Genomic DNA, 57,671 nt, shown 5'->3' with positions numbered 1-57,671 from the left:
TTTTTTCGTTTTTGTTTCTGGCCTTTTTCGTGCCGGGAGTTGCTTTTTGTGCCAATCAAAAGGAGCTCAAAACGGCTGATTCTCTGTTCGCTATCGCCCGGTATGCCGAGGCGCAAACGCTGTATAAAAAAAATTTCAGCCTGACCGAAAAAAATAGCCAGGCGCTGCTTTTGAAGCTCGCGTTTCTGGCCGAGAAGACGAATAATTATACCGACTGTCTTTTTTTTCTTAGCAAATTGGCCCTCACGCAGCCTTCAAGGCATCTTTTTGAAAAAATGGATAAGCTCGCCAAAGAGCAGAATCTAAGTGGCTATGAATTCGACGATTACAATTATTTCATAATATTTTATCGAAAGTATGGTGATTACATTCCGATATTGCTACTAACTTTGGGCACCTATATAGTTGTCATAATGGTTACAAAGACACGTAGGAAGGAGCCTATTTTGCAGATTCACAAGGTTTCGATTATTGTTTATCTGCTCGCGTTGCTGGGAATACTAAATGTACCTTCCCTTTATCAAACGTGCATCATAGTGAATGAAAACACCTTCCTGCGCGATGAACCGTCGTCCGCGGCTGGGGTCGTGGAAAAGGTGGGAAAAGGGCATAAACTCACGATAATCGGGTCTGTCGACCACTGGGACCGGGTAATCTGGAACAACCGGATCGTTTACATCCGGAAAAGTGATCTTTGGAATATATGACAGCAAACTGGTATCATTTTTGCAGGATTTAAGTTTGTATGTATATTTAGGAATCAAATTTTTAATTTAACGCTGTATGAAAAAGCCAATGAAACGTTATTTACTATTAATCGCAGGAGTTTTGATGTTAGGATTTGTAACCTCCTGTAAAGAGGAAGGGCCTCACAAAGATGACATTGTGAAGTTCTCGGCTGTAATCAATAGTAGCCCAACTGTTCCAAAGTCTACGTCATCAGCGCAAGGCACCGGGGTATTTGAGTACAACAAGAACACAATGGAGCTCAAATACAACATCAATTTCCAGAACATAACCCCTACTTCGGTGACGCTTAACGCGGCAAACCCGTCATGGGCAGCCGGTGGCATCATCCAGACGCTGGCCGACAAACCGGCTGGCCAGGTGAGCGGCACGTACAAACTGGCTAATACCGAGCAACAAACCCAGCTGATCCTCGGCATGATGTACATTAACATCCCTACCGAGCTCTATCCTTTCGGTGAAATCCGCGGGCAGGTCATCGCTGACAAATTCGAAGAATAAGCCACAGGCATTATATAAAAAAGGCTTTCAGATCGCTCTGAAAGCCTTTTTTATTGCCTTACTTTTTACTTTTCTTCTTTTTGCGCGATTCGAATTCCTCCACTTCCCGCATCAGCGCCGAAAGATCATTCGGCGTATCGGTCGTGAATTCGAGCGTTTCGGCATAATCCCCGGCGCTGAATTTTACCACGGCGATAGGTTTGTCGAGATATTGCTGGATCTGGTCGAGTACTGGCTTTTCTTCCTCACTGCAAAACGACACGGCAATGCCTTTCTGCATCCCGCGACCGGTACGGCCTACACGGTGGACGTAATTCTCAGGTTGTTCGGGCAAATCGTAGTTGATCACGTAATCCACGTTCGGGATATCGATACCTCGCGCACTGACGTCCGTTGCGATCAGAACCTTCACATTGCCTTTCTTAAACTCGTTCATCGCGGTAAGGCGATCGGCTTGCTCTTTATCGCCGTGAATGGTGAGACTTTTGATCTCCATGCGTTCGAGCGCATTATACACGCGCTCGGCGCGCACCTTCGTACGTACGAACACAAGGATCTTTTTATCGGCATTCTGGCGGATTACACGTTCCAGAAAGAAACGTTTGTCATCCATGGCTACAAATGCAACGGAGTGGTCGATATTCTTCGCCACAGGGTTTTTAGGTGAAATCTGAATGCGGATCGCGTTCCTCACCAGCGAATAGGCCAGCTTCTTGATCTTTTCATCGATAGTAGCCGAGAAAAACAGCGTTTGCCTTCTTTTCGGTAAATGCCGGATCAGGTCCTGAATGTCCTTGATAAACCCGAGGTCGAGCATATGGTCGGCTTCGTCGAGAATGAGGGTATCGACGCGGTCAAGCTTGATGTGACCCTGACTCACGAGGTCGAACATCCGGCCGGGGGTCGAAACGAGAATATCGATTCCTTTTTCGAGCTTCGCAATCTGAGGCCCCTGCTCTACCCCACCGAATACGCTGAACGTCTTTACTTTGGTATGCCGCGAAATGCTCGTAAATACCTCGGCGATCTGGATAGCAAGCTCCCGGGTAGGTACCATTACCACGCATTTAATTCCTTCTGAACGGCTGGATACCTTTTGTTTATGCAGTTTATCAATCACCGGGATCGCAAAAGCGGCCGTCTTGCCGGTACCCGTCTGCGCGATAGCCAGCACATCTTCCCCCTTCATCACCGCCGGAATGGCTTTGAACTGAATATCGGTAGGCTTTTTAAACCCGGCCGCTTCCAGGCTCCGCTTGATCTCCGCGGCAATGGGGTAATCTTCAAATTTCATAGGCAAATAATGGGGCAGACCGGCGCCGGCCTGCCCTTGGTTTTAATGGGAGTGCAAAGATAACCGGTTATCCGGCAATGCATGAGCTATTATAAGCCCGGCTCGTAAAACCGCAGCCGGTTGCGGAGCGATGCGACCTCTCTGTCGAGATGCTCGATGCGGCTAAGGAGGCCTTGGATCGCCTCAATGCCTTCCAGGTTAATGTCGAGCTCGTGGTGCAGGCGGATTATGCGCTCTATGCGGCTCAATTGGGGGATTTGCAAAAAGCGGGTATCTTCGACGATCACCGTTTCGATCAGGTCGTGCTCCTGCAACGACGCTACAAATGCATATTCCACGTCATAATTCGTGCAAAATACTTCGATTGCGATCAACTGGTCATTTTCCATATCGTTTTCAGGATTTAGACAATTCTGTAAACAACTCCTTTTGCCGCTCGGTGAGATTGGTCGGCACTTTTACATCGAAAGTCACATAAAGATCGCCGAACTGACCATCCTTTTTGTAAACCGGAAACCCCTTCCCTTTTAAACGAACGACGCTGCCGTTCTGTGTTTCGGGTTTAATGGGAAGCTTTACTTTGCCACTCAATGTCTCCACCACCAGCTCGCCGCCGAGCACCGCCGTATAAAGGTCGAGGTCAACTTTTAAATGCAAATCATTGCCCGATCTCCTGAATTTATCATCGGCGCTCACCGAGAAAGTAATGTACAAATCGCCATTCGGCCCACCATTACTTCCGGGTCCGCCGTGGCCTGCGATTTTAATGGTCTGTCCGTTTTCGACACCAGCGGGCACGGTAATACGGATATTCTTGCCGTTCACCGTCAGGGTTTGCTTGTGCGTTTCGTAAGCATCGCGGAGACCCAGATGGATTTCCGCCTGATAATCCTGCCCCCGGAAACGCGCCTGGCGACCACCGCCAAAACCCGAGCCGAACATCGATTCAAAGAAATCGGAGAAGCCTTCGTTACCACCGCCGAACCATTGTCCCTCCTGCCCTCCTGCCTGGCTACGCGCCTGCCTTGCACGCTCGAACTCCTCGCTATGCTGCCAATCTTTGCCGTATTTGTCGTATTTCTTTCGCTTTTCGGGATCGCTCAGTACCTCGTTGGCCTCGTTGAGCTCCTGAAACTTCTTTTGCGCTTCCTTATCATTCGGGTTCAGATCGGGGTGATACTTCCTCGCGAGTTTTCTGTATGCATTTTTAATGGCCTTATCGTCAGCATTTTTGTCGAGTCCGAGTATCTGATAATAATCTACAAAAGCCATAAATTTCCAATCTATTGAAGTGAATAATAGTTAAAAAACAACCTACTACTTTCGTTCCAGCATTTTCAGGTACAGTTCTTCCACTTTCTGACGCGCCCAGGGAGTTTTTCTCAAAAATTTGAGGCTCGATTTCACGCTGGGTTCGTGCTGAAAGCTGTTGATATTGACATGATAACCCATTTGCTCCCAGCCGTAATAAGCTACGAGTTCATTCAAAATGGCTTCGAGCGTCTTGCCGTGGAGCGGGTTATTCGGTTGTGATTCCATGCGTACCGTTAAAAAAATGTTGCTGTCTCTTTTAAAGTAGATTTCTGTTTATAAATAATTATTATGCAGGTTGATTAGTTCAAAACCTAAAACCTGTCCGATGGATCAGATCAAATGGGGTATTATCGGCTGCGGCAATGTGACCGAAGTCAAAAGCGGCCCGGCATTCAATAAAGTCTCCAATTCTTCACTGGTGGCGGTCATGCGCCGCGATGGTGCGCTGGCGAAAGACTACGCCGAGCGGCACGGCGTGCCCAAATGGTACGACAATGCCGATGCGCTTATCAACGACCCGGATATCAACGCGATCTATATCGCCACGCCACCCGATGCCCACGAAAGCCTGGCTTTTAAGGCCATGCAGGCCGGGAAGCCGGTTTACATTGAAAAACCCATGGCCCGGACAGCTGCCGAATGCGACCGGATCAATGCCGAAAGCAAGCGCACCGGCGTACCCGTTTTCGTTGCCTACTACCGCCGCGCGTTGGATTACTTCCTCAAATTAAAGGAACTGATCGATAAAAAAGTCATCGGGGATATTCGTTTCATCGACATTTGCCTCCAATGGCAACCGTACGACGAGGAGGTTGGCGAAAATCCCAAACCCCGCTGGCGCGTAAAACCTGAAATCTCGGGCGGCGGGCATTTTCACGACCTCGCATCCCACCAGTTCGACCTCCTCGAATTCATTTTCGGGCCTGTTAAACACGCCTCGGGCATCGCGCGCAACCAGGCGCACCTGTACGAGGCCGATGATATTGTGGTCGCCAATTTTGAATTCGAATCAGGTGTGTTAGGCAAGGGAAGTTGGTGCTACACCATTCATAAAGACCAGCGCGAAGACGAAACGCAGATCATCGGTTCCAAAGGCCGCATTACCTTTTCATTTTTCGAAAAATTCGATATTCACGTCGAGACTTCGGAAGGAATCGAGGTTTTCCATGTGCCTTATCCGCAGCACGTTCAGCAGCCACTGATCGAATCGATCGTGAAGGATTTGCGCGGCGAAGGCAAGAGCCCAAGCAGCGGCGACACGGGCGCAAGGGCCAACCTGATCATGGACAGGATCACCCAAAAGCAATAATTTTCGCGTCCGGGGATACAAATGAGCAGGTTATTGCTGTTATTTGAAAGATTACACAACTCTAAAATTCAATAGTCATGGCCAAAGGAAAAAACCTGGACAAAGGAAGCGACAAAAAAGAGGCTACTAAATCCCTGAAAGAAAAAAGAGCCGATAAAAAGGCGAAAAAGGATGGCAAAAAAGAGTACTGACCCATCCGGAACGTCCTTTCCGAATGGCTCCCGCAACGCATGCAGGAGCCATTTTGCTTTTAATAGATCTCCCGGTTGGTCCTGTATTTCGCGAGCCGCTTCCGGGAGCGGACGATTTTTGAATGGATCCGGTTCTTTTCATCGGGGGTGAGAATGTCGTCAGCCAGCGCCTTATCGATTGTCAGTTCAATCACGTTGCGCTCTTTTTTCAGTTTGGCGTATTCATTGGCAGTAAGTTTCTTGCTTTTGTAGGCCGCTTCGATCTGCCCGTTGAGTTTCCGGAGATCGGCTTTGAAATTCTGCGAATGGGCGCTATGCGCGATTATGATGGTTATGAGGCTGGCAAAAAGTAACTTCATGGCAATGTAGAACGTGCTGTGATTGAGGTTTAAAACTGATGCGAATATAAATCCGCATACATAAACAGTGCCAGACCAGCTTAGTGACTGGTGCAGATACTTGCGCAAGTTTCGGGTTGGCTACCAGGGCGATGCAGGCCAAATTTGTATCAACAAATTAAAAAAATCCAATGGACCAGCAAGCTTATAACTACGACAAAATCGCAAAAGCCATCGAGTACATCGTGGCCAATGCCAAAGAACAGCCAACCCTTAACGAAGTAGCCGACGAGGTGAGTATCAGCCAGTTTCACTTCCAGCGCATGTTTTCCGAATGGGCCGGGGTGAGCCCGAAACGCTTCCTGCAATACATTACTGCAGGTTACCTGAAAGACAGGATCAAAGATTCGACCAACCTCGCCGAACTCGCCGAATCGGCCGGGCTTTCGAGCCAGAGCCGGGTGTACGACCATTTCACTTCCATTGAGGGCGTTACCCCGCAGGAATACAAGAGCGCGGGTAAAGGACTCGTAATCAACTATGGATTTCATGAAACACCTTTCGGGGACTGTTTCATTGCCGCCACCGAGCGGGGCATTTGCGCCATGGCGTTCGTGGACGAGGCCACCCGCGATTTCCAGCTGATCGAACTCGCCCGCAAATGGCATTACGCCACCATCCGCCCCGATCAGCAACTGACGGCGGGTTATGTGAAGCGCATTTTCAGCCCGGCACAGGATTCGCTGGAAAAACTCCCGCTGCTTGTGCAAGGCACCAATTTCCAGCTCAAAGTATGGGAAGCATTACTCAGCATTCCGCAAGGCGCTGTGACGACCTACCAGCAAATCGCCGAACGAATCGGGCATCCCAAAGCAGTCCGCGCCGTGGGCTCGGCCGTGGGCGACAACCCGATCGCCTACATTATCCCCTGCCACCGCGTGATTCGCAAAGAAGGGGTGCTGGGCGAGTATCGCTGGGGCAGTTTGCGCAAAAAAGCATTGATCGGTTGGGAGGCTGCCCGTCAGGATGAGGAATATTTTGCACAGGAACAGGCGATATCGAAATAGTACATTCGAAATAAATTGTCACTCTAATGGATTGTATGACAATTTAATAGGCGCCGCACAATGCAATTTTTCCGTGTTGGACTGATTATGGATACATCGTTTCCAAACTATCAACCATAATTAAACATCAACATGAAAAAGAAACTAATCCTGTCGCTGGCTGTTTTCGCTCTTATCGTAACCGCGACGTCGGCCAGCTTTGCGCAGTTCTCACTCGGGTTGCAGGGTGGTATCGCCAAATCCAACGTGGAGGATTCCAAAACAGTAGCCGGTGGTGGCGTGAACCTCCGTGTATTTGCCTCACCGCAGTTTGCAATCGGGGTTGCCGGTAAGATCTACGCCGACGGAAGCGACTACAATGTCGCCGGACAAAAGCTCACCAGCACCGGAACGCTCATGCCCGTAACCGGTACGCTCGACTATTTTTTCACCAAAGGCGCGATCCGTCCCTACATTGGTGGCGACGCCGGGGTATATTTCTCGAAATACAAAGCGAAATGGAATGGCGAAACGGTACTGGAATCATCCACGCGCAGCAATTTCGGTACCGCGCCCAGAGCCGGTCTCGTGTTCGCGTTCGGGAACGTGGGTATTCAGGTAGAAGGTATTTACCATTTTGTATTTGGCAACAAAAATCATAGCTCCGAAACCGGCTCTGTCGACAATATCGACTTCGAATCCACTTCCAAATTCGGTGGCGTGAATGTCGGTATCATATTCGGGCTGGGCGGCAAATAGTTTCCTGCAAAGCATTCAAATCGTAAAACGCGCCACATCGGCGCGTTTTTTTGTTGTGATAAATTCCCGCATTAACTTGCCCGCTCATTTACCGGCTTCCCATTGGCAAAACCATTATCATTTTCGGAACAACTTTGCAACTGGCTGATAACCATTCCATTTCGATATTATATTGTACAAGAACCGGACTTTGCGCTGCCAATTCTGGAAATAGCCGATGCTGAAAACGTAATTATGAAAGTGATTCCAGTGGACCTGTCTACTTGGAAAAACGTCGATCACGAAGGTTTGTTAAACCAGTTGAACGAGCGCCTGGAACTGTCCAGAAATGAGGGTATTCCGATGGTCGTTATCCAGGAAGATTACTGGCTCGCCAGACAAAACATTGTACAATCCCGGTTAGCGGCAATGCTCGGTATTTCAGCTAAAATCCCCGCACGTCTCACGCTCGCACGAAGGGTCGACAATGCAACGACAACGCAGTTCCTTGAAGATAATCACCTGAATGGCAGCACGATGTCTAAATTCCGGTATGGACTGTTTTTGCCAAAACGATATTACCGCGTATTACCGGAACATTTCGTTTTCGACGCATCGGCGGATGAATTGCTCGTGGCCGTCGCTACTTTCAGCAATGCACGTATTTTCGGGCAAAATGGCGAACCCTTCCGCTCGCACGAGCTGATCCGGTTTGCCAGCTTGTTGGGTACGAATGTGGTCGGTGCGCTGGATAAACTATTGATTGCATTCATCCGCGAAAAGTCGCCGGACGATATCATGACCTACGCCGACCTCGAATGGTCGGACGGCCGGAGCTACAAACGGCTCGGATTTGAAAAACGGGGGAATATGCCTCCGCGAGAGGCTTATGTGGAGATCACGCGTATGCGTCGCGTACGTTCGGAAGCCGGCCATTCCGCGGAACAACCGGCGGCTGACTATTTAACAGTGTATAATCTGGGCAGTATCAAATACGTCAGGACCATTAAACCTTCCGAAGCCGATGAGCGCTGAAACACCGCTATTGATCATTCTCGGCCCGACGGCTTCGGGCAAGACGCACCTGGCCACGCGCGTCGCGCACGAGATCGGCGGCGAAATCCTCAGTGCCGATTCGCGGCAGGTTTACCGGCAGATGGACATCGGAACAGGCAAGGACCTGCAAGAATATGTTGTAAATGGGGCCACAATCCCCTATCACCTGATCAATATCCGCGATGCCGGTGAGAAATATAATGTGAATGATTTCCAGCACGATTTTACCGATTCATACAAAAAAGTAATCGCCGGGAACCACATTCCGGTCGTTTGCGGCGGAACGGGCTTTTATATATATGCATTGCTGAAAGGCCATGCCAATGAGACGGTGCCTGTGAATGAGCCACTCCGCGCAGAACTGGAAATGCTTTCGAACGAGCAGTTATTGGCGGAATTTCACAATTCCGAGTCGCGATACCATGCATTGGCGGATATTTCAACCCGCAAACGCGTGATCCGTGCATTGGAAATAGCTGCTTATCTGAACGAACATCCGGAAGAAAACATCGATTTTGGTTCAGACTCCGTGGCTTACCCGGCCGTTATATTTGGTCTGAACCCTCCGGTCGAAACGCGCCGGGAACGCATTAGTAAGAGGCTCTCCACCAGGTTAAAGCAGGGTTTAATAGAAGAAGTACAAAGTCTTTTAAATCAAGGCATTACCCCCGATGCATTGATCTACTATGGTTTAGAATACAAATACATAACACTGTACCTCACCGGCGCGATGACTTTCGGGGAAATGCATTCCAAATTGGAAACCGAGATCCACCGCTTTGCGAAACGGCAAATGACTTTTTTCAGGAAAATGGAAAAGAATGGACTGAAAATCAACTGGATACCTGACGAGTGGCCTGAAAGCGAGAAAATCCGGTTTGTAATTCAGCATTACCGGGAATTTAAAAACGGTAATGCAGGTAGTATGTAAGTGTAAACCAATCAAAAAAACGTCGTTAATAATGAATCGTAAATGGAGCAGCTTGTTGTTGCTGCTGGTACTGAGTGTAACGGATGCCTACCTCCTCGCGCATCCGAATCTGATCGGGAAAATCGGTGTGCTGGTGTACAAGCATCATTATATCCGCAATTTCCCCCGGGCGCTGCTCACGGTGATGATAGTGGTAGGTATTTCGCTGGCGGTTTGTGAGCTGGTTTACCGGTTTACCCAAAAGAAGACGGCGATATTCAGTTACCTGCTCCTAACGGCGGTTTCGGTGTTCTGGTTTATGTACGTGTTCGTGACCTTTTCGTCATTTTCGTACCGGATCACAGGCAAGGCGTTCATTTACGGGGCGCATTTGTTGCCGGTGATATTGGCCGGGCTGAACCTGCGGTATCTTTTCAAACGGATACTCGTCCAGGAACCGGTTAACGAAACCTTAACAGCGGACAAAAGTGGTCCGGGAGCGGTTTAGGAGGGTTTGGAAACCGTAAATTGTTGTCAAGAAGGCATGAGGCAATAGAATATTCTCATAAATCCTTCAAATTGTGAAATATTATTGTTTCCGTCTTGAATTTTCACAAATAAACCACGGATAGTAATAGAAAGTACGCGGTTTTTTAGGATATTGCGGCTTGTGTCGGACCGGGAAATGGTTAAACCCGAAGCCATTTAACACAAAATTAATTTGTTGGGCAAGTAAATCGCTGTTAACGAAAAACTTTGGCTTGAATTGACCGATTGGCCTGCCTGTTCATTAACCCTTTTAATTTTATTCTTATTTCTATGTCCCAAATAGCTGAATTGACCCTTGATGGTAAAAAGTACGAGTTCCCGATAATTGAAGGAAGTGAGCAGGAAAAGGCGATAGATATTTCCAAATTACGCGACCAGACAGGGTATATTACGATTGATCCAGGTTACAAGAATACCGGTGCCACCAAAAGTGCCATTACATTTCTGGACGGAGAAGAAGGCGTTCTGAATTACAGAGGTTACTCTATCGAAGACCTGGCCGAAAAATCCTCTTTCCTCGAAGTAGCTTACCTGCTCATTTACGGAGAGCTTCCTACTGAAAAACAATTCGCTGAATTTGAACATGAAATCCGCACGCATACACTCGTAAACGAGGATATGCGCAAGATTTTCGAAGGCTTCCCCGTGAATGCACACCCGATGGGCGTACTCTCTTCGCTGGTGAGCGCGATGAGCGCGTTCTACCCGGATGCCAACGCGCAGAATTCGGAAGCGGAAACGCAATTGCATATCATCCGCCTGTTGGCAAAACTGCCTACGATCGCAACATGGTCGTACAAAAAATCGCAGGGCCACCCCGTCAATTACCCGCAAAACGAACTCGATTACTGCTCGAACTTCCTGAACATGATGTTCTCGCTGCCCGTAGCGAAATACAATGTAGATCCGGTTGTTTCGGCGGCATTGAATAAACTGCTGATCCTCCACGCCGACCACGAGCAAAACTGCTCTACCTCGACGGTAAGACTGGTAGGCTCGTCGCATGCCAACATTTTCTCGTCCATTTCCTCGGGTATCAGCGCATTGTGGGGCCCACTCCACGGCGGTGCAAACCAGGAAGTGATCGAGATGCTCGAAGCCATCAAAGCTGACGGCGGAGATACGCAGAAATACATCAATATGGCGAAAGACAAGAGCAGCGGCTTCCGTCTGTTCGGTTTCGGCCACCGTGTTTACAAAAACTTCGACCCGCGCGCCCGCATCATTAAAAAGGCTGCGGATGATGTACTGAACAAACTCGGCATCAACGATCCGGTTCTCGAAATCGCTCAGAAACTGGAAAAAGCAGCTTTGGAAGACGAATACTTCGTACAACGCAAGCTGTATCCAAACGTCGATTTCTACTCTGGTATCATCTACCGCGCATTGGGTATCCCCACCAATATGTTTACGGTAATGTTCGCGATTGGCCGTCTGCCGGGATGGATCGCGCAATGGAAAGAAATGCGTGAAAACAAGGAGCCTATCGGCCGTCCGCGTCAGATTTACACCGGAGCGCCAAAGCGCGAGTTCGTATCGATCAGCGAGAGGAAATAATAATGATTGAATGAGTGAATGATTGAATGAGTGAATGAGTGAATATGTCTTTCGATCATTCAAAGAAGGCCCTTCGGGATTTCCCGATGGGCCTTTTGCATTTTACACAAATCCATTCACTCATTCAATCATTCAATCATTCAGTCATTCAAAATTAACTAAGGCGAAAGCCGCTCAATCTTCCAAACGCCATCCGGCGTCTTCGTATAGGCTAACCGGTCGTGCAGGCGGCTGGGCCTCCCCTGCCAGAATTCGACGTAGTCAGGTACCACGCGGTAACCTCCCCAATGTGGTGGCCTGGGGATCGGCTGACCTTCGAATTGCGCTTTCAATGCCTCCGTTTTTTCTTCCAGGAGCCCGCGATCGGGAATTACCTCGCTCTGCGCCGATGCCCAGGCGCCGATCTGGCTGCCGCGCGGGCGCACGGCGAAATATTCGCTCGATTCGGCTTCCGAAGTTTTTTCGATCTTTCCTTCTATACGAACCTGTCTTTCAAGCTCTTTCCAGAAAAACGTGAGCGCAACCTGCGGGTTAGCCTCTATCTCCCGGCCCTTCTTGCTGTCGTAATTGGTGAAGAAAGAAAAGCCCCGGTCGTCGAGGTCTTTCAGGAGCACGATCCGGCCCGTCGGGCGGCCTTCGTATACCGTACTTAGCAGCATCGCATTCGCTTCGGTGATCTCCGCTTCGCGCACCTCATCAAACCATAACCTGAACTGTTTCAGCGGATCAGCGTCGAGATCGGCTTCGAGCAGCCCTTTGAGTTGGTAATCGTAACGGATATTTGCAATGTTATGATCCATTGGATACTAATATGTTCAATGTTGGGATGCCAAAAGTAGCCATTTCAAGGGAAAGATTATTAGATTTGTATTCTATAAGAGACCGTACGTACGAAACAAGCATCACGATGGCACAAGAACAACAAGAAGGGGTCAAAAGCGAAGAGCAGGACGACCTGGCACCCAAAACGATTGATACCCTTGAAATTGATCTTAACAATGAGTTGACGGAGGAGCACGAGGAGGAAACGCCTGATGTGGATTACAGCCAATTATCTAAGGAACAGCTGGTTAACTTGTTAGAAAACGAACTGGCAGGTATTCGTGCCGAAGCCGCTACTGCCGCTCAGCTGAAAAAAGCGGAAGCGGTTGCCAAGGGCGTTCGTACGGTGGTAGATCAGATCAAACAAAAGGACCGTGAAACGGCGCTGAAAACGTTTATCGACGAGACAGGCGGCGAAGATGGCTTCGAATACAAATACGACGCGGAAACGCAGAAAATCGACTCGCTAAGCCGGGAAATCCGCGGCCTTAAAAATGCCTTTTACCAAAGCCAGGAGAAGGAAAAAGAGAAGAATTTCAACGTAAAAACCGCATTGCTCGGCCGCCTGCGCGCCCTCGTGGATGAGGAAGGCACACGCGAAACCGACGCTACCGGCCTTAAATCGAGCTGGGAGGAATTCAAGAAGATACAGGAAGAATGGAAAGCCGCGGGCAACGTTGCTTCTCCTCATAACGGCACGCTCTGGGCAACGTATAATGCATTGATCGACCGCTATTTCAGCAACCGCAACATCTACTTCGAACTCAAAGAACTCGACCGCCGCCGCAATGCGGAATTGAAAGCCGAGCTCTGCGAGAAGGTAGAAGAACTGGGTAAATCGCTGGAAGGCCGCCCGATGACACGCGAGATCCTGAACGAAGCGAACCATATTTTCGAAGAATACAAACACCTGGGTCCTGCCCCGAAAGAAGACCAGGAAAAACTGTGGCAGCGTTTCAAAGAGGCCCTCGACGTGCTTTACGACGCGCAACGCGGCCAGTTTGCCGAGCAGAAAAAATCGATGCAGGAGAACTACGAACAGAAGCTGAAAATCTACGAAGCGATCGTTCCGTTCACCTCTTACAGCTCGGGAAGCATTAAAGAATGGAATGCCAAAACGAAAGACATTATGGCATTCCAGGACCAATGGGTGGCCCTGAAAGGCATTATGCCTCGTGAGGAAGGCAAAGAACTGAGCAAGAAGTTCTGGGCCGCGCTGAAAACGTTTTTTAACAACAAAGGCGAATTCTTCCGCCAGCTGGAATCCAAACGCGAGCAAAACCTCGACCTGAAAAACCAGCTTTGCGAAGAAGCCGAAGCCGTTCTGTCGACCGGCGAGGACAACCCTTCCACGACGCAGAAGGTGATCGAGCTGCAAAAGAAATGGAAAGGCATCGGCCAGGTTCCCGAGAAATTCAAGGATACCATTTACGACCGCTTCAAAAAGGCCTGCGACTCCTATTTCGATCAGAAACGCGCCAAAAACCGCGAAGTGGAAGAAGAATTCGAAAACAACCTGAAACTGAAAACCGACCTGATCGAACGCATCGAGGCGGCAGCGAAAGACAAAGACGAATCTTCCCTCAATTTGCTGACCGCATTCAAGTCGGAATGGTCGTCGATAGGCTTTGTACCCAAAAAGGATATGCAGGTCGTTCAGAAGCGCTATATCGCGGCTATTAACACATATGTAAGCGCGATCGGCCAGCTGTCGACCAAAGAGAAAGAACAAGCCGTCCTAGAAAGCGAAGTGGAACTGGTACGCGACGGCGAAGGCGGCCGCAACCTCTACCGCAAGGAAAATGACATCCGCCGCAAGATCACGCAACTCGAAAACGACATCTCGCTTTGGCAGAATAACATCGAATTTTTCGCAAAATCGAAAACTTCGGACCGTTTGAAAGCCGAGTTCGAAAGGAAGATCAATAATGCGGTAAGCCAGCTGAACGAGCTGAAACACCAACTCACTATTATTCAGGAAGCTATCTAAAACCTGAAAAAAAGTTTAAAAAAATTCTTTTGAAAAGGTTGCATCGTATATCCCGCTCGACTACTTTTGCACCATGATAACGGAATAACAAACGGTATCACAAAAGAAAAAAGGCCTCCATAGCTCAGCTGGTAGAGCAACTGACTTGTAATCAGTAGGTCGTTGGTTCGATCCCGACTGGGGGCTCTTGACAAAAACACTTAGCAAATCTGCTAAGTGTTTTTTGCTTTTAATGGTTTATACAAATCTCACCTGCCTCTCCCGGCCAGCTCCGAAGACAACGGATCAGGGATCCGGGATCAGTCCGAAAACTTGGGGGGCGTTTAAAAAAGTAGTTGTTTTGCATTGAATCAACATTTAATGCATTGCAAGAGTCTTATTTGGCCCTAGTCCGTTTCCTATTGCCTGAGGGTATCCTCGATTACTTCGAACTTTCTAAAACAGTTGAAGGCCTCACTGGCCTGCACATTTATCTAGAAGAGAAAAATCGTCCTCCTTCCGAATACCAAGATCAAAAATTAGAGTCTAAGGGCTTCTTGCCGGAGATATACATCCAGGATTTTCCTATTCGCAATCAGAAGGTTACACTCTGTATCAGGTGCCGGAGATGGGAGGTCAGGGACACGGGTGAGATTATCAGCAGAAATTGGAATGTGGTGCAACAGGGAACTCGGATGACCAAAGAGTTCGCTGATTTTTTAAAAGGGTTGTATTGATAATAACCCTGTGAGCTGCTCCCAACTGGGTAAATATTTTCATCTAGATGGCAAACAACTCCAACAACAGTACAAGGACCACATCAGCGATTACAAGGATTGGGACCAGCGTGAGCATGCTTCTGAATGGCTTTTATACCCAGAAAACACCAGTCCATATTTAAGTATTGACGAAACTTCACTATCTAATGGTGAACTGTACACGATTGTAACCAACAAGTCCGCCAAAGGCTGCAAGGGCTCATTGGTAGCCATGGTCAAAGGCACGCAAGCAGGATCCGTCATTGAAATTCTGCGAACGATACCTAAGCGCATGCGCAGTAAGGTACGAGAAGTAACGCTGGATATGGCCGCCAATATGGGCTTAATTGTCAGTCGATGTTTTCCAAAAGCATCAAAGGTTATCGACCGCTTCCACGTACAGAAATTAGCCTTTGATGCAGTTCAGGAAATCAGAATACAACATCGGTGGCAGGTTTTGGATCAAGAAAATCAGGCTATTGAAGATGCCAGGCAATCTGGTTTGGTTTACCAGCCTGAGGTTCTTACCAATGGTGATACGCTAAAACAATTGCTGGTCAGAAGCAGGTACTTACTTTTCAAGCACCATGATAAGTGGACGGCCTCCCAGGTTCACCGTTCCAGGCTGCTTTTCGAGCGTTACCCGCTTATCGAACAAGCTTACAAGCTCGCAACAGGATTAGGGACCGTTTTTCGGGTTTGCAAATCCAAAGAGCAGGCATTTAAAAAGCTTGCGCTATGGTACAACGCAGTTGAAGATTGCGGACTTGATTCGTTCAAAACTGTCGCTAGATCTATCCAGACACACTATCTGGATATCCTCAACTTCTTTAACAATCGTAGTACAAATGCCTCGGCAGAGTCATTTAATGCGAAGATCAAGGCATTTAGGTCATCATCCAGGGGTGTGAGGGATATTCCGTTCTTCCTATTCCGGCTCACTAAACTATATGCCTAATCTCCCCCCCAAGAATTTAGCTTGATCCGAAACTTGTTAAGGTCGAGAATGCGGATCGCATTAGTTGTCACAAGTTTCCCCGGCTTGATTTTATAGTCGAAATAGATGGTTTCGTCTTCAATTACCTCGGTGAAATGGTAAAGTTCATAGGTATCACTCAGATAATCGGCGAGCTCGCGATCGTGTGTGGCTACAAACACGAGGCTACCCTGTTTGGCAAGATAACTGAGCACCGATTTAGCGATTGCAATCCGTTCCACCGAATTGGTGCCCTTGAATAGCTCGTCGAGCAGGATAAGGCTGCGATCGCCGGCAGGGTTTTCGTCAACCAGACTTTTGATGGTCATCACCTCTTCCAGGTAATAACTTTTGCCATCGAGCAAATCGTCCGTCATTCTGATAGCCGACCGGACGTTCATCAGGGGCATCGCGAATCCTTTTGCAAAGCAGGTATTGATCGTTTGCCCCAGAATCGCATTAATGCCCACCGTCCGTACAAAGGTTGTCTTACCCGACATATTTGAACCCGTCAGCAATGCCGATTTGCCTTTCAGGGTAATGTCGTTCGAAACGCTGTCCCAGATGAGCGGATGGTACATTTCCTTCGCACTGATACCTTCCGTTTGTAAGTCGGTGTCCATCCGGCAATAGTGAGGTAAGCTTTCCCGCAATGCGAGAACGGACAATGCCACATCGGCCTCCGCCACAAAATGAAAGACGTTCCTGATATCCTGCCTTTTGGTTTTGAGTGTCCTCAGCGAACTGAAAAGCAAAACCGGTTCCACCAAAAACAATGCTTTCACCAATTCCAGCAAATAATCCACTACCTGACCAATCTCGCTTTGGAGCCTTGCTTCCATCTTGAAGATCCCCATTTTCCGGCCCGCGTTCCTTAGTACATCGATCGATTTTTTTAGGTCCTTCAAACCTGCGAATTCGGGAATGATAACAAGCTTCCGGGCTATCCCAATCATCGTCAGCATTTGCGGTATGGAGCTGCTGTATTGGTATAAATTGTTTTTGTTCCAATAATGTATGCCCATATTGATGGGAAACAGCAGGAGTAACAGTATCAGTACTTTTGGAAAAAAGAAGGAAAGGACGGCTGCTACAAGGCTGACGCCCGAAAGGATTTTGATCAACAACAACCATTTTGGCTCCTTAATGTGCTCGCCATGAAACAGGGAAGAAATGTAGTAGGCATCCCTCTTATCCAACCTGGAAAGCCCATCAGCCGCAATTTGACGGAATGCGGGATTTTTCTGAAAAAAATCGACTGTATTTTCCAGCGCATGCGCACGGGCCCGCTCGCGGGGGATTGTTCTGAGAATGTAATATAAATACTGTTGCCCTATTGAAGAGTGAGTGCGATCAACGAATTTGAACACATCTTCCAGATCCAAATCCGAAAATGTACGGTCCGAAACCCGCCAAAAACCATCTTCTTCCGGAGCCATGAGAAAGTACCGCCCGATCTGGCTGAAATTGAAACTGCCGGTTTTGATTTTAGATTTCGTGTCTTTTTCCAAATGGTTTTGGATCGTTTTTGACACAATATATCGAAAACTTACATCGGATGTAACTCTCGCATACCCTCACGTCCCCTTAAACAGCACTTGCCCATCCCCCTGCAAATACCAGGCCGTCACCGGATTGAAATGATACCCCATATTCCCGCCCCGCGCGGCAAGTAATTGTTTCAAAAACGGCTGCACATATCCGGTTTCGTCGACGGTACGGCTCATGATTTCGGTGGGGGCGCCGTCCCAGTTCCAGAGGTAACGGAATGCGGTGATGGCTTTGTCGAGTACCGGCTGCTGTAATGCGGCATTTTGCCAGGTTTTCCCGGCATCGGTGCTCACTTCAACGCGCGTTACCTTGCCCCGGCCGCTCCATGCGATGCCGCGGATTTCGATCCAGCCTTTTTCGACTTTCGCCGGGTAGGAAGGATAGGTGATGATCGACCGGGCATCCATGGTGAAGCTGAACTGACGGATCTTGCCGCCTCCAACCGCCTCGGTATATTTGGAAGTTTCCTCGCGGGTCATGAAAGGCGCGTCGGCCAGTTCGATGCGGCGGAGCCATTTGACGTTCGCGTTACCTTCCCAGCCGGGCAGAAACAGGCGCACCGGATAGCCTTGTTCGGGACGAATAGCCTCACCATTTTGCGCGTAGGCGATGATCGCGTCGTCCCAGCCCTTGTGAACCGGCACGCTGCGTGTCATGACGGCGGCATCGCCGCCTTCTGCCAGGAACCATGTCGCTTTCGGGCTTACGCCTACCTCCCGGAAGAGCGTCGACAATGCCACGCCGGTCCATTCGCTCTGGCTGGTGAGCCCGCAAATCTCCTGCGGGCGGATCTTGCCGTCGTTGCTGCCCCGGTAATTGCCCGAGCATTCCAGAAACGCAATGCGGGAAACGGATGGAAACCGTTTCAAATCGGCTAATGTAAAAATCATGGGTTTTTCGACCATCCCGTGGATAACGAGTTCGTATTGAACGGGGTCTATGGCCGGAACGCCCCCGTGGTGGCGCTCGTAATGCAGGTCCGAGGGCGTGATCATGCCGTGCAGGTCCTGCAAGGGTGTGCGCGAGGAGGTGTCGGAAGGCGTTTTTACAGGTTTTTCGAAAGGCGAGCGTGTGCCGAGGGTTCCGGGAGGTACGCCGGGTACTTTGGTGGGGTCTTCCGGACCGAGCTCGGCAGCCGTCAATGCAGCCTGAAATGCTTTGCCGCTGGCGGTTTGTACCAATACAATGGAGGCCGCTGCCGCGCCGGCAAGCAAATTCCGTCTGCTGATTTTGCCTGAGGTTACAACTGGTTTTCTATCGTCGGGTTGCTGCATATTATCGTATTTCAGGGCCGTCTTTCCGGTCGTCGGGTACGAAGCGATCGCGGGCCGGCATTTTGATTTGGGGAAGGGTCTTTGCATTTAACCTGGCGTTCTCCGCCAGCAGACCATTGGCATTCAAAAGGTAGGCGGTAAGGCTGTACACTTCCTCGTCGGTAAGCGAACCCGGCTGGTTGAAAGGCATTGCGCGCCGGATGTAGTCGAAAACGGTGGTTGCATAGGGCCAGTAGTTGCCGATTGCCTTAATCCGGCGGGCGCCGCCTTTGGTAGTGTCGCCTACAACTAGCCGGTCGTTCGGGCCTTCCGTGCCGGTAACACCGTGGCAGGCCGCACACTTTTGCTGGAAAATGGCCTTGCCGTCCCCTACATTACCTTCGCCTCTGGGCAAGCCTTTGCCGTCGGGACGAATATCGATGTCCAGTATCGCGATTTCCGCCGCCGTTGCCGGTCGCCCGAAACCGAAATGGGCTGGCTGTGAAAGGGTATCAGCCGACAACATACGAGGATGCTGCCGGCTGATTTTCAGGTCGGTGGCCGTGAGCGATACCGCTACGACCACCAGCGCACTGCTGATGAATTTAATCGTACTTCCCTGCATTGAGCGTGCTTTTAGCCAGGACGTAAGGTCTCTCCACCCGGTCCAGAACTACGTAAATAGAATCTTTTTTCTCATTAATCCCTTTCAGGATCACGCGCGAACCGTCGGTGGTCGAGTAGGAAAGTACCATTCGGTTGCGCTTGTCGCGGCGGGGCCTGGCGGCAAACTCGCGGTCGCGACGGGCCGATTGCCCCAGCGGGTCGATCATCTTGTTCTCATCCCCTATTCTGGCCAAAGCGGCCTTGCTGATCCAGTTGCGGCCTTCCTCCTTCTTTTTGCCCCTGCCGCTCTCTGCACCTTCACGGGACTGTTCACCCTCGCCCCGGCTTCTCGCGCCGCTCGCACCACCGCCTACGCCACCTTGTCCCTGGCGCGCTTCACGCTGTTGCAGTTGTCCAACTCCGTCGCGCGGGCCGCCGCGGGCATATTTGTCCTGCAAATACAAAGTATGTTCGAGGGTATCGGCCAGGTAATGGAATACCCGTTGGCCGCCTCCCGTGCCTGTCAACTCGAAAGTACGACCTAAATCGCGCATGGGAGCGCCGCCGCCGTTGGAAAGGTCGAGTGGTGTCGGCTTGTTTACCTTAAAGGTCAGAGTCGTCCAGTTTTCGAACGTCGCCCACTGCCATCTGACGGTATCGGTCGGCGAGTATGCGATTTCCCGGTTATTGATTTTAAACTCAGTCACGTTATAGTTACCACGCAGTACTTTCACACCTGCTGTCGACGGTTGCTTGTAAGGATCGTACTTGAAATTCACATACTGGAGATAAAACAAGTAGAAAATAAATAACCCGAAAACACCGGCTTTGAGCCCATAGCGCACATATTGCTGCCACTTCTGGGAGAATGTCGGATAAAAGCTGTTGGGCACCGTAAAACGTTCGAGAATGAGCAGGTTCCAGATTTTTGGAATATCCCTGATCAGCAAAAACGCCGCCAGCAGCACGAAATAGGAGCTATACACATGCACGCCGCCGTCGTAAGCGAAGTTTACATACACAATATCCCCCAACGCACCGAGCAACAGGATCGCACCCAGCGTGGTGGTACCCCGGAAAAAGAGCAATATCCCGGCTGTCAGCTCGACTACACCGGCAAACACCTGGTACCAGGGCACAATACCCACGGAAAGCCAGTAGATTTTCTGCAATGTAAAATCGCCGAAGTTGGTATTCAGCAGCCCGAATGATGGGTAAGGCATCTGGGTGGGCATCAATTTGGTATACCCAAAACCGATAATGCCGATCCCGGCGCGGTAACGCACCACCACGCGGATCCAGTAATACAGCAGGTTATAGTCCTTCGGCTCGCGTTTGATCGCCTTGGCTATCGCCGTCCAGATGAGGCCCGCCACGATGGACGCCAGCGCGGTAATGATCCAGGTGGCGTAACCTTCCAGCGAACTGCCGAACAGGGTCCGACCGAAAAGGTCAAGCCCCGAGCCGAAGCGGGCAATGTCGTACACGTCGCGGTAATGCAGGCGCGTCCAGTCAAAAGTGACGAGATCGGTGTACCAGCCGGGACTGTTGGGGATGGACATGGCCAGGAAAAACACGAAAGCAATGCGGAATAGGACTTTCTGCCATTCGGGCCAGCTCTGGCTGGTTGCGCGCCCGGTGTCCTGACCAGTTGCCTCGTCGGCCAGGGTCACGTCGTCGTCTGCGCTTGTTCTGATCGTTGACATATTTTTAATGTTTTGATTTACAGTTTGAATTCGCCTTCGCTTACAGTTTGAACTCCCCTCTCCGACCTACTTTTTTCACTTCCTGGAACAGGTATTTCTTGTTGATTTTTTTCAAAACCACCTGTAACGAATCGCGGTTGCTTGCAACACCTGAAAGCAGGATCGTAGCGCTGTCGGGACGGCTATAATGCAGCTGTAATTGATCCGCAGCATTCACTTTATTGGTCAGTTTTAATGTTTTGGCATTTTCATCAAACTCGTAACCATAATAATCCCGTCCGCCCGATCCTGCGAATTCAAAGTTGCGTTTGGCATCGTCGAAATGGATTTGCTCCACGTTGGTGGAATCGATCACCCGCGGCCGGGCCGAGCGAATGCTGATCGTCGCCCATTTTTCAAATACTACATCCTTCCACCGTACAGAATCGAGCGGCGAATAGGCCAGCGTGTCCCCATTGATTACAAACTGCTCCACATTGTAAACCCCGGCCGCATTCGCAAGGCCTGGTTTGACAGGATATTGATACGGATTAGAATGATAACCAGCGTAAGTTTTGGAACCATAAATCACGACAAACAAAAGGATAAATACCGCTTTCAGCGCGATACGACCGAATTTCAATCGTGAATCACTCAAATCCGGCCTGACCAGGTTTGGTACCGTCGGCTTTTCGAGCGTCAGCAGCCGGTAAAGCCTGTTGGCGTCGAATGCGAACAGGAATAATGCCAACACGATCAGATAGAAACTGTAAACGTATTCGCCGCCCTCGTAAGCCAGATTGGAAAAGAACACATTGCCGGTAAACGGAATGATGATCAGCGTGGCGATCGTCGTGGTTTTACGGTGCAGCAAAAGCAGCCCGCCGAGTAACTCGACCAGGCCGAGAAACGACTCATAATTCGGTACCACACCCAGGCTCAGCGCAAAGACTTTCCAGGCATTGAAATCGCCGTAGGCCGTATTCAGGTTACTGATCGACGGCAGTGGCGCCTGCAACGGGAAGAATTTGATAAAACCATAGGCGATCAACCCCGCAGCGAGGCGGTAACGTACGATCACGCGCAGCCAGTAATAGAGTTGATTGTAATCCCGGCGGCCCTTGTCGCGGTTGCCCCAAACGACTGCCCCGGCAATGGCGATAACGAGCACCACGAGCCAGTTTGCAAAAGTGTCTGTCTCCCCGAAAAACCTCGGCTGGTAACGCGCAAGGTCGAAAATATCACCGTACGTAAGGTTCAGCCAGTTGATCTGGAAAACACGGCGGAAGTATTTCCAGTCCAGCGGAATGCTCTGAATGGCGAAATAAATGAATGCGACGCGGAACAGCACTTTTTCAAGTGTGCTCCATTCACCGGGCGTGGACACGCCGGGCGTCGCTACGCCGGGCGTGTCCACGCGGGGCGTCGCCATACCTGACGCTCCGCCATTTGCGGTAGCCGCCGTGTGCTGATAAACTGTGTTTTGTGCCATAGGGTCAGGATTAATAGCCGGGATTTTGTTTCAAAGCTTTGTCGATCAGCAACTGCTCGGCCGGGACCGGCAGCAGGAGGCGGTTGTTGTCGGTCACGTTCAATACTTCGTCGGCACGGCCGGTACGCACAAGGTCGAACCAGCGGTGCGGTTCCAATGCGAACTCGATGCGCCGCTCGTTCTCGATTGCGAGAAATAGTTGTTCGGCAGTAGAAGCGGTACTTTTAGCGATTCCCGCGCGTTCGCGGATCGCATTGAGGTCGGCGAGCGAACCCGTGAGGGCGCCCGTCTGCGCCCGCGCTTCCGCACGTATGAGGTACAGCTCGGCAATGCGGATCACGAAAGTCGGGTCGGTAGCGGGGCTGCGGTAGTACATATTGCCATACCAGCGGCCCTGGTTGTCTTTTGCAACGAGCGTATTGCGGTTGCCGCCAATTTCCGGGTCATTTACCAAAGCCACAAAAGCGTCGTTCGGCGCCCATTGGCGCGTTCCGCCTTTTTCCTGCGGCTGCCACTGGCCCCGGTGCCCGTTGGTCTCGTTTACACTATAAAAGATCTCGAATACCGATTCGGTCGTACCACGCGCATCGTTCGCGAAGAATGCATTATAGGGTTTCACCAACTGGTAGTTAGCCGCATCAGCAATTACTTTGGAAGCATACTCTTCCGCTTTCGCATAATCTTTCTGATACAAATAATACCGCGATTTCAATGCCCAAACAGTCTTTTGCGTGGCACGGAACCGGTCCGTGGTAGCCGGTAGCCGCGATTCGGCGGCATTCAGATCGGCCAGTACCTGCGCGTACACCTGCTCCTGCGTGGCACGCTCGATGCCGCGGTTGTCCGATGGCGTCGCGGTAGGCTTTGTGACGATCGGCACACCGCCCCAGATACGCGCCAGGTCGAAATAGGCCAATGCGCGGAGGAAATAGGCTTCGCCGATGATCTTGTTCCGCAACGCGTCAGTCAGCAGCGGGTCCTGCACGTTCGGCACCTTCTCGATGACGTGGTTAATGCGGTTGAGCGTGCCGTAAATACCCGTCCAAACCGCCGATATGGTCGAGTTTTCGGCATTTACCCGATGGTTGATAAATTCCTGGATCTGCGACTGCGAGCCTGTCCATTGGATATTATCGCCGGACAAATAGCCGATCGACTGGAAATTGATGCTGTAATAACCGCGGAACGAATCGTAAACGCCGTTGATCGCCGTTTCGGCGGACGCTTTGTCGATGATCGTTTGTTCATCGGAAATGGATGACCGCGGCTGCACGTCCAGGAAACTATCGCAAGAGCCGAGCCCGATCAGCATGGAAAGCGGCAAGATGTATTTGAATGCTTTCATATTGTAATTCATTAAAAAGTCAGGTTAAAGCCCAGTTGAAAGCTGCGGGGCTGCGGAGGCGTACCCAGATCGATCCCCTGCTCATTCTGTGCGCTCGATGAGCTTGATTCAGGGTCAAGGCCGGTGTATTTGGTAATGGTAAAAAGGTTGCTGGCCGTGGCGTAAATGCGGAGCGAGCTGATGTGGCGCACCGGCACGGTATAGCCGACGGTAAGGTTGCGCAACCGCACGAACGAACCGTCTTCCAGCCAGCGGCTCCCGCCGTCGCGGTAGTTGTTCACATTCACGCCGTCGGGACGCGGCACGTCGGTCACGTCACCCGGCTTCTGCCAGCGGGCATTGTTGCTCGCGAAAATCACGCGTGCCGCATCACGGGCACCGCCGCTTTCGCCGAAGAACTTGTTGTGGTTATAAACCTTGTTGCCGTAGCTGAATGCGAGGAATGCATTCAGGTCAAATCCTTTATAGGTAACCGAGTTGGTCAGCCCGCCGAAGAATTTGGGCCAGATGCTGCCGTTGATCTGCCGGTCGGCGACGGTGATCTTGCCGTCCTTATTCACATCCTCATAAACGGTGTTACCCGTCTGCGGATCGACGTAAAGCTGTTTGTACACCCAGAACGAATACAGCGGATGGCCTTGTTGCAACAGAATCAAACTTCGGCTGCCGTATTCCAGCGGATTTTCCAGCTTTTCAATTTTGTTGATATTCCTGGCCACATTAAATGTAGTGATCCATGAAAAAGCACTGTTCTGGAAATTCACCGAGCGGATCGCGAGTTCAAAACCTTTGTTGCTGATCTCAGCGGTGTTGCTGCGGTAGTTGGCAAAACCCGTGGTAGCAGGCAATGTGAGCGAAAGCAACCCATTGCTGGTGTATTTACGGTAAACATTGAACTCGATGCCCAGCCGGTCGCCGAAGAACGAAATGTCGGCGCCTGCATTCAGCTGGTTGGTACGCTCCCATTGCAAATCCGGGTTGGCAAGTTGCTGCGGAGCAATCCCCGGATTGCCCTGATACGACGAGCCGCTGTTCCAAAGTCCCAGCGCCGCAAAGCTGCCGAGGCCGTTCTGATTACCCGTCACACCATAGCTCGCACGGATTTTCAAATCGCTGATCACCGCCACATTTTTAAGAAAACCTTCCTGTTTCACACGCCAGCCGCCGCCAATCGACGGGAAATAGCCCCATCTGCGATCGGCACCGAAGCTGGATGAGCCATCGGCGCGGATGCTGAAATCTAGCAGGTATTTGCCGCCATAATTGTAATCCACGCGGGAAAAGAACGAAGCGAGGTTTTTCTTCGACCAACTGCTCGAACCGGTGGTAGTGGCGGCCGAGGAAATCAGTTTAAAGGAATTATTGGCAAAACCGCGCCCTGTTGCCGCAGTACCGGTATTCAGGTCGCTTTGGATGGTGTTACCCAACAGAATACCGAAAGTATGTTTCGCACCCAGTTTCTGACGATACGAAAGCGTCTGTTCGTTGAGCCAGGTCGTGGCCTGTCCGTTATTCGCGGAAGCGAAGCCGTTCGGGCTGCCGGTGATCAGGAAGGTATTCCAGTATTCATTTTCATCATAATTGTTAAAATCCAGACCCCAGCTCGTGCGGAATTTGAGGTTAGGCAAAATGTCGGCCTCGGCGTACAGGTTACCGATGTACCGCAAGCTCACGGATTTCACATCGTAGTTTTGCAGCAGCAAGGTCACATTATCGAAACCCGCACGGCCAACCAGCTCGCCGTTCTCGTTAGCAGGCGAAAGATAAGTGGGCGTATGTAATGCAGCCTGCAAAAGCCCTCCCGCAGGCCCGTCGCCTGCGCGTGCCTGGTTACGGAACGTGCGCGCGAAGCTGTTGCTCACGCCTACGTGCACTTTATCGGAAATCTTCTGATCCAGATTGACCTTGAAACTCGCCCGATTGAATGTGATCGGCTTCAAAATCGATTCCTGTTTGGTATAGCCGCCGCCGATGTAATACTTGGTAGAAGCCGTTCCGCCGGAAACCGAGAGGTCGTAATTCTGCAATGGCGCGGTCTGAAACACCTCCCCCAGCCTGTCGTAAGTCTTTTGCTCCTCGGGTAAGCCGCGGCCGCCTTCCGAAACGGGGCGGAACGGGCGGTTAGCCTCCGTTCTGTTCAGCGAAGGCGTGTCCTTACCGGTATTGATCCACCATTCGTTCACGAGCTGTGCGTGCTCGGGGCCGGTGGCGAGGTCCCAGAGCTTGGCCGCTTTGGCCCAGCCGTAGGATGCATTCAGGCTCACTTTGGCCTTCTGGTTGTATTTACCTCTTTTGGTGGTGATCAAAATCACGCCGTTGGCACCACGGGAGCCGTACAATGCGGTGGCTTCGGCGTCTTTGAGCACTTCGAGGCTTTCGATGTCGTTGGGGTTAATGTCGGCGATGGGCGACGTAGCCTTGCCACCGGTGTTGGTGGTTTGCATACTGTTGCTGTTCATAAACACGCCGTCGATCACGTACAGCGGGTCGTTGTCGCCATTGATAGATGTAGCGCCCCGGACGCGCACCGTCACCGCCTCGCCCGGCACGCCGGTGTTGGAGGTAATCTGCACGCCGGGGACTTTTCCTTGCAGCTGGGCGTCGAAACTGCCCACCGGAATACTTTTCACATCGGTTGGGTCCACTTTGGTAATGGAACCGATCACATTCTTGCGTTCCTGCGTACCATAACCCACCACGACCACCTCATTGAGCTGCCGCTGGTCCGCATCCAGCTTTACCGTGAGGTTGCTCTGCCTGCCCGGACGCAGCTGCTGGCTCACATAGCCGATAAACGATACCACCAGCTCCTGCCCTTCGGCCACATCGATATGGAAATTCCCGTCGGTATCCGTCACGGTTCCCTGCGTAGTCCCTTTAATCTGGATATTCACACCCGGCAAAGCCGCGCCATCCTTGTCGGTCACCTTACCCGTCAGCTCGCCCGGCCCGGCATAAGCATTGGAATTGACGGACCAAAAGAGCATTACCAGCAAAGCAATCCATTGCCCCGATCTTCCGGATCGGGGACTTTTGAATAAATAATTTTTCATTAAGTCAGGTTATAATTTGGGGTATTGAATGCTCCTATTTTCCCTTGTTGCCCGAAATCGCTTCCGGCTCTTGCTGCCTCCGCGGCGCCTCGATCACTTTCCGCTCTTTCAAATCATACTTCTGCCCTTCATGCAAAAAGAAGAACGGTCCATTGCTCGCCGTCGAAACCTCGCGGCTGCCCTGCACGTGCTTCGCGCCGCTGCCGATGATGGTGTTATAGTCATAAATGGAAGCGTAGGAGCGCCCGACCACTTCGAGCGTGTCGCGTTGCACCACAATGGAGGTAGCCTCATCCAGCCCGATACCGATCAGCTCCGGTGCATTCTTCACAAATTCCACGAGGTCGAACTGCCGGTTGCGGCGGAACAAATGCTGATCGATCACCGAGTTTTTCAGGAAACCCAGCCCCTGCGTGTGGTCTCCTACGAGTATGTGAGCCCCCCTTGTATCGCCTCTCCACAAAAACGACCCCTGAATGCTGGCCCCTGCCGAAGTACCGGAAATGACGCCGCCGCGATCCAGCAGTTCCTGGAATGCCTGGTGGGTCAAAGTGTTCAGGTAGGAATCGGCAATGCGCCACTGGCGGCCGCCCACGATGTACACGCCCGTAGCCGCCCGGATGGGCGCTACGAATTTTTCGCTATTGGCTTCTTTCAGGTCGTTGGTATGCAGCAAAGTCACATTGGCAATGCCGGTTTCCCTTTTCACCAGATCCACCGACCTGGTATCGAATGCCGCCGAGTCGCCGCCCGCCGCCGTAATCACCACGATTTTGGCCTTCTCTTTTCCACCCGCAAGCTGCACGAAGCGCTTCCAGATTTCCGGCGTAGCCCCGCCCCCGCCGATGATGATCAGCGACCCTTTTTCCGGGCCGTGGCGGGTGGTGGCACTCTTCTTAACGGTAACCGGGGTCTGTGCCCGGGAGGCTGTGAGCATGGCCACGGAGAGCAATGCGGTAAAGAATAGTTTGCTTTTCATATTTCGTAGGAATGAATGTTAATAGCCGGGATTTTGAATAAGATCGGCGTCGGTCTGGATCGCCGACAGCGGAATGGGCAGGATGTTGAAATCCGGGTTCTTGCGGTTGGCATTAATAGCCCCGAAAATCGTCGCCGAGCGGCCCGTGCGCACTACATCCACGAAGCGGTGCCCTTCAAAAGGCAGTTCGAGACGGCGCTCTTCAAGGATCGCGAGGTTGATCGCCTCCTTGCCCGACGCGGGCGTGAGCGCGGATGCGGGTACGTCCGAGCGGGAACGGATCGTATTCAGGTCCGCGAGCGCGCCCGTGAAATCCGGCGTGGCCTTGCTGGCCCGGGCTTCGGCGCGGATCAGGTACTGCTCGGCTATGCGCAGGACGAATACCGAGCTGGAACCGTCGGGTTTTCCGTACTGGATCAGATCCCAGGAGCCTTCGGCGGTCTGTTTCAGCAAGCTTTTACGTGCGCCGCCTTTGGCCGGATCGAGCAGCAGGCTCACGAACTCGCGTGCTGGAATGTAATCGTGACGACCACCATCGGCAGGCGAAAGCCAGTTGGTATAGAACGAGTTGCGGTCGGAAGTACTGTAAACGAGTTCGAAGATCGATTCGTCGGTGGTTTTGCCGGTAAAGAACGCGGAATAGGGTTTTACCAGTTTAAAACCTGCCTGGGCAATCACCTTCGAGGCATTGATTTCAGCTTGCTCCCAGTTTTGCAAATAGGTGAAATACCGCGCTTTCAATGCATACACCGAAAACCGCGTCGCACGGGTGCGGTTAATAGTTTCTTTCAAAAGCTGCTCGGCCTGATCGAGGTCCGCGCCGATTTGCGCGTAAGTCTCCTGCGCGGTGCTCCGTTTCGTGCCTTTGTGCGTATCCGGACCTGTTGCGGGTGTGAGTACGAGCTGCACACCGCCGTAGGTTTTCACCAGATCGAGGTAACCCAATGCACGCAGGAAGTAAGCTTCACCAAGCACCTGGTTCCGCTCTTCCTGGGTAAAAAAGCCATCCTGCACACCCGGAACGAGGTGGATAATAAAGTTGGCCTGGTTAATCATCTTGTAGATCGCCGAAAAGCCGCCACCCGCATTGTTGGGCGTGAGATCGGGCACCAGGTTGTTCTGGTTGTTGTAGTTGACCACATTATCCGAGGCCAGGTCCACACCGATAATATTGGAAGTGGCGTAGCCCTGTAATGCGTCATAAACACCCACGAGTGCCGTATTGGCCGATTTTTCGTCCACGATCACCCCTTCGTCGGAAATGTTCTGCTCGGGTTCGGTATTCAGCAGGTCGGAGCAGGATGAGAGCCATAATGCGGCCAGAATCAATCCTATGTTTAATTTTTTCATCATCATTCCATTAAAAACTCAGATTCACACCCAGTACCACCGATTTTGGCTGCGGCGGCGTACCAAAATCCAGCCCCTGCACGAGCCCGTTGCGGCTGTCGGCAGCTACGTTTACCTCGGGATCGGGCCCCGAATAATTGGTGAGCGTCCAGAGGTTCGAAGCCGTCAGGTACAGCCTAGCAGCCGATGCGCGGATGGCCGATGCCACGCCTTTCGGCAGGTTATAACTGATCGTCACATCCCGCAGGCGCAGGTAGGAAGCATCTTCCAGGTAGCGGCTGTTCCCGGTACGGAAGTAGTTCAGGCTGCCGTCAGGATTGGTAAGGTTGGTCGGGCGGGGCAGCACGCCGGTATCGCCCGGCTTTTTCCAGTAGTTGAGCGAACTTTTCTGGATCGAGCGCGTCACGCCACGGGTACCGGCCGTTTCGAGGAAGTAGGCGGTGTAGTTGTAAGCCGAGCTGCCATATTTGTAATAAAAATTCAGGTTGAGATCTAGACCTTTGAAAGACAATGTGTTCCGGAAAGCACCTTCGAACTTCGGCCACACATTACCTACAATGCGCTGGTCGTCGACTGTGATCTTACCGTCCTTATTCACATCCTCGTAAACCGCATTACCATTCTCGGCATTCAAACCGATCTCTTTGTAAGCATACACCGAGTACAACGGCTGGCCTTCCACGACGCGGAACATATCGTAGCTTGCCGTAATGGGCGTCAGCAGCTTCTGCACGCGGTTTACATTGCGCGAAACCGTCAGCACGGCTTTCCATTCCAGATCTTTGGTCCGAACATTCACCGAATTGAGCAAAATCTCGATCCCGCGGTTGCTGATCTCGCCCACATTCCGCACCACCGACGAGAAACCCGTGTTAGGTGCCACAGGCTGGTCGAGCAGCAGGTCGTAAGTGAATTTGTCGTAATAATTGAATTCAAAATTGAGCCGTTGCTTCAATAATGCACCCGAAAGTCCGAAGTTATACTGGCGCGTGGTCTCCCATTTCAGATCGGGGTTGGCGAGCTGGCTCGGCGCGATACCCGGCTGGTCGCCGTAGTTGGTACCACCGGCCCAAAGGCCGCGTGAAGCGAAATCGTCGATATCCTGGTTACCGGTCAGCCCGAGGCTTGCTTTGAAACGCAGGTCGGTAAAGGTGTTGTTTTCAGGAAAAAACGCCTCTTTGGAAATGTTCCAGCCCAAACCCACCGACGGGAAATAGCCCCAGCGGTGATCGGCGCCGAAGCGCGACGAAGCATCGGCGCGTACGTTCCCGTCAATGCTGTACCGGTTGTCATAACTATAATTAAAACCGGTAAAAAACGACAGCAAGCCGTAGGAAGAGCCTGTGGAAGAGGCTGTTTGTACCGCCGCCGAGGCAATGCGTTTGAATTGGTTGCTCGGGAAGCCGGTACCGGTCAGGCTGGCGCGCTCCGTCGTGGTTTTCTGAACGGTATTACCGACGAACACCGAAAATTCGCTTTTGGCGGAGGATAAATTGAAGTTCAGCAACTGCTCGGCAATGAGCGATTGCTTGATCGTCGTTACGTCGTTGGCCTCGCCCGCAGGCTGGCCGTACACGAGGTTGGTATTGTAGTAAGCCTTCTCGTGGTAGTTGTTGTAATCATTGCTCCACGAGGATTTGAAGGACAGATTCGGCAGGATATTCCAGATCGCGTACACATTGTTAATGCTCCGCAAGCTCACCGAATGCGTGTCGGAATTTTCCAGAATGGCCAAATGGCTGTCAAAAACGGTCGGTTTCGCGTAGCTGCCATCCTCATTGTAAAACGGGTAAAAAGTAGGCGTATGCAATGCTGCCTGGAACAACCCCGCCGGGCCGTCCCCTACCCGCACGAGCGTGCGTGGCACACTTGAAAGGGTATTGCTGGTTCCGATTTTGAGGTTTGGTAAAATCGAATGGTCGATATTGAAACGGAAGGAATACCGCTTGAAATCCTGTGTTTTGAGCGTCGATTGCTGACTCTGGTATTCGCCGCCGAGGTAAAAATTGGTGCGCGAATCGCCGCCGGAGACGGATAATGTGTATTTGCTCAAAGAAGCCGTTCGGAAAATGTCGCTCACGCGGTCGTAAGTACCCTGCTCTTCGGGGCTGCCGAAAGCCGGGAAACCCGGAATAGCCTCCGAAACCGGGCGAAACGGGCGTGTCCCGAAGGTTTTACCGTCGTTGACATGCACCAGATTTACCAGTTCGGCATGTTCCGGGCCGCTTACCAGCTGCCAGAGATTCGTGGCTTTGGCATAACCCTGTTCCACATTGATACTCACCTTCGTACGCGAATTGCGCGCGCCGCGCTTGGTGGTAATGAGGATCACCCCATTCGCGCCGCGGGCTCCGTACAATGCTGTTGCGTTGGCGTCTTTCAGTACGGATACCGACTCGATATCGTCCGGGTTCAGGTCCGAAAGCGGGTTGGGCGTCTGCCCGCCCATGCCGCGAGATAGGCCCTGCAAGTTTTCATTATTGATAAAAACCCCATCGACCACATACAGCGGATCGTTACCAGCCTTAATGGACGTCGCCCCGCGCAACCGCACCAGCACCGAAGTACCCGGCACGCCGGAATTGCTCGAAATCTGCAAACCGGGCACGGTTCCCTGCAACTTCTCGATCACGCTGTTATAGGAAACCTGCGAAAAGTCTTTGGAATCGATGGTGCTCACGGCGCCGGTCTGCGCGCTGCGCTTGGTTTGGGTATAACCGGTCACCACTACCTCGCTCAGTTGGCTTTCGTCCGGTTTCAGGGCAATGTCCAGGCTCGTCGAGCCGCCCAATGCCCGTTCGACGGTCACATAACCGATGTAGGAGAATATCAGCACGTCGTTACCGCCGACGGAGATCGTGAATGCGCCGTTGGCATCCGTGAGCGTGCCCTTATTGCTGCCTTTCACGCGGATCGTCACGCCCGGCAGTCCGTCGCCTTTTTCATCTTTCACTACCCCGTTAATAGCCTGGTCGGTCACCTCATCCGAATCGGAGGCCTCGCCGGTTTGCTTCGGCGCCTCGCGGATGATCACTTTTTCTTTTTGCTGCTCGTAATCAAGGCTCCGATGGCGAAGCAGCCTGTTCAGTACTTGTTCGACCGGTTCATTCCGGGCGTCAAAAGTTAGGTTAGTATATGGATTTACTAGTCTATCCTGGTAAATAAAAACGAACCCACTTTTGTCTTCAATTTGTCTTAAAATGGTCTTCAAAGACTGTTTTTCGGCCCTGATGGAGATTTTTACGTCCTTGATCGTCTTCTCGCTATCCGCCAGCGCAGGCCGGAAAAGCGCGAGGATCAGGACGAGGACTAACCAGAGCCTTTTTAAATGGGGCTGGTGCCCGTGTTGTCGGAAAAATACCGTCATAATCTTCGTTTTTTAATGCTCGTTCATTGAGATCAGTACCTGTCCGGCCGCGTGCCGGTAGCTGAAACTACCCGCCATGGCCAGCGTCCCGAGAATATCGTCCAGCGTTTCCTCCGCCCTGAACCGCGCCGTAAGCCGCTGTTCTTCCAGACGCTTGCCGTCTACGCGGACAGGCACATTGAATTTCTTTTCCAGCAGCAAGGCAATGGTTTTCAGGTCTTCATTATTGAAATCCAGCGCCCCGCGGATCCATCCCGCCAGCAAGTGCGCTTGCACATGGCCCTTCCGCACCCCGCCGCTCTGGTTGTCGACCACCAGTTGCTCGTCGGGAAGCAGGAAAGCCGTTTGCATCTCGGGGTAACCGCTCGCATTGCGAACGCCTACCTTACCGCTCGCTACTGTAACCCTTACGTCGCTCAGGCTCCTGTAAGCGCGTACCGAGAATACCGTCCCGAGTACCTGCGTCTGCGTCCGGCCCGCATTCACCACGAACGGGTGTTCCGCATCGTGTTTTACATCGAAATAGGCCTCGCCGTCGGTAATCACGATTTCGCGTGCGCCGCCTCCGAATTTCCCGGGAAAGCGGATGGAAGTACCGCCGTTGAGCGTCACAAGCGAACTGTCGGGCAACCGGTAGGTTTTCACTTCGCCGGGTAACGCGCTGGCCGTGACCATTCGCGCCGCACTTCCGGCATTTTGGTCTCGCAGGCCACCACCGAACCAGAAAAACCCGATGCAAAGCATGGCTGCGACAGCCGCTGCCATGTAAAGCGCAACTACTGGCCGTACCCGGGCTTCCTGCCGGACGTCAAAAGTGTGTGGGCGGACTGCCGCCAGGATATTTGTCCACGAATGCTCCCGCGCAGCTTCGAGGTCGAGGTTTTCGGGAAGATCGGGCTGAGCTTTTGCGGCACTCGCGTACCATTGCGTAATCGCCGCCTTTTCTTCCTCCGTACATCGTCCGAGCCGGTATTTCGTCAACAAATCGCTCACCTGCTGCTGGTCCATGATGGTTTGGTTTGAATTGCAATTCAACACTATGACAGGGAGGAATGCATTTAGTAGTAGATTTTTTTAAAAAAATAATACGACCAGCTGCGATTTCCACTGTATCAACCTGTCCCTCAATATCTTGATTGCATTACTGATTTGTTTTTTTACGGTATGGTCCGAGAGCGAAAGCTGTTCGGCGATCTCGGAATAAGACAAATCGCCCTGCCTGCGGAGCTCGAAAACTTCCTTCATTTTTCGCGGCAGCTTGTCTATTTCGGCTTCAAAAATGGAGAATAACAACTCTTCGTCGGCTGCATTACCGGCCGAAATCGGCACCTCGCCGAGGAACGTCGCGAGCGCGTCGAGGTGGTGCCGGTACGTTTTGTCCTGCTCGATCAGGTTGAGCACGCGGTTGCGCACGGACGTGTACAAATACCCTGACAACCCGGTATGCAGCTGAATCGCAGCACCTTTCGTCCAGAGTGTAATAAAAACCTCCTGCACGACATCTTGGGCATCTGCGGCATTGCCCAGCATTTTGAATGCATGCGCATACAGCCGCCCGAAGTAACGCCGGTGGATTTCCTCAAACGCCGCTAAGGAGCCTTCCTGAAACGCTTTCAGGAGCTGATAATCCGATAAATCACCTAACTCATGCACTTTCGGAGAATTTTGACAACTGCCGTTTGATTTGGATTAAACAATATTGTTCAGCGGACGCCCCAAAAGGAGCACCCCGCCCGATTACAGGCATTCAACTAACCGAAAAGCTCTTATTGGTGGTTAATAAGAATAATTACTCTACAAAATTTATAGACAAATAACAGCCTATTTGTTTTGCCGCGCAAGTTGCGGAGTGGAAAGTCCTGTCCTATTTTTTTTCAAAGCACTACCGATCATACCTATACGCACCATGCCCCGACTTTCCCAAACAGCCAAAATAAGGCAATTGCATTTTACCAATCAAGCAATTCTTAAAATTTATACTTTAATCCATAGACTTTATAGATTTATTTCCAATATTGGGACCGGTTCGAGATACCTGACGCGCATTGGTATGCTGCAAATCACCATCCTGCTCATTTCGCACGAAATGAACGTGGTAAAATCCATTTGCCATATGGTAACACTATTTAATCTACCAATTTAGTAGTATAAAACTTGAAAATAACTTTACTTTGCCGATCAAATAAGTATAGTTATTAACGAGCGTTACCTATGATCCGAATTCTCCGTTCAAATCACATCCGATTGATTTGGGCCTTTCTGGGCGGCATTGTGGCCTTGCAGAGCCATGCCCAGTCCGTTTCCATTCAGGGAAAAGTTACTTCCGCCAACGACCAGTCGGCGTTGCCGGGCATTAATGTCCTGGTCAAAAACAGCACCACCGGGACTACTACCAATACCGACGGCAAGTTCGAGATCGCCGCCGGGAGCGATGCCGTGCTGGTGTTTTCGGCCATCGGCTACATTACCCAGGAGCTCGAAGTCAAGGGACGTTCACAGATCAACGTTCAGCTGAGTGATGATACCCGGCAACTGAATGAGCTCGTGGTCGTAGGGTATGGCACCCAGAAAAAGCGCGATCTGACAGGCTCCGTGAATTCGCTGGACAGCAAGGATTTTAACAAAGGCGTACAAACATCTGTTGATCAACTCATTGCCGGTCGCTCTGCGGGTGTGCAAGTGACGCAGTCCAGCTCCGAGCCGGGCGGTGGCGTGACGATCCGTATCCGCGGCGCGAACTCGATCAATGCCAGCAATGAGCCGCTGTATGTGATCGACGGTTTACCGGTAAACAATGCCTCGGTAGTGCCGGGTTCTACACTGGTGAACGAGCAGGCGCCCCGAAACCCGCTCAATGCATTGAACCCGAACGATATCGAGTCGGTAGAGATATTGAAAGATGCTTCGGCGACGGCCATCTACGGGTCGCGGGGGGCAAACGGGGTTATTCTCATCACCACCAAAAAAGGCACGAAGGGCAAACTGAATGTCAATTATGCACTTTCCGGCGCGGTGTCGGAGGTGACCAAACGTGTTCCGATGCTCAATGCACAGCAATACATGGCGCTGCTCAACGACCTCCGCGCCGACCAGAAGCAGGCGCCTGAATTTTCGGCAGAGCAAATCGCCGCCGTGGGCAAGGGTACTTACTGGCAGGATGAAATCTTTAAAAAAGGTTATCTCCAAAACCACCAGCTTTCGTTTTCCGGCGGACAGGACAAATTCACTTACTACGCCTCGCTCAATTACCTCGATCAGAAGGGCGTGGTCATCAGTTCGGGCATTAAAAAGTATGTCGGCCGGGTAAACCTTAACTACACGGGTGACAAGTTTAAATTTGGTTTAAACCTTAATTCCAGCCAGGTGAAGGACGATTTCGTGCCCAATGGCGTGAGCGTGAATGAGGGCGCGGGGGTGATCAACACCGCCATTTTCCAGGACCCTACCCTTACCATCAAAAACCCGAATGGCACCTGGACGCAGACGCAGATCGTGAACCTTGAAAACCCCGTGGGACTTGCCAATGAAGTGAGCGATTTCGCCACCACCAACCGCACATTCGCCAGCGTTTTTGCAGAATATTACTTCCTCCCCGAGCTGTCGGCCAAGATCAATTTCGGCACCGACCGCCAGGATTCACGGCGCGATATTTTCACGTCACGCCTTACCAAGCGCGCCGAAGGCACCAAAGGCATTGCCAGCGTGCTCACCAGCAATGCTTCCAACAATCTCGTCGAATTCACCGCGCGGTACAGCAAGGCACTCAACAAGGATAACCAGCTCGAAATCCTCGGCGGCTATACCTATCAGGACTTTGTCGTGAGCTCGCTTTCAGCCGGTGCGCAGAACTTCCCGCTCGATGCATTGGGCACGGATAACCTCTCTGCGGGCGCACAAAGCACATTTTCGCTCGGCTCCGGTCGGACGAAGAACCAGCTGCTATCCTACCTCGGTCGCGTGAACTACAATTTGCTCGACAAATACCTGCTTACCGCTTCCATACGCGCCGACGGCTCCTCGCGCTTCGGCGACAACAAGAAATACGGCGTCTTCCCGTCGGTAGCACTCGGCTGGCGGATCAAGGACGAGCTTTTTCTCAAAAACGTGAATGCGTTGACCGATCTGAAACTTCGCGCCAGCTACGGCGTGACCGGTAACCAGGACATCGGCAGCTACAAATCACTCGTGCTCCTCGGGCCGCAGGGGCAAGCTATTTTCGACGGCGCGCCTTATGTGGGCATTTCCACCACGCAGCTCCCCAACCCCGATCTGAAATGGGAAACCACCACTCAGCTCGATATTGGCGTGGATTTCAGCCTGTTTGCCAACCGCTTATCGGGTAGCATCGATTATTTCCATAAACAAACCAGAGACCTGCTTCTGCAACTACCCATTCCGCGGACCAGCGGTTTTTCCACTACCTTTAAAAACGTAGGCGGCCTGAAAAACACGGGTTTTGATTTCACGCTGACTTCCATCAATGTTACCGCGCCCTTCACATGGCGATCGAGCGTGAATTTCTCGGTCGTAAAAAACGAGGTGACCGATTTGGGTTCATTGCCTTACATTCTGGGTGGTTCGGCCGGTTTTACCAATGACTTCACGATCATCCGCAAGGGCGATCCGCTGAATGCCTACTACGGCTACATTGTGGACGGCGTGTTCCAGCACGGCGAAGATATCGCCAAATCCGCGCAGCCGCTCTCGCGCCCGGGCGAGTACAAATACCGTGATGTGAACAAGGACGGCACCATCAACTCCGCCGACCGGGCCATCCTCGGCTCTCCCTTCCCGAAGTTCACCTACGGCCTTAACAACGATTTCTCTTACGGGGCATTCAACCTCTCGTTCTTCTTCCAGGGTGTGCAGGGCAACAAAATGTTCAATCTCAACCGTACCGAATCGGAGAACCCGATCTCTTTCCGTCGCAACCGCCTCGCCGAAAGCTACACCGACCGCTGGACAGCGACCAACCCGACCAACGCCAATTCTTCGGGTATACCTGTGGCAGTTTCCTACACGAGCAACGTGAACAGCCGGGCCGTGGAGAATGCTTCTTATTTACGACTAAAATCGGTGCAGCTCACTTACAACTTCCCATCGGCCAAATGGAAGCATATCAAAGGATTGCAGGTGTACTTGACCGGGCAGAACTTGTTCACCATCACCAAATACACCGGCTATGACCCGGAAGTAAGTGCCTTCGGGACCTCTAACGTGCGCGCCGATTACAATGCATTCCCGCTTTCCCGCACCTATACCGCGGGCGTGAGCATCAATTTTTAATATTCTGTGAGACAATGAAAAAGTTACTTTATATACTGCTGCTGCTGGGCGCCGCCGGTTGCGACAAACCCCTTGAAGAGGAAGTCTATTCTTCTTTTGGCCCCAATAATTTCTTCAAAACCGCCGACGACGCCGAGGCGTTGCTCAATGCCGCTTATGCCCTCGAACAGAAGCAGGGTACCGACGGCTTCCGGAATATTTTCGTCATGGCCGAGGTTACTACCGACCTCATCATCATCCGCGAGGGCGGATTACGCGGGCTCGCGCAGCCGCTCGAAGACTTTACATGGAATGCCTCCCACGAGTTTTTCGACACCGCCTGGACCCGCTATTACAGCGCCATTTACCGAGCCAACCTCGTGATCGACAATGTGCCCAACATTGATTTCGACGACGAACGGAAGAAGCAGATCGTGGCCGAAGCGCGTTTCCTCAGGGCCAGCGGCTACATTTCGCTTTATGACCTTTTTGGCCCTACTCCACTCATTACCAACAGCGTAAGCAGCAGCGAAGATCGTCCCGCGCGTGCCGGTAAGGAAGAGTTTATCAAATTCGTGACCGACGAACTGACCGCCGTAGCCGATATCCTGCCCGTTACCGCGAAACAATATGGCCGTGCTACCAAAGGGGCTGCACTCGCATTTCTCACCAAATTTTACCTGAACAACAAAAACTGGCAAAAAACGAACGAAACCGCTCAAAAGGTGATCGACCTGAATACGTACAGTCTCTTCAACTCGGCCAACCGGACGGACCTTTTCAAACTCGCCAACGAGAAAAACAGCGAGTTCATTTACGTACGTCCGCACGTAGCGCAGCCGGGCCTGGGTACCAACTACCTGCCCCACGCAGCGCCCCCGAACTACAAATACAAGGGCGCGACGAAAGCCAACTACGCAACGCAGCTTAAAACATTATCCGGCTTCTACGACTCTTTCGACCCCAAAGACCAGCGCCGAGAAGCATTCCTGACCGAATACGACGATTTGAATGGCAAACACATCGTGCTTGGCCAGGACGATAAGCGGAGCTTTAAATTCGAAGAAGACCTCCCCGCCACCGGCGCCGACCTCGGCAACGATTTCCCCGTCGTTCGCTATGCCGACATCCTGCTCAGCAAAGCCGAGGCATTGAACGAGCTCGAAGGTCCTACCCAGGCCGCGGTAGATCTCATCAATCAGGTACGCGTGAAAGCCGGCCTCACTGCCCTTTCCGTTTCGACATTTGCCTCCAAAGACGCATTGCGGGCACACATTCTCAAAGAGCGTGGTTGGGAATTCTTCACCGAGGAACTCCGCCGACAAGATCTGATCCGTCATGACAAGTTTATAGAAATGGCCAAAGGTCGCGGGAAAACGGCATTCGATTACCAGGTACTCTTCCCACTCCCGCAGAGCGAGATTGACCGTAACCCAAGTTTGAAGCAGAATGAGGGATATAAGTAGACACTGAACTGAGCAACTACCTATCACGACAAAGCCAGGCAATCTTCATGATTACCTGGCTTTGTCGTATGCAGGAAAAGCCTTCGAATGATCGCCCGCTGCCCTATTTCCTTTTAAAACCCTTAATGGAATTTCCATCATAACGATACACACCGTCCAGGGAACCAAACCAGATGCTTCCATCATTAGCTTCCAGGATTCCAAAAGTCATTCGTTCATTAACACCGTATTCCGACGCTATTTTGATGGCGGTTGGCTTTTTGTCCGACAAGGTATTTTTATCGTACCTGGAAATCCCCCATTTTCCACTTACGGCATTTTCCGAACTCGTCCAGATATTTCCCTTCCTGTCTTCATAGACATAACCCACAAAATCATCCGAGATATTGGTAAATGTAATGCCGTCGTAACGCCAAAGCCCATCCTGTCCCGCCAGCCAGACATTGCCCTTACTATCTTCGATGATCGTACGGACATTTGTAAACGTTTGCCCGTTATGGACAAGGACCGAAGATATTTTCCCATCGTAAACGCGGGCATTCCCCCTTGTGCCAAGCCAAAACTTCCCGTTTTTGTCCTCGACAATAGCATTTACGTCATCATGGTCATCAGGCGGAAGATCTCCTGATTCCAGACTCGTGAAAGCCGGCCCCAAATTCGCCCGGTAATTCCGAAACTGCTTCCCATCGTAGCGGCTAAGTCCTTTCAACGTGCCGAACCAGATATTGCCGCTTTTATCTTCATAAATATGGGGCACCTGGTCGTCGATCAGCCCTTGTTGCTTTGTGAAATGCTGAAACGTTTTATCATCTGCCCGATTGGGATCGTAATAAAAAACGCCTGAACCAATCGTACCGAACCAAAAGTTGCCCTTCCTGTCCTCCAAAACGGAAAAGAAGCGGGCCGAACTGACTTTGCTTGTGATATTGGTGAACGATTTCCCGTCGTACCGAAAGATCCCGTCAAATGCGGCCATCCAGATATTACCCTTTCGGTCCTGTATGATGTTCCTCGTGATGGCGCTGGGACCATGGGAACTGATGATACCCGCAGTATCGGACTTGGGCAGGTTCGTTGTAATTTGTCCGTGGCACCACGTGCCGGACACAAATAGCAACAATGCAAACGAGCATACACATTTCTTCATTTTTCTTTTGGTTATCAAGGACTCCGGCAAATCTAAAAGCTTTTGTGCCGGACTTTTTAAAGGACTTGTTAAAGAAGGTTAATGAAATGTTAAAGTTGCTTGGGGCGGGTAGAAGGTGCGGTTAAATTGGATTGTCCGCGGATGCCAGTTTCACGGCGGCTCATTCAAAATTCGATCATTCCCTTATTGGTGGTATCATTCCAGAATATTAGTCTATTTATTTTATAGATTAAATTGGTTAAAATGAAAAATGGCTAATTTGCGCCGTAAATACCTGTTTTTACTTATGCCCGATTCTACACCATTACCGGCCTCTGTGTGGAAGCCGTATGAAAAAATCCTTTTACGCGCAGCATTGATTTATGCGGTGATCAGTACGATCCCTTTCAACCCGGAGTTTTACAGGCAGGACTTCGATGCCGGGTTTAATGTTAATTCCTATCCCTTCCGCTGGCTGGATGTGATTTCCCAAAACAAGCCCTGGTTTTTTGCCAGTCAGGAAGGTAAAAACTATACGGGCTGGTGGATTACGGTACTGGTCTGCATTGCTGCCGGGTTGGGCTGGGACCTGATCGATCGCCGGCGTCAGGATTTTGAGAAGCTGTATTACTGGTTTTACGCGGCGGCGCGTTACGGGGTCGTGCTGAGAATGTCGTGGTTTGCCTGGGCCAAAGTATTTCCGGTGCAGATGCCTTTTCCGACGATCAGCCAGCTCAATACCAACCTCGGCGATTTCACGCCGGGCAAGTTGTACTGGCTAACTACCGGCGTATCCCCGTTTTTCGAAGTATTTGCGGGGATATTCGAACTGGTGGCGACGGTGCTGTTGCTCTTCCGTCGCACGACTACACTAGGCGCATTGATGATGGTGGCGATCCTGCTGCCGATCTGGTTTGTCAATATCGGCTACGATGCCGGTGTGGAGCTTACCAGCTTGCATTTGCTATCACTATCACTGCTGTTGCTTGTCCGCGACAGCCGCAAGTTCTACGAAATCCTGATCGGGCACCGCGCCGTGGCGCTGACGTTCGTACCTGCATTCCGTTTCCGTCACGAATGGCCCAACCGCGTCAGGGTCGCTTTTAAATACGGATTTGTATTCTTTTTCGTGCTTTTCAGGGGGTTCAGTTACGGGCAGCTTTACGCCAGCGGCAAGTCGTTTAAGCTGCCTCTCGACGATGGACTGGCATCCGCGACCGGCCTCTACAAGGTGACCGAGTTCCGTCTGAACAACGAGCTGCTGGCACCTTCGCCTACCGATTCGGTGCGATGGGAAAATGTGATCTTCGAGAAATTCAATACGATCAGCATTAAAGTGAACAAAAACTTTCGGCTCGATACGCGCAATGCGGTGCGGACGACGGAATACTACGGCAATATCGGCCGCTACTATTATGGTTACAAGGCCGATACGGTCAACAAAGTGTTCCATTTGCACAACCGCATCGACACGGCGGCGCATATCACGCTGCATTATGAGCAGCCCGTGCCTGGAAGGTACATTCTCCGGGGCGTGAATGAGGGCCGCGATTCCCTGTTCGTGGTTCTGAATAAAGTAGAAAAGAAATACCCATTGGAAGAGATAAGAAAATAGGTACTGTTTCATTAAACATTTTGCATATGCACTCTCAAAAATTACTTTTCGCGGCATTACTGGCAGCCGGCCTGGCTTCGCGCACGTCCGCACAGAACATTACGCAACAGCAGCAGCCATTTACCGGCACGGTAGGCAAGACGCTCGCCGAATCGAAGGAAGTATGGACGAACCCTGTCAAAGCCCCGGCCGGAGCTCCCAATGTGGTGTGGGTTTTGCTCGACGACGTCGGTTTCGGGGCCACGAGCACATTCGGCGGGGTGATCCGCACACCTACTTTCGACAGCCTGGCGAATAATGGCCTGCGGTATACCAATTTCCACACGGCTGCCATTTGCGCCCCCACCCGCGCGGCCCTGCTTACCGGGCGTAACCAGCATGCGGTGCATGAGGGCGGGTTCTCGCACACGTGGTCGTCTTTTGGCTTTCCGGGTTGGGATGGTCGCATTCCTTCCGACAAGGGTACCGTTGCCGAAATCCTGCGCGAGGCGGGTTACAACACTTTCGCCGTCGGCAAATACGGTCTCACGCCCGATCAGGACGCTACCGATGCCGGTCCGTTCGACCGCTGGCCTTCGGGCAAGGGTTTCGACCATTTCTTCGGGTTCCTCGGCTCGCAAACCGACCAGTACAAACCTGACCTCGTCGAAGACAATGCCCACGTGACGCCGGATGGACGCCACCTGAACGACCAGATCACCGACAAGGCCATCAGCTTCATCGACCGCCAGAAAAAGGCGGCGCCGAACAAGCCGTTCTTCCTGTACTACGCCCCCGGCGCCACCCACGCGCCGCACCAGGTAGCGAAGGAATGGAGCGACCAGTACAAAGGACAATTCGACGGCGGCTGGGACGAATTCCGCGAGAAGGTTTTTGCCCGGCAGAAGAAACAAGGCATTATCCCGGCCAATGTGGTGTTACCCGAGCGTAACCCGAACATCCGCGCCTGGGCGAGCCTTTCGGCGGATGAAAAGAAGCTTTATGCACGTTTCATGGAGGTTTATGCCGGCTACCTGACCTACACCGACCATGAAGTAGGAAGGATTGTGAGCCACCTCAAAAAGATCAACCAGCTCGATAATACGCTTATTTTGGTGGTGATCGGCGATAATGGGGCGAGCAAGGAAGGCGCGCTGGGCGGGGTGATTGCCAGATCGTCGGCTGCCGCTATTGCCGCAACGCTTTTGGAGGCAGAGCAGGTTAAGAACAACCTGGCGCAGATCGACCTGATCGGCTCGCCGGAAGGTACCAATGCTAATTATCCCCTCGGTTGGGCACAGGCTGCCAACACGCCATTCAAATACTGGAAGCAGGATGCGCATTCGGAAGGCGGCACACGCAACCCGCTTATCGCATTCTATCCCAAAGGCATTACCGAAAAAGGCGGCATCCGCACCCAGTACGGCCACGTGATCGACCTGCTGCCTACTACCCTGGAAATTACAGGCATTAAAGCGCCGGAGGTCATCAGGGGCATTAAGCAGGACGAAATCCACGGTACTTCGCTGGCCTACTCGATCAATGACGCACGGGCTGCTTCGCGCCATAAAATACAGTACTATTACATTTTCGGATCGCGATCGATCTACCAGGATGGCTGGAAAGCCGCATTTGCCTACAAACCGACCTCGGCACCTGCTGGTAACCTCGTAAGCGCGATCAGCGTCGCTAATCCGGATAACAACGACTGGCAGCTCTATAACCTGAACGAGGATTTCAACGAGCGCATCGATCTTGCCCAAAAGAACCCGAAGAAACTGGAAGAGTTGAAAGCGCTTTTTGAAGAGCAGGCCAAAAAATACAATATCTACCCTTACATTACGTGGGATGACGTTCTTAAACGCCGCCTGCCGCAGCCCACGCAACAGCAACAGCCTGCCGCCGGCAAATAACAGACATTACAAACCAACAGTCCAATGCTGAACCCGATGCCTTTTCTGTTTTGTAAAAAATTATTGCTTTTAAAGTTCACATCACTAATAATCCTGTGCAGTCTGGCTCCTTTGCACGCCCAGACCGCGCAGGATACCATTCCCCAGGTATTAGTTTACAAAAAAGTCGATACGCTGAGCCTGACGTTGCGGGTTTTCAAACCGGCTGGATTCGAAACCGGGAAAAAGTACCCGGCCATTGTCTTCTTTTTCGGCGGCGGGTGGATCGGCGGAAATATTGGTCAGTTTCAGAAACAGGCCGTTTACCTCGCATCCCGCGGGATGGTGGCCATCCTGGCCGATTATCGCGTGCAATCGAGGCATCACACGACACCTTTTGAAGCCGTGGCCGATGGTAAATCAGCGATCCGGTACGTTCGCGCGCACGCGGGCGAGTTGGGCATCGATCCGGACCGCATTGTAGCTGCCGGCGGGTCGGCAGGTGGGCATGTGGCGGCCGCTACCGACCTGACGAAGCTCGACGAACCATCCGAAAATGCCGCCATCAGCGCACGGCCCAATGCGCTGGTGCTTTTCAACCCGGTATTCAACAACGGTCCGGGCGAATATGGCTACGACCGCATCGGCGCGCGCTATACCGAGATATCTCCTTACCACAACATCCGGAAAGGCGCTGCTCCTACCCTCATCATGCTGGGGACGAAAGACAAACTGGTATCCGTAGCCACGGCCGGGGCCTACAAAGCGAAACTGACCGAAGCCGGCACCCGCGGCGAGCTTATCCTTTACCCGGAGCAGCCGCACGGGTTTTTCAACCGGGGCGAATGGTTCATTAAAACGCTCCGCGACACGGATGTTTTCCTGAAATCGCTCGGGTACATCAAAGGCGACCCGACGCTCTGATTACGATTTTAAAATCAACTACCTCCCCGCGATCGTTAGGTTCCATTTCACATCCCACGGCCGCCATTGCATTACTTCGGTGGCGATTCGTTGGAAAATCAATGAGGCAGCAACCACAAAAAGAACCCAACCAACCCCAGCAATGCAATATTGGTAACCGTAGCAATCCGATAAGCGGAAACGTAATCCGCAACACCCGGCAACGGGCCGAGATTGGAAAAGAAGATCCCTCCTACCACGCCAATGCCCAGCGCTATTGCCGTTTGCTGGAAGGTCGAAAAAGTGCCGGAAGCGGCTCCTGCGAGTTCAATAGGGATGTTTTTCAGCCCGACGGCCAATAGCGAAGGCAATACCGAGCCGCAGCCGGTGCCGTAGGCGAAAAGGATAGGATAAAGCAGGTATCGATCCACCTGCGCGCCGTTCAGGACGATGATGTGAAGGGCCAATGTGGTCATCATGATCAGCACACCTGCCTGCAATACTTTTTTGCCAAACAATGGGACCAGCCGCAGCGAAACCAGCGATGCGATCACATAGCCGACTCCTTGAAATACAAACAGCATACCCGTTTCGACGGAACTGAACCCGAGGCCCGTTTCGAGCAGCATGACGTTGATCAGAAAATAGGAGTCCTGAACCATGAAGTAGAACAACACGATCGCCATCCCGATATTGAAATCGCGGAAGCCGAACAGACGGACGTCCAGTAACGGCAGCCGTTGGTGCGGAACGGCAGAAAGCTTTTGCTTTTGGTCCCTCACAAACATTACAAGCAAAATACCTCCCGCACCCAGCATGGCCATACACCACCACGGCCAATTCAACTCGCGCCCGCGTATGAGCGGATAGAGCAGGCACACGAGCGCGCCTGTGAGCAGGAGTACGCCCGAGAAGTCGAAGCCTGTACCGCGACTGGCGTTCCGACGGCGATCGGGCGGCAACAGGAACAGCGCCATGGGCACCACCACCAGGCCGATAGGCAGGTTAATGAGAAAAACCAGCCGCCAGCCATCCAGAAAAGCATTCATGTCGGGTAAAAGACCGCCCAGGAATTGACCGATCACCGACGCGCTGCCTGCCACGCTGCCGTAAATCCCCAATGCCTTCACCCGCTCCCGCCCGCCCGGAAACAGCTCCTGAATGTAGGTAATGCCCTGCGGGATCATCCATGCGGCAGCTACCCCCTGAAAAAAACGGGCGACATTCAATTGCCAGGGTGTTTGCGCGAAGCCGCACATCGCCGAGATCACCACAAAAAGCAGCATGGCCAGCACAAAGACTTTCTTTTTACCAAAATAATCCCCTGCCCGGCCGGCGGTTATCAGAAAAACGGCATAACCCAGCAAATAGAGGGCGATCACGAGCTGGATATCGCTATCCGTGCCGCGGATACCCGTTTTAATATGCGGAATAGCAACATTGACGATAAAAATGTCCATCACGGACAGGAATACCGAAGCCGAAATAATGGCCAGTAACAGCCATTTTGAAATTTGTAGGTTCATTGCGTTGTTGGAAGATCAAGGCGTGCCGAAATTTTCGGTTTGCATTCATTTGCAGCCAAAATTCAGGCAGACAACGCTCGTAATCAAGTAGTTTATCAGACAATACCAGGTATGACGGACGATACTATTATTGCAGATCAGTCAATTACAAATGCAAATTCTGATGCTTTTTCAGCAAAAAATTGCAACATGAATATCACGCTGGATATTATCGGCGGGAAATGGAAGCTGATGCTTCTGAACAAGATCCGGGAGGAATGCCCGATGCGTTTCGGTGTGCTGCGCCGTAAGCTCCCCCACATTACGCAGGCGACGCTTACGGCACAGCTGAAACAATTGGAACGCGACGGCATCCTGCTGCGTAAAGCCTACGCAGAAACGCCGCCGCGGGTGGAGTACAAACTGACGGAAATCGGCAAAAGCCTGATCCCCATTATGGATTCGCTCTGCGCATGGGGCGAAGATTACCAGCGGCAAATCCGGCCCGAATGATGCAGCGGTACAGATTAGTCTCTTACTACGCTGGTTTTCAACACTTTTTCAGGGGCTTTATTTAAACTCAGCACCTTGAATGTCTTCGCCTCCGCATTCACGCGGGTGAATGCATACGCGCAGGAGCCCGCGAGGACGAGGAACAATGCATCGATAAAGAAAATGTCGAATGCGCCCTGCTGCCAGGTATTCCAGATCCATAGTCCGGTCGAAATGCCGTTGGCGATGGGTACACCCAGGCAAAGAACGGCCGACAAAAGCAATGTATGACGGTTCATCCGCGGCAGGCTGCGGAGGACCATGAGGTAAATGCCGAGTACGAGCCAGCTGTAAAAGTAGGTGCGGTAGATCACCCCTTGATCGACATGGTCGAGCATTTTGACCATAATGAATGTGAATGCCGTTACCGGAAGCATACTCAGACAAGCCGCCAGGAAGAAGTTACTCGCCCAGAAGTTGAACCGGCGCTTCCGGAGTTCGGTAGCGACTTTATCCCGCGCCACCAGCCAGATCATTATGCCGGAAATGATCACCGCACACCCCATCAGTCCTAATAAAAAGAACACGATCCGCAATGGCTTACCACCAAAATCACCGAAATGCAGGTGGTACAACAGTGCCTTCACGCCGTCGATATAGTTACCGTCGGTATTTGGCGACTTGATTTCCAGCACTTTTCCGCTCGCAATGTTCACCGTCACATACCCCGATCCTGCGAAGTTAGTCTCGGCATTCGGCTTCGCTTCGAGGCTTACCTGCATACTCTCGTCCATGTAATTCCGGATGTAAATGCGTGAGATTTTGGCGTCCTTCCACTCCTTCTGCCATTTCCCGATAAAAGCGTCCATATCGAATGTGCCGTTCATCGGTTTGTAGGTGTAATCCACCTTCACGGTTTTGTTGTATTGCAGGCTTTCGTACAGCTTGTCGCTGTCGCCGTCGTAAAGCAGGTTGGCAAAAGGCGTCAGCAGCACATAGTTCACGATCAGGACTACGCCCGTCACGGCAAACACCAGCTGGAACGGGAAACCGATCACGCCGAGCACGGTATGCATGTCTGTCCAGACGGTCTTCCATTTGCTCATCGGCCTGAAAAGGAAGAAGTTGGATTTAATCTTGTCCCAATGCAGCAGCAAGCCGGTAATCAACGCGAACAGGAAAAGAAAGGCCACAATCCCTGCCACCAGGTAACCAAATGGTGTACCGATATCGATACCGACCTGGTTAAGCTGCGCGAGGAAATGCAGGCGGTAAAGGAACTCGGCCATATCATAGCTGTCGGAATAATCGCCCGCTTTTTTATCCGCGAAATGGTAGCGGAAATAAGCCGCGTCATCGTCCTGTTTCCTCCCTCTTCCCCTTCTCTTTTCCGCCTTCGCAGGTTTCGGTTTGGGCTTGCTGACCGTCGTATCCGCCGAAGCGGTCATATCCACATAAGATCCCTGGCCCTGACGCAGCAGGTAAAAATTGAAGTTGCGGCCTTGCAGGTTATAATGCTGCGAAAGCGAGTCGAGCAGGTGATTGTACGGCGGATCGAACTGATGCCCTACTTCCGATCTTCCCTTTTGCCAGGCGGCGATATCATCCTTAAAAAAGGAAAAAGACCCTGCGAAGAATATGACGTACAGCACAGCGGCAATGATGATCCCGCTGATGGTGTGGGTGTGAAAATAGATGTTATACTTCCTAGGATCCATGATTGAGGTTGAATTTCAGTAAATAGGGCAGCGCGAACACGACCGTCAGGAGGATGTAAAGCCCCCAGACCCGCCATACGTTCGTGGCGATGAATGCGTAAAGCAGCAGGAAAGCCCAGAGGATGTAACCCGTAAAAGCGGCGGTCATGATGACATTTTCCTTGGGCAGGAAAGCCGTAAAAAACAAATGCACGCTCATCATCACGGCATATCCGCCGACACTTCCGGCGAGGAGTTTGCTGAGCCGCAGCCACGGCGATTTGGTCAGGTACTTCTTATTGGCAGGCATAAAATCAATTAATAACAAGTTCGAGCGTCACCGCACACAGGTAAAGTATCGCAACTCCGGCCGAACCGAAGTAGCGGAATGGAAAAAACAGCACGGATACCGATCCGGCCGTCATCAGGATCACGATCGCAGCAAACAAGCCGCTTCCTACCCCGAGCAAACTGACACAAAGCGCGGTCGCAACCAGAAACAATGCGCCTGCCGCAAGGCGACTGTACAATGCATTGGCAGCCATAAAGGCCATGGCGCTGTTTTTATCGGGCCACGAGATGCGGGTTGACGTGTTCATCCAGAACATGAACCCAAGGAGGAAGAGTAGACAAATCGTACTGAACATAAGCGTTGGTTCAAAGGCACATCCGGCGAAGAAATGCACCTGAGGCTATTGGTTATGAGAAAATTGGAAGAAATTATTTGTAATTAGTTTAAATAAACTTCACAAATATAGAGCGAAACGCGGAAAGTGCCGTAAAAAATTGCCTGATTTTGTAAAAAGAGACGGGAGGTTACAAGGGATTTCAAAAAACGAAGTCACCATGAAAAACAAATATGAAACCCATAAAAGCCTATATTAAATTAATTTATATATTAACAAAAAATAGTCGCTTCCTGAGTTACAGTAACATATCCGGTCATTGAGCAATCAAATAATCCATTTAAAATGAGTGCGTCCAAACTTGTCTTTTTGTTGTTGGCATTAGCATTGGTTGATACCCATTCGTTGGCGCAGGGCGTGCCGCAATCCAGCGTAGCGAGGATCGACAGCATTTTTCAATGCTATGCGCAGGATAAACCGGGTGGCCAGCTGGCTGTAAGTCTCAATGGGCAAGTCGTATATTCCAAGGCATGGGGAATGGCCAATCTGGAAACCGGCACACCGCTCACTACGGAATCCCTCATCGAAGCGGGTTCCGTGTCCAAGCAATTCACCGCGGCGGCAGTGTTGCTACTCGATAACCAGGGGAAATTGAAGCTCGACGAGCCGGTGGACAAATACATTCCCGGCCTACCTTCCTACGGTGAGCCGATCCTGATCCGCCACCTGATCCATCATACCAGCGGGTTACGCGAATGGAGCGACATTGCGGAGTTCGCTGGTTCTCCGCAGGTGTTGCGCGTGATGGACAACAATGCTGCACTTCGCATTATCTGTCGGCAAAAAAGCATTAACAACCGGCCCGGGGAAGCATTCCGGTACAGCAATTCCAATTACATTCTGCTCGCGCTCATTGTTGAAAAAGCTTCCGGAATGTCGTTCGCCGATTTTACACAGAAATACATCTTCGGGCCGGCGGGTATGAAGCACACCCAATGGCGAAATGAAAACTTCAAAGTAATCGCGGGGCGCAGCCAGGCTTATGAGGTCGTAAAAGGAACTTTCCGGACGCTTATGCCGGATGGCGCCATTCACGGACCCGGCGGCTTACTGACGACCGCGGAGGATCTGCTGAAATGGACGGCGTTTTATTCGGCGGGCAAACTGGGAGGACCGGTATTGCTGAACCGGCAAACCGCACTGGACACGCTCCCAAACGGGGACATCAATAACTATGGAGCAGGACTTTTTATTGACTATAATATCTCAAAACCCACTTTTTTTCACGGCGGTGCGACTGCCGGCTACCGCTCTAAACTGATTTGCTCTCCAACCCAGGGGCTCTCGATAGCATGGCTCAGCAATACGTCCATGCTGGATACCATCGGCTTTAACCCCGCCACGGAAGTGCTGCAAATTCTTGCAAAGCCTGAGGACATTACGGCCCTGCCGCGGAAGAAGTCGGACATTGTTCAAACAGACCGCAAAAAGCTGCAACGCTTCACCGGATACTACAAAAGCGCCCAGTCCATGCGCGATGTCGATATTACGCTTGGTCAGGAGGGGTTACTTTTGTCTGACATCCTTCTGGAACCTGTTGATAGTCTGCGGTTTTATTTTTTCAACACACTGCTCCAATTCGATCATGCGGGCGGGCTGACAGTCACCCCGCCTTCCAGTGACCCAATGAAGTATTACCTGACGGATAAGATGACGGCGCCTCACCAGGAGTATGCCGGAAAATACTTTTCCGATGAAGTTGGAGCTGCGATCGAGGTCCAAAAATCGGTTACGGGCCTGGAACTGCAACTGGTGAGCGGGATACGTTACACAATGATAGCTTGTTCCAAAGACCGGTTCCTCGTCCCGGATCTTAAAACCGACGTCGTTTTTAAAAGAAACAGGGAGAATAAAACAACGGCCGCCGAACTGACCACTCCCCGAACACTCGGATTGCGATTCAAAAAAATCAAACCTTCCGATTCATACCCTTGAACGGCAGCCCACCACTCGCCACATCTATCACTCCAATTATAGAAACTTATGATCTATGTTATTTTGAGAATACGACTATATGCGGGAATTTTGTAGCCGGAAATATCACATTATATCAAAATGGAATACAGAACATTAGGAAATAGCGATTTAAAACTATCTGCGATCACTTACGGCGCATTCGCGATCGGGGGCACGATGTGGGGTGGGAACGAGAAAAAAGATTCGATCGACGCGATTCACGCGTCGCTGGACCATGGGGTTACTTCGCTGGACACGGCGCCTTTTTACGGCTTCGGGCTGAGTGAAGAGCTAATTGCCGAAGCGTTGAAAGGCAAAGACCGGACGAAAGTGCAGATACTCACCAAGTTCGGTCTTGTGTGGGACAGCAGCAACGCCGGTAAGGGAATGCATTTTTTTGATATTGAAAACGATGGCCGGAATCTTCCGGTTTACAAATACTCGTCGAAGGCCAATATCATCAAAGAAGTCGAAGAAAGCCTGAAAAGGTTGAATACGGATTATATCGACCTGTTGCAACAGCACTGGCCGGACATTACCACACCGATCGACGAGACGATGGAAGCCATGGAAACGCTGATTCGACAAGGCAAAATCCGCGCGGCAGGGGTTTCCAATCACGGCCTGCCATTGTTGCAGGAGGCCTCCAAAACGTTCGTTCCGGCTTCCAACCAGGTCGCGTATAGCATGCTCAACCGAGCGATCGAAGCCGAGCTGGTGCCGTACAGCGTCGAAAACAACATCGGTATCATCGCTTACAGCCCCATGGAACGCGGCTTGCTTTCCGGCAAATACTTTCAAAACGATACCCTGAAAAGCGACGACCACCGTAACGGCTACTTCGGCCAATTCGACCTCGAAAAAGTGAAAGCATTGCTCGAAAAGCTCTCGCCCATCGCCGCAGAAAAGAATGCGACGCTCGCGCAACTGGTACTGCGCTGGACGACGCTTCAAAAAGGTATTACCGTCGTGCTCGCGGGTGCGCGCAATGCGGAACAGGCCATTTCCAATGCGCAGGCAATCGATATCGAACTTTCTGCGGAGGAGTTGCAGGCAATTAATAGTTATTTGGTTGATTTTAAGCGGTAAACCATAAGCAATACGTACAAAGACGGCCGGTTTGTGCATGTACAAACCGGCCGTTTTTTGTATATAAATAGCTCCTCAAACCCGCAACGTACCACGGAAACCTCTGGCCGCATAATACGATTCCGCGCCGTTGTGGTAGTAAAAAACCGTGTCGTACCGGCGATCACAGAAGACGGCGCCGCCAAGTTTACGGATGTCGGCCGGGGTTTTGATCCAACTGGATGTTTTAAGGTCGAATTTCCCGAGCGTCTGCAAATGGCGGTACTCCTCTTCATCGAGGATTTCGATACCGATTTCGGCGGCTACGTCCAATGCGGTATTTTCGGGTTTGTTTTCTTTTCTGAACTCCCACGCGTCGCGGTCGTAGCAGAGGCTGCGGCGACCTTTGGGGCTTTCGGCCACGCAATCGCAGAAAATGTATTCGCCGGTCTTTTTGTCGACACCGATCACGTCGGGTTCGCCGCCGGTAAGTTCCATTTGGTCGAGCGACCATAATCTTTCCGGTTTCGCATTCAGCCTCGCCTCCACATCGGCCCATTTGATGCCTTCGTGGCGGTTTTTGTGTTTTTCAAAACGTGTTTTTAAGGTTTTCAATAGTTCGTCGCGACCTTCCGTCGACAGTTCTTTTTTCTCGATGGCCATAATATTGTTTCTTTAAATTAATTCACAAAAAAACGCTAGTCGTTCAACCCTTTGCCGTTCAGGATGCGCCCGATGTTTTTTTCGATCCGGAGCTGGCGGGTCTGGGATTGCTTTGAGGCAGTAAAATAGATGATATACGCACGCTGGCGTCCGGGCGTCAATGCGTCGAATGCCGTTTTCAATGCTGGAATTTCGTCGAAAGTCGCCTGTAACTCAGCGGGAACAGGCAGCGATTTGTCGACCTCCACCTTCAAACCCGATTGCTCGGCCTGAATGGCTTCGCGGATGTAGGCTTTAAGCACGGGTTCCATTGCAACGACGTCCTCCGGGGTGGCGAAGCGTATCTGCCGCCCTACCTTCGTGTTTTCACCGGTTTTGATCAGCACATTTTCGGGGTCGCTCAGCAGGTAGCCCTTCATGAACAGTATGGCACAATAGGCCTTGAAACCCTGAATGACGACGATGTTCGTCCCTTCAAACGAATAGCACGGCTTGCCCCATTTGAACTCCTCCGTCAGCCCGCAATCCAGCGCGATGGTTCTCAATTGTTCTATCACTTCCCGCCATTGCCTGGCCTGGACTACGTATGCATCGACTTTGGTATTCATCGTAATGTGCCTTTAAATTTGAACAACAGCCAATTTTCTGCCCGCCGGCCGGAAATACCAGGAAATGACCGTCAATACGAGCAACAAAAGCGGTGGCGCTACTTCACCGATCGGATCGCCTAGTGCCATGTGCGAGATGATCGCCCCCGACATGCAAAAGAAGAACCCGGCGTACGCCCACTCTTTCAGAAGCGGGAATTTAGGAATAAGTACTGCAATCACACCCAGAATTTTCCAGGTGCCGATCATCGTGAGCAGGTATTCGGGATAGCCGAGGCGTGCAAACATATCCGCCTCTTCCTTCATTTTCATGAGCTGCACAATGCCGGTCGACGTCATTCCCAGCGCGAGCCATGCCGTAAAAATCCAGTAAATGATTCTGTTTCTCTTTTCCATGGTGGTTTATATTAATTGTTTGACAACTTGTTCCAACCGGTTGTGGGCCATATTGATACCCGCCGCAAAAGGCAGTTTCAGCGCCGCTTCACGGTCCTCGGGCGACTTGTAGACGATCTGCATAGTGACTTTGCTCGTCTCGTCGGTGAGCTTTTCGAATACGAGAAATTCCAGCTGTACCGGGTATGGTGTGTTTTCCATTTGGAAAGTGCGCGTGATTTTCTGCTCCGGCACAAACTCGTGGATCACGCCATTCATCCGCAATACTACATTGCCCGCCGCGTCGGACGTTTCGAACGCCCAGGCGCCGTGAGGCCTGCTTTCGAGTTTCACGACTTTGGTACTCATCCACTGCTCCACGATCTCCGGCTCCACATAGGCCTTGAAGAGCAGGTCGAGCGGCAGCTCAAACTCCCGGGTGATCACCAGGTCCTGCCTGCCGTTTTCCGCATTGATTTTCGTCTTCCGTTCCATGTTGTGTTATTTTTTGGATTGATAGTTTTTCATAATGGATTCCAGCTTGTTGAAGCGGTCATCCCACATTTGCCGGAAAGGCTCGATGAAGTCGGCGATCTCTTTCATTTTATTGGGATTTAAGTGATAATAAATCTCCCGGCCGGTCTGCTCCTGTTTCAGCAACTCGCATTCGGTGAGTATTTGCAGGTGCTTGGAAACCGTAGGTCGGGCCGTATCGAAGTTCGAGGCGATCGCCCCCGCTGTCAGGGATTGCGACGCCAGTAATAGCAGTATGGCCCTGCGGGTTGGGTCTGCTATGGCTTGAAATACATCTCGTCTCAGGTTCATTGCGTAGTTATTTGGCTACGAATTTATGTGTAGTCACTTAACTACACAAATTTTTTATAGTTTTTTTTGAAAAATTAATGGATAAATGGCTTTTTGTAAGCGCATTGGGCTTGTTCAATTTATCCGGCAAACATGACGCGGCGCTACACTCTTCTGATTATATTGTTCTTCTCCGGCATTGTCGCGCACGCGGCAGAACCGGTCAATATCATATTCATCATCGGCGACGACATCAGCTGGGATGACATCGGTGCCTATGGCAATGGCAAGGTGAAGACGCCGAACCTCAACAAGCTTGCGCGCGAGGGCATTAAATTTACCAATATGTTTCTGACCGCCAGCTCTTGCAGCCCTAGCCGCACGAGCATTCTCACGGGCCGGTACCCACACAATACCGGCGCCGCCGAGCTGCATGCCCCGCTCCCGGCGCATTTGAAATACTTCCCCGAACTGCTGAAACAAAAAGGCTATTACACCGCATTGGCCGGCAAATGGCACGAAGGCCCCAACACACGCCGGGCTTACGATACGCTGCTGGTGAACCAGGCGCAGAATGGTGAAGGCGGTGAAGCACAATGGGTTAACCTGTTGAAATCCAGACCTAAAAACAAACCGTTTTTCTTCTGGCTATCGCCCTACGACGCGCACCGGCCGTGGTCGGCCACGACCAACGGCCCGCAGCACGATCCCGCGCGCGACGTGGAGGTACCGCCTACGCTTGTGGACACACGTGAGACGCGGCAGGACCTCGTGGCCTATTACAATGAAATCGCCCGCCTGGATCATTATGTAGGCGCACTCGAAAATGAACTCGCCACGCAGGGACTGTCGGAGAACACGCTCATCATTTTCATGGCGGACAACGGTCGCCCATTCCCCGGAAGCAAGACGCGCCTGACCGACGCCGGCATTAAAACGCCTTTTCTCGTGAAGTGGCCTGCGGGTATCGGCGCCGGGCAAATCTGCCAGAGCCTGATCAGCGCCGTCGATATCGCCCCTACATTACTGGCATTGGCAGGTATCGGGGCCGGACCGACATTCCAGGGTAAAAGCTTTGCACAACTATTCAAGAAACCTGATCAGGAGTTCAGAAAATACATTTTCGCCGAGCACAACTGGCACGATTACGAAGCTTACGAGCGGGCCGTGCGCACGAAGGATTTTTTGTATATCATTAATAAAAGACCCGAACTCGACAACGGTGGCCCGATCGACGCCAATCAAAGCCCCTCGGCAAAAGCATTGAAAGCCGCCCGGAAAACCGGCAAGCTGAGTCCGCTGCAAGAAGACGCATTGAAAGTACCGCGGGCATCGGAAGAATTTTTCGACAATTTCAAAGACCCTGCGCAAGTCGAAAACCTGTTGGCAAACAATACTTATTCCAAACAAATCCAAACCTTGAAAAAGGTGCTTGCCCAATGGCAAACCGACACCGGCGACACCACACCCAAACACCTCACCCCCGACTGGTACGACCGCGAAACCGGCGAGGCATTGCCTGCCAAGGACAAACGCGGCGAAATGCCCGGGGCTGCCAGAAATGCGGACAGGATTAATGCGAAAGGGCCTTTTTGATAATCCTATTTCATTAGCACCAATTCCACAGCCCGAATATCCGCGAACTTGCCGCCTTTCAGTTCAGTAGCGAGCAATTTCAGCTCGCCTTTACCCTTTTCGAGCTTAATTTCACCGACTTTCAACGTCCGAAACTCCTTTTCGTAAGATTCCGCCGTCCTTTTCACGCGGTCGGGGCTCGGGAGTAATGGTGGATCAAATGGTTCGGGAATGCGGCCGGAGATCTGGCTTTTGTTCAACACCAGTTTGAATGCATCGCCCGCATCCGCGCTGGTGTAGCGGATATTTACCTGATACCAGCCTGTTGTATGCACATCCACATTCCAGCTCGCGTAAGAATCGGTATCCGACCAGTTCGCGATCCAGGAAGAGTTCGGTGCGGAGGCGCTGTATGAGAGGCTGCCTTTGGTGGAAGGGTGCAAAACAGCGTCCTGGGAAGGTAGCACCGTCTTCGGAAACTGGCTGTAACCTACCGGCAGCGAGCGCGTCGAATCAATATTTTTGTAGACATCCGCATACCACTTATCGAATGCAATGCGGAGGCTGTCGGTCAGTGCCGGGTATTGCGACGCGATGTTATTTTGTTGTGTCGAGTCGGCGACGAGGTCGTACAATGCATTGTTTTGATATAAGTAATGACCTTTTCGTACACTGTTGTTTTTATTGATCGATAAGTAGAGCAGCCGGTCCGGAATGCGGGCGGCTTTTGTCAATGCAGGTTTGAGGCTGATGCCGTCGAGTGGTTTACCGCTCTTTTTCACAGGTGTACCAGCCAGATCGATCAATGTAGGAAACAAGTCGATGTAAGCCGCGTTGTCATGCACTACTTTCCCGGCGGGAATCACGCCCGGCCAGCGAATGAGAAATGGTACGCGTACACTTCCTTCTCCGGTAGTACCTTTTCTGCCTTTCATATCGCCATTCCAGCGCCAGGAGTTGGGGCCGTTGTCGCTGAGGTAGATGACGATCGTGTTGTCGGCCAATTTCAGGTCGTCAAGTCTTTTAAGGATTCTTCCCACATTGTCGTCGATGTTTTCGGTCATGGCCAGCGCGGTTATGGTCGTTTCTTCATCCTCCTCGCCCTTGTTCTGGCTGAATTGATTGATACCCCGCTGTTTCACGCGGTTATAGTTCTCATCCGGCACCTGGAACGGCGAATGCGGCGTGTTGTAGGGCACATAACAAAGGAATGGTCTACCAGCCTTTTTGCTTTTTTCAA

At 51.6% G+C, this 57,671-nt stretch carries 49 protein-coding genes and 1 tRNA gene (2 of these 50 cut by a window edge); 21 read left to right on the top strand and 29 right to left on the bottom strand.

The genetic code is table 11. The annotated features are described in order from the left end of the window. Together BMW93_RS19060 and BMW93_RS19055 are read left to right on the top strand one after the other, a co-directional pair. Positions 1-707, top strand: the 3' portion of a protein-coding gene (locus BMW93_RS19060) for an SH3 domain-containing protein (protein WP_090379792.1). It extends 28 nt beyond the left edge of the window; the window shows 707 of its 735 coding nt (coding positions 29-735); its start codon lies off the left edge, out of view; its stop codon occupies positions 705-707. A 76-nt stretch (positions 708-783) separates the two neighbouring features. After that, complete coding sequence (locus tag BMW93_RS19055) at positions 784-1,248, top strand: CHRD domain-containing protein (protein WP_090379790.1); 465 nt, start codon at positions 784-786, stop codon at positions 1,246-1,248. Positions 1,249-1,306: 58 nt separating this feature from the next. On the opposite strand, the gene BMW93_RS19050 is transcribed toward BMW93_RS19055, so the two are convergent. From BMW93_RS19050 to BMW93_RS19035, 4 genes are all read right to left on the bottom strand, one after another. After that, on the bottom strand, positions 1,307-2,542 hold the full coding sequence (locus BMW93_RS19050; RefSeq protein WP_090379923.1) for a DEAD/DEAH box helicase: 1,236 nt from the start codon (positions 2,540-2,542) through the stop codon (positions 1,307-1,309). A gap of 89 nt (positions 2,543-2,631) precedes the next feature. After that, positions 2,632-2,931 (bottom strand): chaperone modulator CbpM, encoded by a 300-nt coding sequence (locus BMW93_RS19045; protein WP_090379787.1) that lies wholly within the window; start codon positions 2,929-2,931, stop codon positions 2,632-2,634. Between the two features lie 7 nt (positions 2,932-2,938). Beyond that, positions 2,939-3,814, bottom strand: a complete 876-nt coding sequence (locus BMW93_RS19040) for a DnaJ C-terminal domain-containing protein (protein ID WP_090379784.1) — start codon at positions 3,812-3,814, stop codon at positions 2,939-2,941. 45 nt (positions 3,815-3,859) lie between these two features. Beyond that, positions 3,860-4,081 (bottom strand): VF530 family DNA-binding protein, encoded by a 222-nt coding sequence (locus tag BMW93_RS19035; protein ID WP_090379781.1) that lies wholly within the window; start codon positions 4,079-4,081, stop codon positions 3,860-3,862. 100 nt (positions 4,082-4,181) lie between these two features. Between BMW93_RS19035 and BMW93_RS19030 the strand changes: the two genes are divergently transcribed. Further along, positions 4,182-5,165, top strand: a complete 984-nt coding sequence (locus BMW93_RS19030; RefSeq protein ID WP_090379778.1) for a Gfo/Idh/MocA family protein — start codon at positions 4,182-4,184, stop codon at positions 5,163-5,165. Positions 5,166-5,415: 250 nt separating this feature from the next. On the opposite strand, the gene BMW93_RS19025 is transcribed toward BMW93_RS19030, so the two are convergent. Next, on the bottom strand, positions 5,416-5,715 hold the full coding sequence (locus BMW93_RS19025; RefSeq protein ID WP_090379775.1) for a hypothetical protein: 300 nt from the start codon (positions 5,713-5,715) through the stop codon (positions 5,416-5,418). 170 nt (positions 5,716-5,885) lie between these two features. Here BMW93_RS19025 and BMW93_RS19020 point away from each other — a divergent pair, with 170 nt between their 5' ends. From BMW93_RS19020 to BMW93_RS18995, 6 genes are all read left to right on the top strand, one after another. Beyond that, a complete protein-coding gene (locus BMW93_RS19020; RefSeq protein ID WP_090379772.1) occupies positions 5,886-6,761 on the top strand; it encodes a methylated-DNA--[protein]-cysteine S-methyltransferase in 876 nt (291 codons plus the stop codon). A 132-nt stretch (positions 6,762-6,893) separates the two neighbouring features. Next, positions 6,894-7,499 (top strand): outer membrane beta-barrel protein, encoded by a 606-nt coding sequence (locus tag BMW93_RS19015; protein WP_090379768.1) that lies wholly within the window; start codon positions 6,894-6,896, stop codon positions 7,497-7,499. 234 nt (positions 7,500-7,733) lie between these two features. After that, positions 7,734-8,513, top strand: coding sequence for a hypothetical protein (locus tag BMW93_RS19010; RefSeq protein ID WP_229240593.1), 780 nt, complete (start codon positions 7,734-7,736; stop codon positions 8,511-8,513). Beyond that, on the top strand, positions 8,503-9,465 hold the full coding sequence (gene miaA, locus BMW93_RS19005; protein WP_090379765.1) for a tRNA (adenosine(37)-N6)-dimethylallyltransferase MiaA: 963 nt from the start codon (positions 8,503-8,505) through the stop codon (positions 9,463-9,465). The genes BMW93_RS19010 and miaA overlap by 11 nt, the downstream gene beginning before the upstream one ends. Before the next feature lie 31 nt (positions 9,466-9,496). Further along, entirely contained in the window at positions 9,497-9,952 is a 456-nt protein-coding gene (locus BMW93_RS19000) for a hypothetical protein (protein WP_090379762.1), read from the top strand. Positions 9,953-10,263: 311 nt separating this feature from the next. Continuing rightward, positions 10,264-11,550 carry a citrate synthase gene (locus BMW93_RS18995; RefSeq protein ID WP_090379918.1) on the top strand — a complete coding sequence of 429 codons (1,287 nt, stop codon included), beginning with the start codon at positions 10,264-10,266 and terminating at the stop codon, positions 11,548-11,550. A 158-nt stretch (positions 11,551-11,708) separates the two neighbouring features. Here BMW93_RS18995 and pdxH read toward each other — a convergent pair whose 3' ends face one another. Further along, complete coding sequence (gene pdxH / locus BMW93_RS18990) at positions 11,709-12,350, bottom strand: pyridoxamine 5'-phosphate oxidase (protein WP_090379759.1); 642 nt, start codon at positions 12,348-12,350, stop codon at positions 11,709-11,711. A gap of 107 nt (positions 12,351-12,457) precedes the next feature. Here pdxH and BMW93_RS18985 point away from each other — a divergent pair, with 107 nt between their 5' ends. The 3 genes from BMW93_RS18985 (at position 12,458) to BMW93_RS18970 (ending at position 16,057) form a co-directional block, all read left to right on the top strand. Continuing rightward, the gene (locus tag BMW93_RS18985; protein ID WP_090379756.1) at positions 12,458-14,362 is read left to right on the top strand and encodes a DUF349 domain-containing protein; all 1,905 of its coding nucleotides are present in this window, start codon (positions 12,458-12,460) and stop codon (positions 14,360-14,362) included. A 113-nt stretch (positions 14,363-14,475) separates the two neighbouring features. Next, positions 14,476-14,548: transfer RNA gene (locus BMW93_RS18980), tRNA-Thr, on the top strand. 540 nt (positions 14,549-15,088) lie between these two features. Beyond that, entirely contained in the window at positions 15,089-16,057 is a 969-nt protein-coding gene (locus BMW93_RS18970; protein ID WP_229240591.1) for a transposase, read from the top strand. Here the strand turns inward: BMW93_RS18970 and BMW93_RS18965 are convergent. From BMW93_RS18965 to BMW93_RS18910, 12 genes are all read right to left on the bottom strand, one after another. Then, positions 16,054-17,586, bottom strand: a complete 1,533-nt coding sequence (locus BMW93_RS18965; RefSeq protein ID WP_229240590.1) for a MutS-related protein — start codon at positions 17,584-17,586, stop codon at positions 16,054-16,056. The two genes, BMW93_RS18970 and BMW93_RS18965, sit on opposite strands and share 4 nt — an antisense overlap. 66 nt (positions 17,587-17,652) lie before the next feature. Continuing rightward, positions 17,653-18,900: a sulfite dehydrogenase gene (gene soxC, locus BMW93_RS18960; protein ID WP_090379753.1), complete on the bottom strand. Its 1,248-nt coding sequence runs from the start codon at positions 18,898-18,900 to the stop codon at positions 17,653-17,655. A 1-nt stretch (position 18,901) separates the two neighbouring features. After that, complete coding sequence (locus BMW93_RS18955) at positions 18,902-19,504, bottom strand: c-type cytochrome (RefSeq protein ID WP_090379750.1); 603 nt, start codon at positions 19,502-19,504, stop codon at positions 18,902-18,904. Continuing rightward, positions 19,485-21,191: a hypothetical protein gene (locus BMW93_RS18950; protein ID WP_090379747.1), complete on the bottom strand. Its 1,707-nt coding sequence runs from the start codon at positions 21,189-21,191 to the stop codon at positions 19,485-19,487. The genes BMW93_RS18955 and BMW93_RS18950 overlap by 20 nt, the downstream gene beginning before the upstream one ends. A 40-nt stretch (positions 21,192-21,231) precedes the next feature. Next, complete coding sequence (locus BMW93_RS18945; protein ID WP_090379745.1) at positions 21,232-22,662, bottom strand: hypothetical protein; 1,431 nt, start codon at positions 22,660-22,662, stop codon at positions 21,232-21,234. Positions 22,663-22,672: 10 nt separating this feature from the next. Beyond that, positions 22,673-24,019: a RagB/SusD family nutrient uptake outer membrane protein gene (locus BMW93_RS18940; protein WP_090379742.1), complete on the bottom strand. Its 1,347-nt coding sequence runs from the start codon at positions 24,017-24,019 to the stop codon at positions 22,673-22,675. After that, positions 24,019-27,060 carry a TonB-dependent receptor gene (locus BMW93_RS18935; RefSeq protein WP_090379739.1) on the bottom strand — a complete coding sequence of 1,014 codons (3,042 nt, stop codon included), beginning with the start codon at positions 27,058-27,060 and terminating at the stop codon, positions 24,019-24,021. Before BMW93_RS18935 ends, BMW93_RS18940 begins: the two co-directional genes overlap by 1 nt. 34 nt (positions 27,061-27,094) lie before the next feature. Then, on the bottom strand, positions 27,095-28,039 hold the full coding sequence (locus tag BMW93_RS18930) for a cyanophycinase (protein ID WP_090379736.1): 945 nt from the start codon (positions 28,037-28,039) through the stop codon (positions 27,095-27,097). Positions 28,040-28,057: 18 nt separating this feature from the next. Continuing rightward, positions 28,058-29,389, bottom strand: coding sequence for a RagB/SusD family nutrient uptake outer membrane protein (locus BMW93_RS18925; protein WP_090379907.1), 1,332 nt, complete (start codon positions 29,387-29,389; stop codon positions 28,058-28,060). A 10-nt stretch (positions 29,390-29,399) separates the two neighbouring features. Then, the gene (locus tag BMW93_RS18920; protein ID WP_090379732.1) at positions 29,400-32,756 is read right to left on the bottom strand and encodes a SusC/RagA family TonB-linked outer membrane protein; all 3,357 of its coding nucleotides are present in this window, start codon (positions 32,754-32,756) and stop codon (positions 29,400-29,402) included. 12 nt (positions 32,757-32,768) lie between these two features. Further along, entirely contained in the window at positions 32,769-33,764 is a 996-nt protein-coding gene (locus BMW93_RS18915) for a FecR family protein (protein WP_090379729.1), read from the bottom strand. A 66-nt stretch (positions 33,765-33,830) separates the two neighbouring features. Further along, on the bottom strand, positions 33,831-34,409 hold the full coding sequence (locus tag BMW93_RS18910; protein WP_090379727.1) for an RNA polymerase sigma factor: 579 nt from the start codon (positions 34,407-34,409) through the stop codon (positions 33,831-33,833). A 558-nt stretch (positions 34,410-34,967) separates the two neighbouring features. Between BMW93_RS18910 and BMW93_RS18905 the strand changes: the two genes are divergently transcribed. Both BMW93_RS18905 and BMW93_RS18900 read left to right on the top strand, forming a co-directional pair. Continuing rightward, complete coding sequence (locus tag BMW93_RS18905; RefSeq protein ID WP_090379723.1) at positions 34,968-38,042, top strand: TonB-dependent receptor; 3,075 nt, start codon at positions 34,968-34,970, stop codon at positions 38,040-38,042. 14 nt (positions 38,043-38,056) lie between these two features. Beyond that, entirely contained in the window at positions 38,057-39,487 is a 1,431-nt protein-coding gene (locus BMW93_RS18900; protein WP_090379720.1) for a RagB/SusD family nutrient uptake outer membrane protein, read from the top strand. 103 nt (positions 39,488-39,590) lie between these two features. On the opposite strand, the gene BMW93_RS18895 is transcribed toward BMW93_RS18900, so the two are convergent. Next, positions 39,591-40,634 carry a two-component regulator propeller domain-containing protein gene (locus tag BMW93_RS18895; protein WP_090379904.1) on the bottom strand — a complete coding sequence of 348 codons (1,044 nt, stop codon included), beginning with the start codon at positions 40,632-40,634 and terminating at the stop codon, positions 39,591-39,593. Positions 40,635-40,920: 286 nt separating this feature from the next. On the opposite strand from BMW93_RS18895, the gene BMW93_RS18890 reads away from it, so the two are divergent. From BMW93_RS18890 to BMW93_RS18880, 3 genes are all read left to right on the top strand, one after another. Beyond that, positions 40,921-42,228 (top strand): hypothetical protein, encoded by a 1,308-nt coding sequence (locus BMW93_RS18890; RefSeq protein ID WP_218147710.1) that lies wholly within the window; start codon positions 40,921-40,923, stop codon positions 42,226-42,228. Between the two features lie 26 nt (positions 42,229-42,254). Further along, positions 42,255-44,120 (top strand): arylsulfatase, encoded by a 1,866-nt coding sequence (locus tag BMW93_RS18885; protein WP_090379715.1) that lies wholly within the window; start codon positions 42,255-42,257, stop codon positions 44,118-44,120. Positions 44,121-44,231: 111 nt separating this feature from the next. Continuing rightward, positions 44,232-45,023 carry an alpha/beta hydrolase gene (locus tag BMW93_RS18880; protein ID WP_229240583.1) on the top strand — a complete coding sequence of 264 codons (792 nt, stop codon included), beginning with the start codon at positions 44,232-44,234 and terminating at the stop codon, positions 45,021-45,023. Positions 45,024-45,121: 98 nt separating this feature from the next. Here BMW93_RS18880 and BMW93_RS18875 read toward each other — a convergent pair whose 3' ends face one another. Continuing rightward, entirely contained in the window at positions 45,122-46,528 is a 1,407-nt protein-coding gene (locus BMW93_RS18875; RefSeq protein ID WP_090379712.1) for an MFS transporter, read from the bottom strand. Between the two features lie 189 nt (positions 46,529-46,717). On the opposite strand from BMW93_RS18875, the gene BMW93_RS18870 reads away from it, so the two are divergent. Beyond that, on the top strand, positions 46,718-47,020 hold the full coding sequence (locus BMW93_RS18870) for a helix-turn-helix domain-containing protein (protein ID WP_229240581.1): 303 nt from the start codon (positions 46,718-46,720) through the stop codon (positions 47,018-47,020). Between the two features lie 14 nt (positions 47,021-47,034). On the opposite strand, the gene BMW93_RS18865 is transcribed toward BMW93_RS18870, so the two are convergent. The 3 genes from BMW93_RS18865 to BMW93_RS18855 are packed head-to-tail and all read right to left on the bottom strand — an operon-like array spanning position 47,035 to position 49,343. Next, positions 47,035-48,717 carry a PepSY domain-containing protein gene (locus BMW93_RS18865; RefSeq protein WP_090379706.1) on the bottom strand — a complete coding sequence of 561 codons (1,683 nt, stop codon included), beginning with the start codon at positions 48,715-48,717 and terminating at the stop codon, positions 47,035-47,037. Beyond that, positions 48,707-49,006: a hypothetical protein gene (locus BMW93_RS18860; RefSeq protein WP_090379704.1), complete on the bottom strand. Its 300-nt coding sequence runs from the start codon at positions 49,004-49,006 to the stop codon at positions 48,707-48,709. The genes BMW93_RS18865 and BMW93_RS18860 overlap by 11 nt, the downstream gene beginning before the upstream one ends. Before the next feature lie 4 nt (positions 49,007-49,010). After that, a complete protein-coding gene (locus BMW93_RS18855; RefSeq protein ID WP_090379701.1) occupies positions 49,011-49,343 on the bottom strand; it encodes a hypothetical protein in 333 nt (110 codons plus the stop codon). A 324-nt stretch (positions 49,344-49,667) separates the two neighbouring features. On the opposite strand from BMW93_RS18855, the gene BMW93_RS18850 reads away from it, so the two are divergent. Both BMW93_RS18850 and BMW93_RS18845 read left to right on the top strand, forming a co-directional pair. After that, positions 49,668-51,317 (top strand): serine hydrolase, encoded by a 1,650-nt coding sequence (locus tag BMW93_RS18850; RefSeq protein WP_090379698.1) that lies wholly within the window; start codon positions 49,668-49,670, stop codon positions 51,315-51,317. A gap of 120 nt (positions 51,318-51,437) precedes the next feature. Next, the gene (locus tag BMW93_RS18845) at positions 51,438-52,427 is read left to right on the top strand and encodes an aldo/keto reductase (RefSeq protein ID WP_090379696.1); all 990 of its coding nucleotides are present in this window, start codon (positions 51,438-51,440) and stop codon (positions 52,425-52,427) included. A gap of 75 nt (positions 52,428-52,502) precedes the next feature. Here the strand turns inward: BMW93_RS18845 and BMW93_RS18840 are convergent, their stop codons facing one another. From BMW93_RS18840 to BMW93_RS18820, 5 genes are read right to left on the bottom strand one after another with little or no spacing between them, the layout of a single operon-like run. Further along, on the bottom strand, positions 52,503-53,069 hold the full coding sequence (locus BMW93_RS18840) for a DUF4256 domain-containing protein (RefSeq protein ID WP_177194122.1): 567 nt from the start codon (positions 53,067-53,069) through the stop codon (positions 52,503-52,505). 35 nt (positions 53,070-53,104) lie between these two features. Further along, complete coding sequence (locus BMW93_RS18835) at positions 53,105-53,677, bottom strand: YdeI family protein (protein ID WP_090379693.1); 573 nt, start codon at positions 53,675-53,677, stop codon at positions 53,105-53,107. 12 nt (positions 53,678-53,689) lie between these two features. Then, a complete protein-coding gene (locus BMW93_RS18830; RefSeq protein WP_090379690.1) occupies positions 53,690-54,073 on the bottom strand; it encodes a DoxX family protein in 384 nt (127 codons plus the stop codon). Positions 54,074-54,079: 6 nt separating this feature from the next. Further along, positions 54,080-54,547, bottom strand: coding sequence for an SRPBCC domain-containing protein (locus tag BMW93_RS18825; protein ID WP_090379688.1), 468 nt, complete (start codon positions 54,545-54,547; stop codon positions 54,080-54,082). A 6-nt stretch (positions 54,548-54,553) separates the two neighbouring features. Continuing rightward, positions 54,554-54,877 (bottom strand): helix-turn-helix transcriptional regulator, encoded by a 324-nt coding sequence (locus BMW93_RS18820; protein WP_090379686.1) that lies wholly within the window; start codon positions 54,875-54,877, stop codon positions 54,554-54,556. A gap of 132 nt (positions 54,878-55,009) precedes the next feature. On the opposite strand from BMW93_RS18820, the gene BMW93_RS18815 reads away from it, so the two are divergent. Continuing rightward, the gene (locus BMW93_RS18815) at positions 55,010-56,452 is read left to right on the top strand and encodes a sulfatase (protein ID WP_090379683.1); all 1,443 of its coding nucleotides are present in this window, start codon (positions 55,010-55,012) and stop codon (positions 56,450-56,452) included. A 5-nt stretch (positions 56,453-56,457) separates the two neighbouring features. Here the strand turns inward: BMW93_RS18815 and BMW93_RS18810 are convergent, their stop codons facing one another. Further along, on the bottom strand, positions 56,458-57,671 hold the 3' portion of the coding sequence (locus BMW93_RS18810) for an arylsulfatase (protein WP_218147709.1). The gene runs 559 nt beyond the window's last position; only the last 1,214 of its 1,773 coding nucleotides appear in the window; its start codon lies off the right edge, out of view; the stop codon is at positions 56,458-56,460.

Origin of the sequence: Dyadobacter sp. SG02 (assembly GCF_900109045.1) — a bacterium.
In the GTDB taxonomy this organism is placed as follows: Bacteria; Bacteroidota; Bacteroidia; order Cytophagales; family Spirosomataceae; genus Dyadobacter.
This window is presented reverse-complemented; position numbering and strand designations above follow the sequence as displayed.

What these genes read in the sequence shown, in the direction of transcription:
- BMW93_RS19055 (WP_090379790.1), top strand. Translation starts at nt 784, where the DNA reads ATGAAAAAGCCAATGAAACGTTATTTACTATTAATCGCAGGAGTTTTG.
- BMW93_RS19050 (WP_090379923.1), bottom strand. Translation starts at nt 2,542, where the DNA reads ATGAAATTTGAAGATTACCCCATTGCCGCGGAGATCAAGCGGAGCCTG.
- BMW93_RS19045 (WP_090379787.1), bottom strand. Translation starts at nt 2,931, where the DNA reads ATGGAAAATGACCAGTTGATCGCAATCGAAGTATTTTGCACGAATTAT.
- BMW93_RS19040 (WP_090379784.1), bottom strand. Translation starts at nt 3,814, where the DNA reads ATGGCTTTTGTAGATTATTATCAGATACTCGGACTCGACAAAAATGCT.
- BMW93_RS19035 (WP_090379781.1), bottom strand. Translation starts at nt 4,081, where the DNA reads ATGGAATCACAACCGAATAACCCGCTCCACGGCAAGACGCTCGAAGCC.
- BMW93_RS19030 (WP_090379778.1), top strand. Translation starts at nt 4,182, where the DNA reads ATGGATCAGATCAAATGGGGTATTATCGGCTGCGGCAATGTGACCGAA.
- BMW93_RS19025 (WP_090379775.1), bottom strand. Translation starts at nt 5,715, where the DNA reads ATGAAGTTACTTTTTGCCAGCCTCATAACCATCATAATCGCGCATAGC.
- BMW93_RS19020 (WP_090379772.1), top strand. Translation starts at nt 5,886, where the DNA reads ATGGACCAGCAAGCTTATAACTACGACAAAATCGCAAAAGCCATCGAG.
- BMW93_RS19015 (WP_090379768.1), top strand. Translation starts at nt 6,894, where the DNA reads ATGAAAAAGAAACTAATCCTGTCGCTGGCTGTTTTCGCTCTTATCGTA.
- BMW93_RS19010 (WP_229240593.1), top strand. Translation starts at nt 7,734, where the DNA reads ATGAAAGTGATTCCAGTGGACCTGTCTACTTGGAAAAACGTCGATCAC.
- miaA (WP_090379765.1), top strand. Translation starts at nt 8,503, where the DNA reads ATGAGCGCTGAAACACCGCTATTGATCATTCTCGGCCCGACGGCTTCG.
- BMW93_RS19000 (WP_090379762.1), top strand. Translation starts at nt 9,497, where the DNA reads ATGAATCGTAAATGGAGCAGCTTGTTGTTGCTGCTGGTACTGAGTGTA.
- BMW93_RS18995 (WP_090379918.1), top strand. Translation starts at nt 10,264, where the DNA reads ATGTCCCAAATAGCTGAATTGACCCTTGATGGTAAAAAGTACGAGTTC.
- pdxH (WP_090379759.1), bottom strand. Translation starts at nt 12,350, where the DNA reads ATGGATCATAACATTGCAAATATCCGTTACGATTACCAACTCAAAGGG.
- BMW93_RS18985 (WP_090379756.1), top strand. Translation starts at nt 12,458, where the DNA reads ATGGCACAAGAACAACAAGAAGGGGTCAAAAGCGAAGAGCAGGACGAC.
- soxC (WP_090379753.1), bottom strand. Translation starts at nt 18,900, where the DNA reads ATGCAGCAACCCGACGATAGAAAACCAGTTGTAACCTCAGGCAAAATC.
- BMW93_RS18955 (WP_090379750.1), bottom strand. Translation starts at nt 19,504, where the DNA reads ATGCAGGGAAGTACGATTAAATTCATCAGCAGTGCGCTGGTGGTCGTA.
- BMW93_RS18950 (WP_090379747.1), bottom strand. Translation starts at nt 21,191, where the DNA reads ATGTCAACGATCAGAACAAGCGCAGACGACGACGTGACCCTGGCCGAC.
- BMW93_RS18945 (WP_090379745.1), bottom strand. Translation starts at nt 22,662, where the DNA reads ATGGCACAAAACACAGTTTATCAGCACACGGCGGCTACCGCAAATGGC.
- BMW93_RS18940 (WP_090379742.1), bottom strand. Translation starts at nt 24,019, where the DNA reads ATGAATTACAATATGAAAGCATTCAAATACATCTTGCCGCTTTCCATG.
- BMW93_RS18935 (WP_090379739.1), bottom strand. Translation starts at nt 27,060, where the DNA reads ATGAAAAATTATTTATTCAAAAGTCCCCGATCCGGAAGATCGGGGCAA.
- BMW93_RS18930 (WP_090379736.1), bottom strand. Translation starts at nt 28,039, where the DNA reads ATGAAAAGCAAACTATTCTTTACCGCATTGCTCTCCGTGGCCATGCTC.
- BMW93_RS18925 (WP_090379907.1), bottom strand. Translation starts at nt 29,389, where the DNA reads ATGAAAAAATTAAACATAGGATTGATTCTGGCCGCATTATGGCTCTCA.
- BMW93_RS18920 (WP_090379732.1), bottom strand. Translation starts at nt 32,756, where the DNA reads ATGACGGTATTTTTCCGACAACACGGGCACCAGCCCCATTTAAAAAGG.
- BMW93_RS18915 (WP_090379729.1), bottom strand. Translation starts at nt 33,764, where the DNA reads ATGGACCAGCAGCAGGTGAGCGATTTGTTGACGAAATACCGGCTCGGA.
- BMW93_RS18905 (WP_090379723.1), top strand. Translation starts at nt 34,968, where the DNA reads ATGATCCGAATTCTCCGTTCAAATCACATCCGATTGATTTGGGCCTTT.
- BMW93_RS18900 (WP_090379720.1), top strand. Translation starts at nt 38,057, where the DNA reads ATGAAAAAGTTACTTTATATACTGCTGCTGCTGGGCGCCGCCGGTTGC.
- BMW93_RS18895 (WP_090379904.1), bottom strand. Translation starts at nt 40,634, where the DNA reads ATGAAGAAATGTGTATGCTCGTTTGCATTGTTGCTATTTGTGTCCGGC.
- BMW93_RS18890 (WP_218147710.1), top strand. Translation starts at nt 40,921, where the DNA reads ATGCCCGATTCTACACCATTACCGGCCTCTGTGTGGAAGCCGTATGAA.
- BMW93_RS18885 (WP_090379715.1), top strand. Translation starts at nt 42,255, where the DNA reads ATGCACTCTCAAAAATTACTTTTCGCGGCATTACTGGCAGCCGGCCTG.
- BMW93_RS18875 (WP_090379712.1), bottom strand. Translation starts at nt 46,528, where the DNA reads ATGAACCTACAAATTTCAAAATGGCTGTTACTGGCCATTATTTCGGCT.
- BMW93_RS18870 (WP_229240581.1), top strand. Translation starts at nt 46,718, where the DNA reads ATGAATATCACGCTGGATATTATCGGCGGGAAATGGAAGCTGATGCTT.
- BMW93_RS18865 (WP_090379706.1), bottom strand. Translation starts at nt 48,717, where the DNA reads ATGGATCCTAGGAAGTATAACATCTATTTTCACACCCACACCATCAGC.
- BMW93_RS18860 (WP_090379704.1), bottom strand. Translation starts at nt 49,006, where the DNA reads ATGCCTGCCAATAAGAAGTACCTGACCAAATCGCCGTGGCTGCGGCTC.
- BMW93_RS18855 (WP_090379701.1), bottom strand. Translation starts at nt 49,343, where the DNA reads ATGTTCAGTACGATTTGTCTACTCTTCCTCCTTGGGTTCATGTTCTGG.
- BMW93_RS18850 (WP_090379698.1), top strand. Translation starts at nt 49,668, where the DNA reads ATGAGTGCGTCCAAACTTGTCTTTTTGTTGTTGGCATTAGCATTGGTT.
- BMW93_RS18845 (WP_090379696.1), top strand. Translation starts at nt 51,438, where the DNA reads ATGGAATACAGAACATTAGGAAATAGCGATTTAAAACTATCTGCGATC.
- BMW93_RS18840 (WP_177194122.1), bottom strand. Translation starts at nt 53,069, where the DNA reads ATGGCCATCGAGAAAAAAGAACTGTCGACGGAAGGTCGCGACGAACTA.
- BMW93_RS18835 (WP_090379693.1), bottom strand. Translation starts at nt 53,677, where the DNA reads ATGAATACCAAAGTCGATGCATACGTAGTCCAGGCCAGGCAATGGCGG.
- BMW93_RS18830 (WP_090379690.1), bottom strand. Translation starts at nt 54,073, where the DNA reads ATGGAAAAGAGAAACAGAATCATTTACTGGATTTTTACGGCATGGCTC.
- BMW93_RS18825 (WP_090379688.1), bottom strand. Translation starts at nt 54,547, where the DNA reads ATGGAACGGAAGACGAAAATCAATGCGGAAAACGGCAGGCAGGACCTG.
- BMW93_RS18820 (WP_090379686.1), bottom strand. Translation starts at nt 54,877, where the DNA reads ATGAACCTGAGACGAGATGTATTTCAAGCCATAGCAGACCCAACCCGC.
- BMW93_RS18815 (WP_090379683.1), top strand. Translation starts at nt 55,010, where the DNA reads ATGACGCGGCGCTACACTCTTCTGATTATATTGTTCTTCTCCGGCATT.